The organism is Desulfosoma sp. (genome assembly GCF_052743555.1).
Genome location: NZ_JBRAHS010000018.1, coordinates 1 through 57,671 on the forward strand (window position 1 = coordinate 1; position 57,671 = coordinate 57,671).

General features: G+C 57.4%; 50 protein-coding genes (1 of these 50 running past the window's edge). 16 read left to right on the top strand and 34 right to left on the bottom strand.

Annotation, left to right across the window (positions count from 1 at the left end):
- From ACUVSA_RS11755 to ACUVSA_RS11770, 4 genes are all read right to left on the bottom strand, one after another.
- Positions 1-289, bottom strand: a 289-nt coding sequence (locus ACUVSA_RS11755) for an FAD-dependent oxidoreductase (protein ID WP_445894955.1), incomplete at its 3' end; no start/stop codon positions are given.
- A 22-nt stretch (positions 290-311) separates the two neighbouring features.
- On the bottom strand, positions 312-1,793 hold the full coding sequence (gltA, locus tag ACUVSA_RS11760) for an NADPH-dependent glutamate synthase (protein ID WP_445894956.1): 1,482 nt from the start codon (positions 1,791-1,793) through the stop codon (positions 312-314).
- A 71-nt stretch (positions 1,794-1,864) separates the two neighbouring features.
- Positions 1,865-2,710, bottom strand: a complete 846-nt coding sequence (locus ACUVSA_RS11765; protein ID WP_445894957.1) for a sulfide/dihydroorotate dehydrogenase-like FAD/NAD-binding protein — start codon at positions 2,708-2,710, stop codon at positions 1,865-1,867.
- A 2-nt stretch (positions 2,711-2,712) separates the two neighbouring features.
- A complete protein-coding gene (locus ACUVSA_RS11770) occupies positions 2,713-5,316 on the bottom strand; it encodes a molybdopterin-dependent oxidoreductase (RefSeq protein ID WP_445894958.1) in 2,604 nt (867 codons plus the stop codon).
- A 310-nt stretch (positions 5,317-5,626) separates the two neighbouring features.
- Here ACUVSA_RS11770 and glgP point away from each other — a divergent pair, with 310 nt between their 5' ends.
- A complete protein-coding gene (glgP, locus tag ACUVSA_RS11775) occupies positions 5,627-7,243 on the top strand; it encodes an alpha-glucan family phosphorylase (protein ID WP_445894959.1) in 1,617 nt (538 codons plus the stop codon).
- Positions 7,244-7,552: 309 nt separating this feature from the next.
- On the opposite strand, the gene bcp is transcribed toward glgP, so the two are convergent.
- The 3 genes from bcp to secA are packed head-to-tail and all read right to left on the bottom strand — an operon-like array spanning position 7,553 to position 11,824.
- The gene (gene bcp, locus ACUVSA_RS11780) at positions 7,553-8,041 is read right to left on the bottom strand and encodes a thioredoxin-dependent thiol peroxidase (protein WP_445894960.1); all 489 of its coding nucleotides are present in this window, start codon (positions 8,039-8,041) and stop codon (positions 7,553-7,555) included.
- A 13-nt stretch (positions 8,042-8,054) separates the two neighbouring features.
- Positions 8,055-9,290 carry a bifunctional glutamate N-acetyltransferase/amino-acid acetyltransferase ArgJ gene (gene argJ / locus ACUVSA_RS11785; protein WP_445894961.1) on the bottom strand — a complete coding sequence of 412 codons (1,236 nt, stop codon included), beginning with the start codon at positions 9,288-9,290 and terminating at the stop codon, positions 8,055-8,057.
- An 11-nt stretch (positions 9,291-9,301) separates the two neighbouring features.
- A complete protein-coding gene (secA, locus tag ACUVSA_RS11790; RefSeq protein ID WP_445894962.1) occupies positions 9,302-11,824 on the bottom strand; it encodes a preprotein translocase subunit SecA in 2,523 nt (840 codons plus the stop codon).
- A 333-nt stretch (positions 11,825-12,157) separates the two neighbouring features.
- Between secA and ACUVSA_RS11795 the strand changes: the two genes are divergently transcribed.
- The 10 genes from ACUVSA_RS11795 (at position 12,158) to ACUVSA_RS11840 (ending at position 22,487) form a co-directional block, all read left to right on the top strand.
- Positions 12,158-12,946: an IclR family transcriptional regulator gene (locus ACUVSA_RS11795; RefSeq protein WP_445894963.1), complete on the top strand. Its 789-nt coding sequence runs from the start codon at positions 12,158-12,160 to the stop codon at positions 12,944-12,946.
- A gap of 48 nt (positions 12,947-12,994) precedes the next feature.
- Positions 12,995-14,197, top strand: coding sequence for a CaiB/BaiF CoA transferase family protein (locus tag ACUVSA_RS11800; protein ID WP_445894964.1), 1,203 nt, complete (start codon positions 12,995-12,997; stop codon positions 14,195-14,197).
- 6 nt (positions 14,198-14,203) lie between these two features.
- Positions 14,204-14,332 carry a hypothetical protein gene (locus tag ACUVSA_RS11805; protein ID WP_445894965.1) on the top strand — a complete coding sequence of 43 codons (129 nt, stop codon included), beginning with the start codon at positions 14,204-14,206 and terminating at the stop codon, positions 14,330-14,332.
- Positions 14,333-14,361: 29 nt separating this feature from the next.
- Positions 14,362-15,447: a sodium ion-translocating decarboxylase subunit beta gene (locus tag ACUVSA_RS11810; protein WP_445891857.1), complete on the top strand. Its 1,086-nt coding sequence runs from the start codon at positions 14,362-14,364 to the stop codon at positions 15,445-15,447.
- 395 nt (positions 15,448-15,842) lie between these two features.
- Entirely contained in the window at positions 15,843-16,058 is a 216-nt protein-coding gene (locus ACUVSA_RS11815; RefSeq protein ID WP_445891845.1) for a biotin/lipoyl-containing protein, read from the top strand.
- Between the two features lie 18 nt (positions 16,059-16,076).
- Positions 16,077-17,234, top strand: a complete 1,158-nt coding sequence (gene acd / locus ACUVSA_RS11820) for a glutaryl-CoA dehydrogenase Acd (RefSeq protein WP_445891844.1) — start codon at positions 16,077-16,079, stop codon at positions 17,232-17,234.
- A gap of 14 nt (positions 17,235-17,248) precedes the next feature.
- Entirely contained in the window at positions 17,249-18,805 is a 1,557-nt protein-coding gene (locus ACUVSA_RS11825) for an acyl-CoA carboxylase subunit beta (RefSeq protein WP_445894966.1), read from the top strand.
- A gap of 184 nt (positions 18,806-18,989) precedes the next feature.
- Entirely contained in the window at positions 18,990-19,985 is a 996-nt protein-coding gene (locus ACUVSA_RS11830) for a TAXI family TRAP transporter solute-binding subunit (protein ID WP_445894967.1), read from the top strand.
- A 16-nt stretch (positions 19,986-20,001) separates the two neighbouring features.
- Entirely contained in the window at positions 20,002-20,409 is a 408-nt protein-coding gene (locus ACUVSA_RS11835) for a hypothetical protein (RefSeq protein ID WP_445891841.1), read from the top strand.
- Complete coding sequence (locus tag ACUVSA_RS11840; protein ID WP_445894968.1) at positions 20,397-22,487, top strand: TRAP transporter permease; 2,091 nt, start codon at positions 20,397-20,399, stop codon at positions 22,485-22,487. The genes ACUVSA_RS11835 and ACUVSA_RS11840 overlap by 13 nt, the downstream gene beginning before the upstream one ends.
- A 737-nt stretch (positions 22,488-23,224) precedes the next feature.
- On the opposite strand, the gene ACUVSA_RS11845 is transcribed toward ACUVSA_RS11840, so the two are convergent.
- The 10 genes from ACUVSA_RS11845 to ACUVSA_RS11890 all read right to left on the bottom strand — a co-directional run bounded on the left by ACUVSA_RS11845 (position 23,225) and on the right by ACUVSA_RS11890 (position 32,904).
- Entirely contained in the window at positions 23,225-23,518 is a 294-nt protein-coding gene (locus tag ACUVSA_RS11845) for an FAD assembly factor SdhE (protein ID WP_445891839.1), read from the bottom strand.
- 16 nt (positions 23,519-23,534) lie between these two features.
- Positions 23,535-24,419 carry an esterase/lipase family protein gene (locus ACUVSA_RS11850; protein ID WP_445894969.1) on the bottom strand — a complete coding sequence of 295 codons (885 nt, stop codon included), beginning with the start codon at positions 24,417-24,419 and terminating at the stop codon, positions 23,535-23,537.
- Positions 24,416-25,111, bottom strand: a complete 696-nt coding sequence (locus ACUVSA_RS11855) for an HAD family hydrolase (protein ID WP_445894970.1) — start codon at positions 25,109-25,111, stop codon at positions 24,416-24,418. The genes ACUVSA_RS11850 and ACUVSA_RS11855 overlap by 4 nt, the downstream gene beginning before the upstream one ends.
- A 20-nt stretch (positions 25,112-25,131) precedes the next feature.
- Positions 25,132-26,601 (bottom strand): thymidylate synthase, encoded by a 1,470-nt coding sequence (locus ACUVSA_RS11860; RefSeq protein ID WP_445891836.1) that lies wholly within the window; start codon positions 26,599-26,601, stop codon positions 25,132-25,134.
- Positions 26,598-27,149 (bottom strand): deoxycytidylate deaminase, encoded by a 552-nt coding sequence (locus ACUVSA_RS11865; RefSeq protein ID WP_445894971.1) that lies wholly within the window; start codon positions 27,147-27,149, stop codon positions 26,598-26,600. The genes ACUVSA_RS11860 and ACUVSA_RS11865 overlap by 4 nt, the downstream gene beginning before the upstream one ends.
- Positions 27,143-28,201, bottom strand: a complete 1,059-nt coding sequence (locus ACUVSA_RS11870) for an ABC transporter ATP-binding protein (RefSeq protein WP_445891834.1) — start codon at positions 28,199-28,201, stop codon at positions 27,143-27,145. The genes ACUVSA_RS11865 and ACUVSA_RS11870 overlap by 7 nt, the downstream gene beginning before the upstream one ends.
- A gap of 4 nt (positions 28,202-28,205) precedes the next feature.
- Positions 28,206-29,207 carry an ABC transporter ATP-binding protein gene (locus ACUVSA_RS11875; RefSeq protein WP_445894972.1) on the bottom strand — a complete coding sequence of 334 codons (1,002 nt, stop codon included), beginning with the start codon at positions 29,205-29,207 and terminating at the stop codon, positions 28,206-28,208.
- Between the two features lie 16 nt (positions 29,208-29,223).
- A complete protein-coding gene (locus ACUVSA_RS11880; RefSeq protein ID WP_445894973.1) occupies positions 29,224-30,150 on the bottom strand; it encodes an ABC transporter permease in 927 nt (308 codons plus the stop codon).
- A gap of 1 nt (position 30,151) precedes the next feature.
- Positions 30,152-31,210: an ABC transporter permease gene (locus ACUVSA_RS11885; RefSeq protein ID WP_445894974.1), complete on the bottom strand. Its 1,059-nt coding sequence runs from the start codon at positions 31,208-31,210 to the stop codon at positions 30,152-30,154.
- A 197-nt stretch (positions 31,211-31,407) separates the two neighbouring features.
- Positions 31,408-32,904, bottom strand: coding sequence for an ABC transporter substrate-binding protein (locus tag ACUVSA_RS11890; protein WP_445894975.1), 1,497 nt, complete (start codon positions 32,902-32,904; stop codon positions 31,408-31,410).
- A gap of 281 nt (positions 32,905-33,185) precedes the next feature.
- On the opposite strand from ACUVSA_RS11890, the gene ftsH reads away from it, so the two are divergent.
- Complete coding sequence (gene ftsH / locus ACUVSA_RS11895; RefSeq protein WP_445894976.1) at positions 33,186-35,078, top strand: ATP-dependent zinc metalloprotease FtsH; 1,893 nt, start codon at positions 33,186-33,188, stop codon at positions 35,076-35,078.
- Positions 35,079-35,284: 206 nt separating this feature from the next.
- Here ftsH and ACUVSA_RS11900 read toward each other — a convergent pair whose 3' ends face one another.
- The 4 genes from ACUVSA_RS11900 to ACUVSA_RS11915 form a co-directional block, all read right to left on the bottom strand.
- Positions 35,285-36,025, bottom strand: coding sequence for a M48 family metallopeptidase (locus ACUVSA_RS11900; protein WP_445894977.1), 741 nt, complete (start codon positions 36,023-36,025; stop codon positions 35,285-35,287).
- Positions 36,026-36,362: 337 nt separating this feature from the next.
- Positions 36,363-37,877, bottom strand: coding sequence for a leucyl aminopeptidase (locus ACUVSA_RS11905; protein WP_445894978.1), 1,515 nt, complete (start codon positions 37,875-37,877; stop codon positions 36,363-36,365).
- A 143-nt stretch (positions 37,878-38,020) separates the two neighbouring features.
- Positions 38,021-39,241 (bottom strand): LemA family protein, encoded by a 1,221-nt coding sequence (locus tag ACUVSA_RS11910; RefSeq protein ID WP_445894979.1) that lies wholly within the window; start codon positions 39,239-39,241, stop codon positions 38,021-38,023.
- Complete coding sequence (locus ACUVSA_RS11915; RefSeq protein WP_445894980.1) at positions 39,238-40,104, bottom strand: HesA/MoeB/ThiF family protein; 867 nt, start codon at positions 40,102-40,104, stop codon at positions 39,238-39,240. Before ACUVSA_RS11915 ends, ACUVSA_RS11910 begins: the two co-directional genes overlap by 4 nt.
- A 575-nt stretch (positions 40,105-40,679) precedes the next feature.
- Here ACUVSA_RS11915 and serC point away from each other — a divergent pair.
- A complete protein-coding gene (serC, locus tag ACUVSA_RS11920; protein WP_445894981.1) occupies positions 40,680-41,765 on the top strand; it encodes a 3-phosphoserine/phosphohydroxythreonine transaminase in 1,086 nt (361 codons plus the stop codon).
- 143 nt (positions 41,766-41,908) lie between these two features.
- A complete protein-coding gene (locus tag ACUVSA_RS11925; protein WP_445894999.1) occupies positions 41,909-42,601 on the top strand; it encodes a PilZ domain-containing protein in 693 nt (230 codons plus the stop codon).
- Positions 42,602-42,812: 211 nt separating this feature from the next.
- On the opposite strand, the gene ACUVSA_RS11930 is transcribed toward ACUVSA_RS11925, so the two are convergent.
- From ACUVSA_RS11930 to ACUVSA_RS11965, 8 genes are all read right to left on the bottom strand, one after another.
- The gene (locus ACUVSA_RS11930) at positions 42,813-43,835 is read right to left on the bottom strand and encodes a P1 family peptidase (RefSeq protein WP_445894982.1); all 1,023 of its coding nucleotides are present in this window, start codon (positions 43,833-43,835) and stop codon (positions 42,813-42,815) included.
- Positions 43,822-44,061, bottom strand: coding sequence for a hypothetical protein (locus ACUVSA_RS11935; protein WP_445894983.1), 240 nt, complete (start codon positions 44,059-44,061; stop codon positions 43,822-43,824). Before ACUVSA_RS11935 ends, ACUVSA_RS11930 begins: the two co-directional genes overlap by 14 nt.
- A gap of 359 nt (positions 44,062-44,420) precedes the next feature.
- Positions 44,421-44,753 carry a cyclic nucleotide-binding domain-containing protein gene (locus tag ACUVSA_RS11940; protein WP_445895000.1) on the bottom strand — a complete coding sequence of 111 codons (333 nt, stop codon included), beginning with the start codon at positions 44,751-44,753 and terminating at the stop codon, positions 44,421-44,423.
- Between the two features lie 6 nt (positions 44,754-44,759).
- Entirely contained in the window at positions 44,760-44,909 is a 150-nt protein-coding gene (locus ACUVSA_RS11945; RefSeq protein ID WP_445894984.1) for a hypothetical protein, read from the bottom strand.
- A 392-nt stretch (positions 44,910-45,301) separates the two neighbouring features.
- Positions 45,302-45,526: a hypothetical protein gene (locus ACUVSA_RS11950; protein WP_445894985.1), complete on the bottom strand. Its 225-nt coding sequence runs from the start codon at positions 45,524-45,526 to the stop codon at positions 45,302-45,304.
- Positions 45,527-45,577: 51 nt separating this feature from the next.
- Positions 45,578-45,976, bottom strand: coding sequence for a rhodanese-like domain-containing protein (locus tag ACUVSA_RS11955; RefSeq protein WP_445894986.1), 399 nt, complete (start codon positions 45,974-45,976; stop codon positions 45,578-45,580).
- Between the two features lie 71 nt (positions 45,977-46,047).
- Positions 46,048-46,581 carry a Crp/Fnr family transcriptional regulator gene (locus ACUVSA_RS11960; RefSeq protein ID WP_445894987.1) on the bottom strand — a complete coding sequence of 178 codons (534 nt, stop codon included), beginning with the start codon at positions 46,579-46,581 and terminating at the stop codon, positions 46,048-46,050.
- Positions 46,556-49,060 (bottom strand): ABC transporter ATP-binding protein/permease, encoded by a 2,505-nt coding sequence (locus ACUVSA_RS11965; RefSeq protein ID WP_445894988.1) that lies wholly within the window; start codon positions 49,058-49,060, stop codon positions 46,556-46,558. The genes ACUVSA_RS11960 and ACUVSA_RS11965 overlap by 26 nt, the downstream gene beginning before the upstream one ends.
- A 671-nt stretch (positions 49,061-49,731) precedes the next feature.
- Between ACUVSA_RS11965 and mutY the strand changes: the two genes are divergently transcribed.
- Together mutY and ACUVSA_RS11975 are read left to right on the top strand one after the other, a co-directional pair.
- Entirely contained in the window at positions 49,732-50,859 is a 1,128-nt protein-coding gene (gene mutY, locus ACUVSA_RS11970; protein ID WP_445894989.1) for an A/G-specific adenine glycosylase, read from the top strand.
- 103 nt (positions 50,860-50,962) lie between these two features.
- The gene (locus tag ACUVSA_RS11975) at positions 50,963-52,147 is read left to right on the top strand and encodes a ChaN family lipoprotein (RefSeq protein WP_445894990.1); all 1,185 of its coding nucleotides are present in this window, start codon (positions 50,963-50,965) and stop codon (positions 52,145-52,147) included.
- 333 nt (positions 52,148-52,480) lie between these two features.
- Here the strand turns inward: ACUVSA_RS11975 and csm5 are convergent, their stop codons facing one another.
- The 5 genes in view from csm5 to cas10 are tightly spaced (at most 23 nt apart) and all read right to left on the bottom strand, a layout consistent with a single transcriptional unit that may run on beyond the window.
- Complete coding sequence (gene csm5, locus ACUVSA_RS11980) at positions 52,481-54,154, bottom strand: type III-A CRISPR-associated RAMP protein Csm5 (protein ID WP_445894991.1); 1,674 nt, start codon at positions 54,152-54,154, stop codon at positions 52,481-52,483.
- Between the two features lie 23 nt (positions 54,155-54,177).
- Positions 54,178-55,200, bottom strand: coding sequence for a type III-A CRISPR-associated RAMP protein Csm4 (csm4, locus tag ACUVSA_RS11985; protein WP_445894992.1), 1,023 nt, complete (start codon positions 55,198-55,200; stop codon positions 54,178-54,180).
- 15 nt (positions 55,201-55,215) lie between these two features.
- The gene (csm3, locus tag ACUVSA_RS11990) at positions 55,216-56,052 is read right to left on the bottom strand and encodes a type III-A CRISPR-associated RAMP protein Csm3 (protein ID WP_445894993.1); all 837 of its coding nucleotides are present in this window, start codon (positions 56,050-56,052) and stop codon (positions 55,216-55,218) included.
- Between the two features lie 17 nt (positions 56,053-56,069).
- Positions 56,070-56,483, bottom strand: coding sequence for a type III-A CRISPR-associated protein Csm2 (gene csm2, locus ACUVSA_RS11995; RefSeq protein WP_445894994.1), 414 nt, complete (start codon positions 56,481-56,483; stop codon positions 56,070-56,072).
- Positions 56,473-57,671: the 3' end of a type III-A CRISPR-associated protein Cas10/Csm1 gene (gene cas10 / locus ACUVSA_RS12000; RefSeq protein ID WP_445894995.1), read on the bottom strand. The gene runs 1,339 nt beyond the window's last position; 1,199 of the gene's 2,538 nt are visible here — the last part of the coding sequence; the start codon falls outside the window, past its right edge; the stop codon is at positions 56,473-56,475. The genes csm2 and cas10 overlap by 11 nt, the downstream gene beginning before the upstream one ends.

Sequence of the window (57,671 nt, forward strand, 5' to 3'; positions counted from 1 at the left end):
AGGATCCGGAGACGTTGACGATTTCGGAAAGGGTGAGCAGTTGGACGTTCAGATGCCGGCCGACCTCGACCAGTTTGGGCGACAAAATTCACATGGCGCAGTCATTGGTGGGGAACGTCTTATCCAGCATACTCATGGCCCCACCGATGGCTGAGCTCTTTTCAATCAAGTGCACAAAATAGCCCGAATCGGCAAGATCCAGAGCCGCCTGGACACCGGCGATGCCGCCGCCCACCACCATGACGGACCCAATGGGGTTTGAAGGGCTGAGTCGCGACGCATTGGTCATGATCTTTTCTCCCTGCTGCTTTTTATTCCGATTTGTCTGCGTCCTGTGCGGGACTGGGAAGAATGATTTTCTTTTGCCCGCTGCTCAAGTACTCATGCATGGACGCCGCCGCGATGCGGCCTTCGCCCATGGCGCTGATGACAGTAGCGCCTCCGGAGACGATGTCGCCGCCAGCCCACACGCGCGCTTTGGATGTGCGGCCCCTGTCGTCGATGACCACTGTGCCCCAGCGGGTGACGTTGAGGTCCGGGGTTGTGGACGGAATCAGGGGGTTAGGGGAGGTGCCCAGGGAAACCACCACCGTGTCCACATCCAAAACGTATTGGCTGCCGGGAATGGGTACCGGCCTGCGGCGACCACTCTCGTCGGGCTCGGTGAGCTTCATGCGAATGAGTTCCATGGCGGCCACATTGTTTCGGCCGTCACTCAAGAAGGCCGTGGGATTGCAAAGAAAATGGAATTGGATGCCTTCCTCTTCCGCGTTTTCCACCTCTTCCAGTCGAGCGGGCATTTCCGCGCGCGTGCGCCGGTAAATGACGTAGACCTCCTGGGCGCCCAAGCGTACGGCGCATCGGGCCGCATCCATGGCCACGTTGCCGCCGCCGATGACCGCCACCTTTTTGCCCATTTTAATGGGCGTGGCGTATTCCGGATAACGGTAGGCCTTCATCAGGTTGGTGCGTGTAAGGAATTCATTGGCGGAATAAACCATATTCAGGTTTTCGCCGGGAACTCCGAGAAACTTGGGCAAGCCCGCGCCGGGCGCGAGATACACGGCGTCGTAGTCGGAGCGCAGCAGCTCATCGAGGCTGTAGTTGATGCCGATGACCGTGTTCAGGCGAAGGTCCACACCCAGGGACTGCACGTATTGGACTTCACGCTGCACGATTTCCTTGGGAAGACGAAATTGAGGAATGCCGTACATGAGGACGCCGCCGGCCACGTGCAGCGCTTCAAACAACACGACCCGATGCCCCAAAATGGCAAGGTCGGAAGCCACCGTGAGGCCCGAAGGGCCGGATCCCACCACGGCCACCTTTTTCCCCGAAGACGGCGCCATTTCGGGCATGGTGGGCGTGCCTTGGGTGCGTTCCCAATCGGCGATGAATCGTTCCAATCGTCCGATCGCCACAGGCGCGCCTTTTTTGTTCAATGTGCACGCGTTTTCGCACTGCAACTCTTGCGGACACACACGGCCGCACACGCCCGGCAGCGATGTCTTGCGTTTCAAAACCCGGGCCGCCTCCTCGATGTCCTCCCGTTGCAGGGCCGCTATAAAATCCGGAATGTCGATATTGACCGGACAGCCCTGTTGACACGGCCTCTTTTTGCACTGAATACAGCGAGAAGCCTCTTCCTTGGCCAGTTCCCACGTGTATCCCAGAGCGACCTCATCGAAGTTGTGACGGCGCTCATGTTCCGACTGTTTCGGCATCTCGACCCGGTTCAGATTGATTTTTTGTTTCTTTGCCGGGGCGCCTTTGGTTTCTTTTTCTTCCGTCATTACCTGATCTCCTTAAAATGCTGCCCATGCAAACGGGCGCTGCACACAGCCGTGCCACGGATTCTCGAAGCCTACCACTGCGAACATCCGCGACATTGGAATCCCTGCTGCAAAATGCTTTCATCGGCATAAGTGCAGCGACGGGCCATGAGCACTTCCCAGCCGTCCACTTCATGACCGTCAAATTCCGGGCCGTGCACACAAGCGAACCGGTTGGTGCGCCCCACGCTCAAACGGCAGGCGCCGCACATGCCCGTGCCGTCCACCATCACCGGGGTCAAGTGCACCATGGTCTTGATGGCGTAAGGGCGTGTCATTTCTGAAAGAACGCGCATGAGGCACAGGGAACACATGGCGATCACACGGTCGATACGGCGCTTGGGATGCTGATAAAGCAGCTTGCGCATGGCCGCCGTGGTGCTTTCGATCATGCCGTCGCCTTGAGTACCCACGGCCAAAATGAGGGTGTCGCTGAGTTCTTCCAGGGGCTTTTGACCAAAGAGGCGATCCCGATCCGGTGCCTGCACGATGGTGGTCAGGGTGTTGCCGTGGTCTTTTAATGCCTTGAGAATGGGCACCATGGCGGCGATGCCGTAACCACTGAGCACCGAGACCACATGGCCGTATGAGCCCACTTCCGCAGGGCGCCCCAAGGGACCGATAAAGCTCAAGAGCTGGTCTCCGGCCTGCAGCGTGGCCAACTGCTGCGTCGTTTTGCCCACTTCGATGAAGACAAAATCCACGGTTCCGGCCTTGGAATCCCAATCGCTGATGGTGAAGGGCACTCGTTCGCCCTTTTCGTCGATAATGAGAATCACAAACTGGCCCGGCTTGGCCTTTTCCGCAACCACCGGCGCCTGCACGCGCAGCCGGTGCACTCTGGGAGCCAAAACTTCATGTTCGACGATGGAATACATGGCTATCTCTTCTCCACTTTTGCGGCCATCGTTGTGCCCGGAACATAAGTCCCGCCGAGAACGCTGAGCAGTCGTTGCGCCGGCACGGCCACAAGCTTCAAGGGAAGATGGATGTTCAGAGCCAGGCGCCCTGAAATTTCCCCGCCGTCAAAGACCACCGCCACCGTGTCTCCGGGCATACACTCCAAGCGATAGGCGTCCGTGGGGTTCATTTCGATCTCGCCGTCACAGGCCATGACCGCCCACGATTCCGGCGCCAAAAGGGGGCCGAAAAACGACGGGTACAGAGCCTCCTTGGCCGTAACACGCAGCGGCATCGCCTCAGAGGTTTCCGCAGCGGCTTTGGGTCTGGATTTCTCGGAGGGACTCCACGGCTTGTAGACCGGCGGAGCGTCGGCAAACAAGACGGGCGTTCCCTCATGGTCCGAGGTAGGACACGGCACCTGCACCGCTTCGTATCGAGCCCGACTGCGGTCGATCCCCGCGTAATCCGAGAGGTGCGCCCCTAGGGACTTGAGCACCATGCCGGGGTCCCCCGCTTCCAGGGGGGCTCCGCCGAAGCACCGGGACCAGGCTTCCGCCGTTTCCATGACCGTTCGGGATCCCGTGCCTGTGATCAGAACCTTTTCCGTCCATTGGACGCGCCGCTCACCGTTGGTCAAGGATCCATCCTTTTCCAAAAGGGGGGTCAAGGGCAGCACCATGTGTGCTCCCAAGGCTTCAGGAGGCGGCACCACATCCTGAACCACCAGAAAGTCCAGGGAACCGGCGAAATTGAGCATGGGTTCCCAGCAGAAATCGCCATAGGATTCGGCGACGACATAGGCGGCTCGAATGCGGCCTGAAGCCAAAGCGTTCATGACCGATGTGGTCCATCCTTGGTCTCGAGCCCCCTGCACGTTGCTGGTGCCAAAAAGGGGCCAGAAGCCACCGCCGCGTTTTCCGAAACTGCCCTTGGCAAAACCCAAAGTGATCAGAGCGCGCGTCAGATCGGCCACATGACTTGATTGAATGACGCCCAAGCCTGCCAGAACGGCCAGAGGGTCTTTTGCCGCCAACATACACCCGGCTTCCACCAGTTGTTCCTGATCCAAGCCGGTGCACCGCGCCACGGTTTCCACATCATAGGGTCCAGTGAGTTCTCTGAGAGCGGCCAGCAGGTCCGGGGCCATGGTCTTGTCGGCGCCTTTTTCGTCCAAAATGGTCCGCACAAGGCCCAAAACCAGAGCTGTTTCGGATCCGGGTACATAGCGCAGATGCACATGCGCGTAACGGGCAATGGCCACATCGTAGGGGTTCGCCACCACCAGTTTGGCGCCTTTGAGGACGGCCTGCCGAATGGCCGTGCCGGCGATGGGCTGTGAAGCCGCCGGGTTCAGGCCAAAGGCGAAGATGGCCGGTGCTTCCGCCAGATCTTTCAGACTGTTGGTGGCGCCCGCCGTGCCCAAAAGTTCCGTGGCGGCCTTTTCAAAGGCGACCAGACCCGGCGGCGCCATTAGGCCCACGTTGTCGGTTTTGAAATATTCGCGAGCCAGCCGATTCAGAACGTGAAGTTCCTCGTTGGTCAAGCGCCCGTCAGTGAGCACGGCGATCTGGTCAGGGCTGTAGGAACGAAATTTTTCGGCCGCACGCTGCAGCGCTTCGTCCCAAGGAAGACTCTTCCATGAGCCTCCTTCCTTGACGGCCGGCTGTCGAAGCCGTTCCGAACGCGCCAGGTACCGTTTGAGCAAAAACCGCCCCTGGACGCAGGCTTGGCCGTTGTTGCTGGGACCCTCCTGGCTGGGTTTGACCTGAATGACCGTCTCATCGGCGGTTTTTTCCAACATAAGACGGCACCCGCCGCTGCACACGGGACAGATGGCCGTGGACCATTGGGTTTCCAGCTCTTTCTTGTAAAGGTCGGTCACAATGGCCGTCAGGGCTTGGCAGACGACATCCATGGCAGGCCGTGTTTCTTTGTGAAAATCCGAGAGATTTTCACGAAGCGCTCCCACAGGACACACATCCACGCAGGCTCCGCAAAACTGACACCCCGATTCTTCCAACGACCTCCCAAAGGGAGTGCCCACAGATTGGCGGCCGTCCTTGGATTCCCGAAACACGATGGTGCGCGCTCCCCGCACTTCGTGGCAGACCCGCACACAGCGCCCGCAGCGCACACACAAACTGTAGTCCCGCTCAAAATACGGGCCTCCGGGAAGCGGCTCCGGCCGCACAACGTCCGGCGCAGGGTAGGGGAAATCAATCCCGACGGCCGCCACCAACTGCTGCAGTTCGCAGGTGCCGTTGCGGGGGCACCCGAGGCAATGTCGCGGATGATCTTTAAGGATCAGCTGCAACATTTCCCGGCGAAAATCCAGGACCTTGGAGGTCTGTGTCTGCACGCGCAGCCCTTCCGTGACCGGCGTGGTGCAGGCCGCCGGCAACCCCCTCTGGCCTTCGATCTCCACAACGCACAAACGGCACGATCCACTGGGTTCCAGGGCTGGGTGAAAGCACAACCGAGGAATATAAATCCCGGCCTCATCCGCGGCTTGAAGGATCGTCTGGCCCGCCTTTGCCTTAACTTGCTGATCGTTGATCCAAACGTCGACGTCGCTCATCATGACCCCTGATTCTGTCGTTTCACCGTTTTCGGCGCCATAAGAGAAAAAAATCACATTATGGGCCAAAAAAATCCAAACATTCGAGTGCCACGCGGTCCGTGGACCCTTCGCACCCTGCTTTAGAGCGCTTTCACCTTAAAGGGAGAAAGGATCCTCGTCAACCACTTGCCTCATGGTTTTATAGGTTGGTTCAAAGGACCGCATCCTTTTGGAAGCCCCCTTGTGGCTTGCGTCCGTGGCGTTTCTTCGTTAAAAGAATGTGGGGCACTTCAGGGGGGCTTGGCTGCGGATAAGGACGATGGAGGCGCGGATGAAGATCGCGTATTTCAGCATGGAAGTGGGCCTCAGTGAACACATTCCCACCTACAGCGGCGGGCTTGGCATTTTGGCCGGGGATCATATCAAGTCCTCGGCGGATCTCAACATTCCTTTGGTGGCCGTGACCCTGCTGTACAAAAGGGGTTATTTCATTCAGCAGATCAATGCACTGGGGCAACAGGAAGAACTGTACCCCTACTTCGATCCTCGAGCCTTTATGGAACCCTTGCCCTTCAAGGTGACGGTGCCCATTGAAGGACGCGATGTGCACGTGGGGGTGTGGAAGTACCATCAAGTGAGCCAAAAGGGCCGAGTTCCCGTGTACTTTCTGGATACGGACCTGCCCATGAACCGCCCCGAAGACCGAACGATCACCCATTATTTGTATGGCGGTGACAGGCATACGCGCATCTGTCAGGAAGCGGTCCTGGGCATCGGCGGCTACATGGTCCTGAAAAAACTTGAACCCGGCATCACCACGTACCACATGAACGAAGGCCATGCCGTTTTTCTCACCCTGGCCTTGCTCAAGGATGTCGGCGGCAATGTGGAGCGGGTTCGGGAAAAGTGTGTTTTTACCACACACACACCTGTGCCCGCAGGCCATGACATTTTCGATTACGGCATGGCTCAAGCGGTCCTTCAGGGCTATCTGCCTCCCAACATTCGAGATCTGGCGGGACAGGAGGCCCTCAACACCACCATACTGGCTCTGAACCTTTCGCGCGCCAGCAACGGGGTGAGCGAACTGCACGGCGAGGTGTCTCGGGAGATGTTTCCCGGTTTTGACATCGGCCACATCACCAACGGGGTGCACCATTTGACGTGGACTGGGCCGGAGTTTCAGGCGCTCTACGACCAATATTGCCCGGGATGGCGCGAACAGCCGCAGCACCTGGCCAAGGCGCGAGACATTCCCGACGAGGCCGTGCGTGAAGCCAAAAAAGCGGCCAAAAAGCGCCTTATCAGTTACATCAACGCCATTTCCGGCGCCGGCTTCAGTGAGCAGTTTCTCACCGTGGGGTTTGCGCGCCGTGCGGCTTCCTACAAGCGCGCCACCTTGATCCTGACCGACCTGGAATACTTGGTGAACCTTTCCTTTGACCGTGTTCAATACATCTTTGCCGGCAAGGCGCATCCCCAGGACGGCGCAGGCAAGGAACTCATCAAGGAAATCGTCCACATGGCCAAAAAATACGAAGAAAAACTTCGCATCGTCTATGTGCCCAACTACAACATGTGGCTCGGCGCCCTCATGACCCAAGGCACCGACGTGTGGCTCAACACGCCGCGCCGCCCTCGAGAAGCCTGCGGCACCAGCGGCATGAAGGTCTGCTTTAACGGCGGGGTCAACATGAGCGTGCTGGACGGCTGGTGGCGGGAAGCCTGTCGGGATCGCGTCAACGGCTGGGCGGTCGGAGATGATGAGGACCAAAGCGACGAGGAAGCCGCCGCCGATCTTTACCGGGATATCGACGACATGGTGACCACATACTATGCCAATCCAAAGCACTGGGTGCAGATTATGAAAAACTCCATAGCCGACGTCTGCCCTGTGTTCAACACCCATCGCATGGTATTGGACTATTTGCACAAGTACTATCTGTGACGGTCAACGGATGCAGAACATTTTGACGTCATCGTTGGCTGTATGGTGTCTCAGCCCCGCGGGGGCACAATGGGGTCTGGCGGTCGGCACCCTCCTGGAGGGCAAAAACTCAAGCGCCTTCCGCTCACTTTTGGACGGCCGAGAGGCCGTCGCCTCGTTGATCGAGGCACGCCGTGGATGCAAAGGGAGCGCGCTCTCAATGTCCAGAGGTTTTCGGACGGCCGAGAGGGTGTTCCTTCGCTGGCGCGTGACAACTCGGCCGTATCCCAGCCTTTCCCTGGGTTGTCCCTCGGGACGAACGCTCCTCCATTACGGCGCGGCTTTCAGAGCTTCCATCAGCTTCGGCACTGTGTCCTTCGGCGAGACGGGGGACCAGGCCTTTTGCAAAATTCCCGCCGCATCAAAGAGAAAGCCGGAACGCACGATGCCTTGGACGCTTTTTCCTCGAACCTGTTTTTCTCCCCATACACCGAAGGTTTCGGCCACCATGTGATCCGCATCGGAAAGCAGAGGAAACCGCAGCCCGTGTTTTTCGGCGAAGCGTTTCTGCGCCGTGGGGGAATCAGGGCTGATGCCGAGCACCTTGACCCCAAGGGCGTTAAGCTGCGGCAAGATTTCCTGAACGGCGACGGCCTGGGCGGTACATCCGCCCGTATTCGCTCGGGGATAAAAGAAAATGAATAGTTTTGATCCGGCGAAGTCTTCCGGTCGAACCACGTTGCCGTCTTGGTCGAGAAGGGAAAAGGACGGCACTGCATCTCCAGGGGTCAGCGCGGCGGGCTTAAACGAGGCACTCATGGGCGGGCTCCTTTCACGAACGATAATCGGCGTTGATCTTCACGTAATCATATGAGAAATCGCACGTATAGACCGTCTCCGACTCGCTGCCTTCCCCCAAATCCAAGGTCATGCAAATGTCCTTTTGTCGAAGCACGGCTGAGGCCTTGGCTTCGAGGGCTTCGTCCTGCACGGGCTGACCGTTGCGAAAGATGCACACGTCTTCAAAATGAAGGCTCACCCGGTCGGGGTCAAAGTCGACGCCGGAGCGACCGGCTGCGGCCACCACGCGACCCCAGTTGGCGTCCTGACCAAAAAGAGCGGTTTTCACCAAAGGGGAATTGGCCACGGTGCGTGCGACGGTCAGAGCCCGCTCTCGACTCATGGCGCCGCATACCGTCACGGCCACAAATTTGGTGGCCCCTTCGCCGTCTCGAACAATTTGTTGAGCAAGATCTACGCACACCTGAGTGAGGAGGGCGCCAAAAGCTTTGGCTTCCGGGCTCGAGGGATCGGTGATGACGGCATGCCCAGCCGTACCGCCCGCCAGAACCAAAACTGTGTCGTTGGTGCTGGTGTCCCCGTCCACGGTGATGCGGTTAAAGGAACGGTTGACGGATTCCATGAGCCAGTGGCGGAGAACGTTGGGGGCGAGGGCCGCGTCCGTGGTCACAAAGGCGAGCATGGTGGCCATGTCGGGTGAAATCATGCCGGATCCTTTGGCGATGCCGCCGCAGGTGATAAGCGTGCCGGCCAGCTGTGTGCGGGCCCAAGCGGTCTTCGGCACCGTGTCCGTGGTCATGATGGCCTTGGCGGCGTCCAGCCACCTTTCAGGCTGCAGCGAGGCGATGAGCTGAGGCAGGGCTTCGTTGAGGGGTTCCAGGCGCAACTGAGGGCCGATGACACCCGTGGACGCCACAAGCACTTCCAGGGGATCTATATCCAACAAGGAGGCGAGACGCGCAGCGCTGAGACGTGCCCGCCGCAGCCCTTCTTCTCCCGTGCACGCATTGGCTATGCCCGCATTGATGAGGACCGCGCGAGCACGACCCCGGCCCGTCTCCAAGTGTTCCTTGCACAGCACCACGGGTGCGGCACAGAATCGATTGCGTGTGAAAACGCCGGCCGCCGCGGCCGGAGCGTCGCTGACGATCAGAGCGCAATCCGGTCGATTCTTGTAGCGCATGCCGCTCATGGCCGCAGCCACGCGAAATCCCGGCACGTGAAAATTTCCCCGCTGCACCGTTCCCGCACTGGGCTCTTGATGCATGGGCTTTCGCCTCACTTTCCGCAGCACTTTTTGTATTTCTTGCCGCTTCCGCAAGGACACGGATCATTGCGGCCCACCTTCTTATCCTTCTTGACGGTTTGCGGGGGCCGTGGGCCGTCGGCCGGACCGTAGTACATGGGTTGGTTTTCCTGTTCCTGGGGAAGCTGCTGGACCTTTTCTTCTTGACGAACCTGCACGTGGAACAAAACGCGCACTGTTTCTTCCTTGAGTCGATGAATCATGTCATCGAACAAAGCATGGGCCTCTCGCTTGTAGGCCACCAGAGGATCCTGCTGAGCGTAGCCTCGAAGCCCGATGCCTTCCTTCAGGTGGTCCATGTTGAGCAGATGGTCTTTCCACAGGCTGTCGAGGGTCTGAAGGAGCACGTAGTTTTCCAGATCCCGCGTGAGGTTTTCGCCGAGTTCTTTTTCCCTGGCGTCGTAGCGTTCTTGGACCCGCTGCCAGAGGAGTGCCTTCAGGTCTTCAGGCCTCATGTCGGATAATTCGGCGGCCGACGGTACCAGCCCCGAACCGAACAGACGTTGCACCTCCCTCTGCAGGGCCTCAAGGTTCCAGTCTTCAGCATAGGATTTCTCGTCCGTCGTGGATGCAATGATGTCCAGAAGAAGCTCTTCGGCCATGTCCATGATCGCGGGCTTGAGGTTTCCGCCTTTCAGGGCTTCCCGGCGTTGGCGATAGATCAGCTCCCGCTGCTGGTTCATGACGTCGTCGTACTCCAAAAGGTGCTTACGAATACTAAAATTGTGGGCTTCCACGCGTTTTTGAGCGTTTTCGATGGCGCGTGAGACCAACCGATGCTCAATGGGCTCGCCCTCTTCCATGCCGATGCGCTGCATCAAACCCGAAATGCGGTCCGCGGCGAAGATGCGCATAAGGTCGTCTTCCAGGCTGAGGTAGAAGCGTGAAGAGCCAGGGTCGCCTTGTCGGCCTGCGCGGCCGCGCAACTGATTGTCGATGCGCCGGGCTTCGTGGCGTTCCGTTCCCAAAATGTGCAACCCTCCCAGCTCCGCTACCCCTGGTCCCAGCACAATGTCTGTGCCGCGTCCGGCCATGTTGGTGGAGATGGTCACAGCGCCCTTTTGGCCAGCCTTGGCGACGATTTCCGCTTCCTTTTCGTGGTGCTTGGCGTTGAGCACCTGGTGAGGGATGCCTTCGCGCTTGAGCATGCGGCTGAGCATTTCCGATTTGTCGATGCTCACCGTGCCCACCAGCACAGGGCGGCCTTGGGCGTGGAGTTCCTTGATTTCCTGGACGACCGCCTGAAATTTTTCCCGTTCGGTGCGGTAAATGCAGTCGGGGTGGTCAGTGCGGATCATGGGCTTGTGGGTGGGAATAATGACGACTTCCAGATTGTAGATCTTGGCAAATTCTTCGGCTTCCGTATCGGCTGTTCCGGTCATGCCGGCCAATTTTTTGTACATGCGAAAATAATTCTGAAAAGTGATGGAAGCCAAGGTTTGATTTTCGTTTTCCACCCGTACGCCTTCCTTCGCTTCCAGGGCTTGATGGAGCCCGTCGCTGTAGCGCCGACCGGGCATGAGCCGCCCGGTGAATTCGTCGACGATGATGACCTTGCCGTCCTTGACGATGTAGTCCACATCTTTCTGGAAGAGGGTGTGAGCCCGCAGAGCTTGCTGCACGTGGTGGAGAAGATCCATATTTCGAGGATCATAGAGGTTTTCCACGCCGAGCAGGGATTCGGCGGCGGCGACACCCTCTTCGGTCAGGGTCACGGTGCGGCTTTTTTCTTCCTTCGTGTAGTGTACTTCGGGCTTGAGGTGCGGGATAATGCGGTTGACCCGCACGTAGAGCTGGGTGGATTTTTCGGCCGGTCCGGAAATAATCAGCGGGGTTCTCGCCTCGTCGATAAGTATGCTGTCCACTTCGTCCACGATGGCATAGTTGAGTTCCCGCTGCACCATGTCTTCCAGGCGGAATTTCATATTGTCCCTGAGGTAATCGAAACCGAACTCGTTGTTGGTGCCATAGGTCACATCACAGTCGTAAGCGGTTTTGCGTTCCCTGTCGTCCAAGCCGTGCACGATACAGCCTACGGAAAGCCCCAGGAACCTGTATACCGCGCCCATCCATTCACTGTCGCGCTTGGCCAGATAGTCGTTGACCGTCACGACATGGACGCCGCGACCGGTCAGGGCGTTAAGATAGACCGGCAGGACGGCCACCAGCGTCTTGCCTTCGCCCGTTTTCATTTCGGCAATCTTGCCTTGATGCAAAACGATGCCGCCAATGACTTGCACATCAAAGGGGCGCATGCCCAGGGTTCGCGTGGCGGCTTCACGGGCCACGGCAAAGGCTTCGGGCAAAAGATCATCCAAGGGTTCACCGCGCGAGACCCGCTCGCGAAATTCCACGGTCTTGGCCTGCAACGCTTGGTCGCTAAGCTTTCTCAGGGACGGTTCCCATTGCGTGACGGCATCCACCAAGGGGGCGATGCGTTTGATGTTGCGCTCATTATGCGTGCCAAAAACCTTCTTTAACAAGGCACCGATCATGGTGTGTTGACTCCCTGTGTGATGTCCATGGCGGCCTTCGGGGGGCGCCGCCTCGGTTCTATAACGCACAAGTTCAGGAAATTCAACGCGGGGATCCCGGGGAAACTCACGGCAGAGACCCTGAGTGCGCAGAGGCGGCGCTCAGAATAGCTCTGGATCTTCTGCGCCTTTGCGGTGACACCCTGGCGCGCCGTGCGCATCGGGTTGCGCCATGAGACCGCCCACTATGGCGACACGCCGCCTTGGACGAGCTCTTGAGCACCCGCGCACCAAAGGCTTGACAAGCCGGTGAGGGGTCTGGTAACGGTTTCTTAAAAAACGGTGTTGTGTATTATGAAACGAGAGGGACAACCCAACGCCATTGAAAAAGCGTTGCAGGTCCTCTTGGCTTTCCAAGTGGATCGGCCTCACTGGGGTGTGCGGGAACTGGCTGCCCATTTGGGGTTCAGCCCGGCAACGATTCAGAGGGTGTTGCAGACCTTGAAGGCGTATCACTTCATCGACCAGGATCCGCAGACCCAACAGTACCGGCTGGGTCCCATCTACTACCGGTTCCTGGAAGTGTTGCAGAGCCAGCACGCCATTGTGCAGGAAGCGGGGCCCGTCATGCGCCGGCTGGCTTTGGAAACGGGGGAGACGGTGCATCTCAATGTGCTGGACGGGCGCGAGAGGCTCTGCGTGGACAGTGTGGAATCCACCCAGTCTCTCAAAGCCGGCATGCCCGTGGGAAACCGTTCACCGCTCTATGCCGGAGCTTCCTCCAAATGCCTTTTGGCTTTCGCTCCCAAGGCGTTCGTGGAGGGTTACTTGGCCGAGGTTCGTCTGACTCCTTTGACGGCCAACACCAAGGTGGATCCGGAAGAGCTCTGGGCCGACATCGCAGCGATCCGCCGTCGCGGATGGGCGGAAAGCCTGGCAGAGCGCACCTTGGGACTGGGGTCTTTAAGTGTTCCCATCTTTTCCCATAACGGCCACGTGCTTGCGGCACTCAGCCTGGCGCTGCCGGAACTGCGATTCACGGATTCGGAGCACAAGAACCGGTGTCTTGAGCAGCTGTTGAAGGCCGGAGGGGAACTTTCTCGACGCATGGGCTGGCGCGGAGCTTATCCCACGATGCCGTGAGCGTGGTGTGCGGTGACAAAGACGGTGGACATGAAAAAAGGAGGGCGCATGAAGGAGCAAGCCGGGCCGTTAAGCGGTATCAAGGCGTTGGATTTGTCGAGGGTCCTTGCTGGGCCTTATTGTTCCATGATGCTGGGAGACATGGGGGCGGATGTGATTAAGGTGGAACGTCCCGGCGCCGGGGACGACACCCGCCAGTGGGGGCCGCCGGAAGCGGGCGGGGAAGCCGCTTATTACCTGTGTGTCAATCGTAACAAGCGCAGCATCACTGTCGATTTAAAAAAGGAAGAGGGTCGGCGCATCATTCGTGCTCTGGCCTCGCAAAGTGACATTCTCATTGAAAATTACAAGGTGGGGACCCTGGCCAAAATGGGCTTAGGTTATGAAGATTTGAAAACCCTCAATCCTGGGTTGATCTACTGTTCCATTACGGGTTTCGGCCAGAATGGTCCCTACAAGGACAAGCCCGGCTACGATTTTACGATACAGGGCATGGGCGGTATCATGAGCATCACCGGGGACCCTGACGGTCCTCCCATGAAAGTGGGCGTGGCTATCGTGGACATCACGGCCGGGCTCTTTGCCTGCAGTGCCATTCTGGCGGCCCTCTACTACAGAACCCTTACCGGCCGCGGCCAATACATCGATGTGGCCCTTTTGGACGCCGTGGTGGCCTGGCTCGCCAATGTCGGCAGCAACTATCTGATTTCCGGAGAAACCCCCAAGCGCTACGGGAACGCTCACCCGAACATCGTGCCTTACGAACCGTTCCAGTGCAAGGACGGGACCTATATTGCCCTGGCGGTGGGTAACGACCGGCAGTGGCAGGATTTTTGCCGCCTGGCCGGCCTGGAATCGTTGGCGGATGACCCACGTTTTGCCACTAACCCTCAGCGGGTCATTCACCGCAAGGAGCTCATACCCTTTGTGGCGCAAGCCATGCTGCAAAAAACCGGTGACGAGTGGCTGGAGGCTCTGGATCGGCTGAAAATTCCCTGTGGACCCATTAACACTTTGGACCGGGTCTTTTCCAATCCTCAAGTGCAGGCTCGAAACATGGTGGCGGAGGTGCCGCATCCAACGGCCGGATCCGTGAAGCTGGTGGCGAGTCCCATGAAGTTTTCGGACACGCCCTGCGTCATCGACAGGCATCCGCCCCTTTTGGGCGAACACACCGATGAGGTGCTGCGCCACGTTTTGGGATATTCGGAGGAAGAGATTCGTCGATTGAGGGAACAGGGGGTGGTGTGACGGGCCATGGGTGAGGCGCTGATCATTTTTGCTAATGGAGTAGTGGGGGTTTTTCTGGGCATAAGTCTCCTCTACGGGGCCATGCACCTCTTGGCGTGGTTGGTGGCTCGCACGGCCAAGGAGGACCAGTCGTGAACGGAGGCTCTCTGAATTTGTTGACTCAAATGGGCCTGCTGGCTGTTACCCCCGGCATGGTTTTCATGTGGGTGGTGGCCGGTGTGCTGGTGTACTTGGCTATCGCCAAGCAATTTGAACCCTTGTTGCTTCTGCCCATCGGTTTCGGCATTCTGGTGGCCAATCTCCCCTTGACGGGTTTGATGGAGCCGGGCGAAGGGCTTTTGTGGCGGTTTTATCATTACGGATTGCAGTGGGAAGTCATTCCTCCGGTCATTTTCCTCGGCTTGGGGGCCATGACGGACTTTGGTCCTTTGCTGGCGCGGCCCTCCCTGATCTTTCTAGGAGCCGGCGCTCAGGTGGGGGTCTATGTGACTTTCTATGTTGCCCGGCTTTTGGGCATGACTTTACCGGAAGCGGCCACCACCGGGATCATCGGCGGTGCCGACGGCCCCACCACCATTTATCTCGCTACTCGGCTCGCGCCGCACATGCTGGGCAGTTGTGCCGTGGCCGCTTATTCCTACATGGCCTTGGTGCCCATCATTCAGCCGCCGGTGATGAAACTCCTGACGACGCCCGCGGAGCGGGCCATGGTTATGAAAAAATCCCGCAAGGTGCCCAAGCTGGAGCGGATCCTTTTTCCTATCGCGGCCACTCTGGTCACCGTCCTGGTGATGCCCGCTTCGGCGCCGCTTATGGTCATGTTCATGCTGGGGAACCTCTTTCGTGAATCCGGCGTGGTGGAACGCCTGGCCGGAGCCGCCCAAAATGAGCTCATGAACATCGTCACTATCTTTCTCGGCTTATCCGTGGGTGCCACCATGAATGCCGCCACTTTCTTGCAGCCCAAGGTCATCTTTATCTTCCTGCTCGGCTTGGTGGCTTTTGCGGTAAGCACGGCGTCCGGGGTGCTCTTTGCCAAGTTCATGAATCTGTTTCTCAAGGACAAGATTAATCCTTTGATCGGCGCCGCGGGCGTGTCCGCCGTGCCCATGGCCGCTCGAGTGGTGCACCAGGTGGGCAGTGAAGCCAACAAGAAGAATTACCTGCTCATGTTCGCCATGGGGCCGAACATCGCCGGTGTCATCGGGACCATTTTGGCGGCGGGTGTGTTTCTTTCGATGCTGCAGTGAGCGAAGGGAAAAGGTGTTCCAAGGGCTTGTCTGAGCACACCTTTTGTGGGAGCGACGCAAGGCGCGATAACGTATGGTGGCTTGCGGCGCCCTTACAGCCTCACAGCACAAGGAGGTGCCCCAACCAATGTGGGACGGCCTTCGATGATGCTTTTCGAGGGCCAGAAGGGCATGGGCCCGTTTGACGGCTGGGACCGTTGGGTCGCGCTGTGATTATGGGCGCGAAATGGCCGGAGCAGGACCCGTGGTTGTGGAAAGACCGCAAGCCATGAGGCTGCTTCACCACGGGCGCCGCCGCCACAGATCGGTTTTTCGGTAGGCTGTTCAAAAAAAGATCCACGCTTGATGAAAAGTCGAGGCTTTGTCAATTTCACGAACCACAAGGAGGAATTCCCATGGCAGAAGACGTCTTGGCCCCGATGGTGGGCAAAATTTTAAAAATCAAAGTCAAACCCGGCGATGCGGTGCAGGAGGACGACGAGGTGTTAGTGATGGAATCCATGAAACTGGAGACTTCCGTGCATGCGCCGTGCGGCGGCGTCGTCAAGGAGATCAAAGTCGCTGAAGGCGACCGTGTGGAAGAAGACGACGTTTTGATGGTCATCGAATAGGCGGGAGAGGGGACGCTCATGGACTTTGAACTCACCGAAGAACAACGCATGGTCCAGGAACAGGCGCGCCGGTTTGCGGAAAAAGAGATTCTTCCTACGGTGGAAGAAGAAGAGCGGGGGCATGTGTTCAACCGGGAACGGCTGAAAAAGATGGGGGAATTGGGCTTTTTTGGCTGCTGCATTCCCGAGGAGTATGGGGGCAACGGCATGGGCTTTATGGAGTCGGTGCTCATGACCGAGCAGATTGCCAAAGTCTCGCCATCGTGGCGCGTGCCGTTCAACATGCAAAACATCGGTCCGGCCATCACGGTGAACCAATTCGGCACGGAAGAACAAAAGAAAAAATACATTCCCGGGTGGGTTTCCGGCGAAAAAATCGGCTTTTTTGCCATCACGGAGCCCAATGCGGGATCCGATGTGGCGGGCATGCGCACCACAGCCAAAGACATGGGCGACCACTGGGAGCTCAACGGCCAAAAGATGTGGATCAGCAACGCTCCGGTGGCCGACGTGGGGCTCGTCTACGCCTACACGGACAAAGAGAAGAAATACAAGGGCATGACCTGTTTCATCGTGGATGTGGCCAATCATCCCAACATTGAACGGCGCGCCATTGAATCCAAACTGGGACTGTATTGTTCGCCGACGGGAGAACTGATTTTTGACGGAGCGAAGATTCCCAAGAACGCGGTCCTGGGCCAGGTGGGCGAAGGGTTCAAGATCTGCATGTGGATGCTCAACAACACGCGTCTGAGCTGTGCCGCCGGGGCTTTGGGAGTTTCGGGAGCGTGTCTGGAGCTGGCCGTAAAATATGCCAATGAGCGCACCCAGTTTGGTCAACCCATTTCCACCTATCAGATGATTCAGGCCCAGATCGCCGAAATGGCGGCCGAACACGAAGCGGCCAAATGGCTCGTTTACCATGCCGCCTACCTCAAGGACCAAGGAAAGCCCAATCAACTGCAGACGTCCATTGCCAAGTTTTATGCGTCGGAAAGCGCCGTGCGGGCCGCCAACGAAGCCATGAAGATTTTCGGTTCCTACGGATTTTCCACGGAATACCCCATCGAGCGTTACTACAGGGATGTCAAGTCCTACCAGATCGTAGAAGGAACAAGCAATGTGCAGAAGATGATCATTGCGGGCATCACCTGTGGCCATCAGCCGAACCGATAAAAGGAGAGGGGGGTATGGCACCGGAGTGGAAAGAACTGACGGAGAAATTGGACGCCGAAAAGCAACGGTTGCGAGCCGGCGGCGGAGCGGAGCTTCAAGCCAAGGAACATACCAAGGGCAAGCTCACGGCCCGGGAACGCATCGAGCTGCTGTTTGACCCCGGTACCTTTGAAGAAGTGGATCTTTTTGCCAAACACATCGGTCGGGACTACGGTTTGGATAAAAGAGAGCTGCCCGCCGACGGTGTTATTATCGGCTACGGCGAAGTCAACGGCCGAGGGTGCATGGTGTACGCCGAGGATTTTACGGTGGTGGCGGGAACCTTTGGGGAACGGCACGGCCGTAAAATTTGCAAGATCATCGATATGGCCCGCAAATACGGCTACCCCGTGGTGGGCATCAACGACTCAGGCGGTGCCCGCGTAACCGAACAGATGGGTGCCCTTTCCCAGTACGGCCAGCTGTTTTACCGCCATGTGGCCGCTTCCGGGGTTGTTCCGCAAATTGCGCTGATCATGGGACCTGTGGCCGGGGGCCAGGCGTATTCGCCAGCCCTCATGGACTTCATTTTCATGGTGGACAAGACCAGTTCCATGTTCATTGCCGGCCCTCCCTTGGTGGAAGCCGTGGTCTACGAAAAGACCGACGAGCAGTCGCTGGGAGGCCCCAAAGTGCATGGGCGGATCACAGGGGTTTCGGACGGAACCATGGCCGACGACCGCCAGTGCTTGGAACAGACGCGGCGACTTTTGTCTTACCTGCCGCTGAACAATAAGGATCTACCGCCCTATGAGATCCCCGAAGACAGCCCCGATCGGGAAACCGCGGAACTGGAAGAGATCATTCCTACAGACCAGAAAAAGCTCTATAACATGCGCCGGGTCATTGAGGTGGTGTTCGATCGGGGGAGTTTCTTTGAACTGAAAAAGGACTTCGCCCAGAACCTCATTATCGGCTTTGCCCGGCTCAACGGCCATGTGGTCGGTGTCGTGGCCAACAATCCCATGAAGTACAACGGCGCCTTGGACTACAACGCGGCCGACAAGGGGTCGCGTTTCGTTCGCTTCTGCGACGCCTTCAATATACCGCTCATCAACCTGCAGGACGTGCCGGGTTTTCTTATTGGCACTCGGTCGGAATACAACGGCATCATTCGCCATGGTGCCAAGATGCTCTACGCCTATGCGGAGGCCACCGTGCCCAAGATCACCTGCGTCGTGCGCAAGGCTTATGCGGGAGGATACCTGGCCATGTGCAGCAAAGACCTGGGTGCGGACCTGGTCTTTGCCTTGCCCACGGCCGAAATCTGCCTCATGGGTCCGCAAGGGGCGGTGAACATCCTTTTCCGTAAGGAAATCGCCGCAGCGTCGGATCCCGAAAAGGTGCGGGCGGAGCGCGAGAAGGAGTTCATGGAGCGCTACGTGAATCCTACCTATGCCGCCGGTCTGCAACACGTGGATGACATCATCTTGCCGGCGGAGTTGCGCCGACGCCTGATCAAAGGCCTGGAAATGACCCTGGACAAGGATGAAGAAGCTCCTGACCGCAAGCATGGCATCACGCCGGTATGATGAGCGAGAAGGGGGAAGGGTCCATGGGAACGAGGCCTTCCCCCTTTTTTGGTGTTCAAAGAAGGTTGTTTCTTGTCGACAAAATTTGTACGGTTTTTTTTGAAGTCGCCGGCGGGGTTCTAAAGGGGCAGGTTCTTGGGAACAAGGCAGCAGGGCATGTGAGGTCAGAAGAAAGGAGAGGACGATGAAGAAGCTTGCATTGGTGGGAATGTTGGTCATGGGTCTTTTCATCGGGCAAGCGCAGGCCCAGTCCGCCAAGGTCCTTGTGGCCACGGGAGGTATCGGCGGCGTCTACTATTACTACGGCACGCAAGTGGCTGAAATTCTGACGAAGAACAACGCCGTTCAGGCTACGGCCATTCAGACGGCAGCATCCGTGGACAACATGCTTCTCATTCGAGACAAGACCGATTCGGACAAGAAGACTTACTTCCTGGCCACGGTGCTTCCGGACACGGCCTATTTCACCGTGACCGGAAAGCATGAAAAGTTTGGAGAAAAGCCGGTCAAAGCCAATATCTTGTGGATGATGTATCCCAATTACCTGCATGTGGTCACCACGAACCAGTCCGGTATCAAGAACCTCGCGGATCTGAGAGATAAGCGTGTTTCCACAGGCGCTCCAGGCAGCGGCACGGAATTTACCGCTTTGAATCTCCTTAAGGCGGCGGGCATTAATCCGCAAGACTTCAAGAAGTGGGAAAAACTGGGAGCCAAGGAATCCGACGAGGCTCTGGCCAACGGCACCATTGATGCGTATTTTTGGTCTGGCGGCTTGCCCACCGGAAGCATTGTGGAATTGGCCAATACCCTAAAACGCAAGGGCATGAATTTGGCTCTGGTGCCCCTTCCAAAAACAGATCCCGGCGTGGCGGCTTTCATGGAAGAATTCAAGGGCCTAGCGGACCCGACGCTGATCAGCAAGGACGTCTACGGATTGACCGATGATGTGCCCACTCTGGCCTTTTGGAACATGTTTGTGGGGCCGGAGAACCTTCCCGAGGATCTGGCCTACACCATCACCAAGACAGTCTTTGAGAATCTGGACACACTCCATGCTTCCGTCAAACCGTCTAAAGACACCACGGCGGAAAACACGGCCCGCTTCGTCGGCACGACGGCCATACCGTTCCATCCCGGGGCCGTGCGCTACTTCAAAGAAAAGGGCCTTGTGAAATAAGACAGACGAACGGCCTATGACCACGCGCTCTACGGTGATCGGCTGCACGTTTTTTCTGCTGGGGCTGTTTGCCGTAGGGCTTTTCATCAAACCCGTTCGCATCACTAGGGAAGGCCAGACCCAACTGGTCTTTCTGCATCGTTTTCAAAGGGGTTCCTTTCGTTTTGCCAATTCCGTGACCCTCAAACCGGTGACCGTGCATTTTCAGGTGCTTTCCCAATTTGATCGCTTCTCCATGGAAACGGACGAGGAAACGGAAAACTACTACACCTTCGGAACCTATGACATAGACACGTGTCTTTCCCGCCAGACGACTTCCTCGCTGAAGCTGTGCAGTGTGCAAGGGATTGAGCTCTTGGTTGGTGACGACAGGTGGGAGATTCAAAACGGCTGTTTGGAGGTGACCTTGTTATGGACGTTTTGATTCGTAGGATGGTCCACGTGCTGGCGATCGCGGGAACGCTCTACCATCTCTACCTTGTCGTTCACCCGTACACGCCTTTGTCTTCCCTGCATGTTTCCGTTCTGGACCTAACCCAGGTGCAAAGGGCGACCCACGTGTGCCTGATTGCGCTTCTGGGGTATTGGGTATGCATCTACCGGCTCAAGGCCAGAAGTCTTTGGGGGGCTTTGCCCCTGCTCGTCATGACCGGTTTGCTCACCTATGAATTCATGCGCTTGGATCTTCCCTTCTTCATAAAGATTCTGGGCTTTGCGGTCTGGGCTCTGACCATGGTGTCCGTCACCATTCCCCAGGTGAGCAGGCCTGCCAACTTGATCTGCGGGCTCCTCAGTCTCCTGCCCTTTCTGTACCTGGTGGCCACTTATGAGAAGCTTATTTATCGGGCCATCATGCCGGAACCCTGGGATCTTTGCATGGCCTTTGCTGAAGTTCTTCTGGTTTTGGGAGTGATTTTTCGGCTGAGCGGGCCCATCATGCCGACCCTGGTCATGATTTTTATCCTTTATAACACCTACGGCCATAATATCCCTGGTACCTTCGCCAATCCCGGCTTCAGTGTGGATATGCTTCTGGGCAAAATGTATTGCGAAACGGAAGCCGGCATTTTCGGCTCCATTACGGGTGTGTCGCTGAAGTACTTGATTTATTTCACCACCCTCGGAGCGGTGGTGACGCATATGGGATTCGGAAAAATCCTTGCCAACATCGCTCTTCTTTTGGTCGGCCGCAGCCCTGCCTCCCCAGGGCGAGCCAGTTCCGTCATGGCGGTCCTCATGGGCATGTTTTCCGGGTCCGGCGCTGCAGACACCCAATTTGTGGCGACCCTTACGAGGCCGCTCTATGATCAGGTGCGTTACAATCGACTGGTGGCCGCAGGGGTCGTGGCCACGGTGGGTTCCATTGCCTACATTACGCCCCCGGTCATGGGCTCCATTTCGTTCATCATGGTGGAACTGCTGTCCATTCCGTATTCCAAGATCATCATCATGGCCACGGGTCCCATGGCGCTCTATCTGCTGGGAATCATGCTTTACAACGAGTTATACGTGCGCCGAGAGGGACTGCCGCACCTGGAAGTGGCGTCCAGCACCAATTGGGCGTATTTCTGGCGCTACGCCTACATTTTCGTGCCCATTCTGTTCATCATTGCCTTGATCTACCGAGGGTTTGCCATCAGTCTCACGGTATCCGTGGCCATCGGTCTTTTTTTGCTATTCGCCTACGCGGACAAGACGGTGCGGCCTCCCGTGGCCAAGATATGGGAAGCCTTGGAAGAGGGGACCGTGTCCCTTTTGCATATCGCCAGTGCGGTCATCGCCGCCAACATGATCATGTCCATGATGGTGCTGAGCGGGCTGGCATCCAAATTTTCCATTGTCATGCTGAAGATCAGCGGATCGAGTATGCTCTTGGCCACGCTGTTTACCGGCGTCTTCAGCCTGATCTTGGGCATGGGGGTGCCGCCCATTGCCACCTATGTGTTGACTTCGGCACTGACGGCACCCACCATACAAAAGTTGGCCGTCATGAGCGGCACTCCGGAGGGACCGGCCCTGCTGGCCACACACATGTTTCTCTTCTATTTTGCCGTTCTGGCGGAGGTCACGCCCCCGGTGGCGCTTTCGGCTTATGCCGCGGGAGCAGTCATGGGGACGGATCCCATCAAGACAGGCGTTTTTGCCGCTCGTGTCGCCCTACCCAAGTATTTCATCGGGCTCACCTTTATCTTGTCCTTCAGCGGCACGGCCCTTCTCATTCTCCCCATCACGGAAACCCTTTCGGGATGGGCCGCGATTCAGGCCATCGCGCTGCGCTTCCTGGCATCCATCGGAGCGGTGGTCTTTCTCAATGTGGGCGTGGTGGGGTACCTGTTTCGACGACTTTCGTCGGTGGAACGATGGATCACAGGCGTCTGTGGGCTGCTTCTCTTTTACCCTCACCTGGGTTTCAACGCCGTAACCGGCGCCTTTGCATTGATCGTCGGCGCTAAGGCGTGGCTGAGTCGGCCAAAAGAGGCGGCAGCGCACGTGCCCGCCTAACAGAAGGCAGAGCGATGCCTTTTCGGGAGAACCTTGCCGGCATCAAATTTTTCTCAAAAGCTCGGGTTCCTGGCGATCCAGTGATCAATCCGACTGGATTCGCTTCGGAGGAAGCGGCTCCTTCGGGTCGCACCCCTGGCGGACGGCCGGGAGGCCGTCCCTTAGAGGCAAAGGGCTTGCGCCTCCGTTCTTCTCGAAGGTACCTGCTCCTGCCGGTCCGAGAAGAACAGGACGCGCAGGAGCGTGTTCCTCCGAGGCGAGTGGATCGCCCAACGATGTGCCTTGAAGGTCTTGAAACAGCCGGCGTGCTTGTCCCGCTTCGTTGCCATTCCTCAAAGGAACCGCGTTCCCGCGATTTGAAAGGTTTATCGGTTGGACCACGTTCCCGAGGTCCCAAAGGTTTTTTTCAAAGGGACCTGCTCCTTCTGCGGGTCCGCACCTCACGCCGACGGCCGGGAGGCCGACCGCTTGAAAACACCGGCGCGCAAAACCTCTCCTACGGACACAGCAAGTCTTGAGCCCCGCTTCCGAAGGGCTCCAACGGAGCGTGTCCGAGAATATGCATGGTAAGGGTGTTGTAGGGGACCCGTGGCGCGCACGTTACCGGAGCTCCAACGGAGTGTGTTCAAGAACATGTTCAGTGGAAGCGGCGCAAGCCGCGATGCCTTCCGGCGCCTTGCGGCGCTCCGACAGCCTCGAGTCGACAGAGCGCGGCCAAACCGTCATAGGGAAAGCGGCTAAGACCTGATCAAAGGAACGGCCAGAAGGCGGCTTGTGAGTTCCTGGCGAAATGAGGCCGGGAACGGCTTTTGTCCAAGGCACATGGCCATAAGATCCATGTCGTCCAGGGACAGAAGGGCTTCCAATTCAAGAAGATCCCGTTCCTTGAGAGCCTCAGCGTGCGCTTCCCAGAAGCGCGAGAGAATGAGTTCCAGCTCCTGGGTGGCCCGACGCCGACACAGATAACGCAGCTTTCGGCGCATCCTTTCCATAGATTCCTGCTCAAGGGAATGAGCCTCTTCGGGTGTCATGGCGGTCCTTCCTGGTTCACGATTGGCTTTGTCCACCGGGAAAACGGTTTTGTGTGGAGGCGCATTCTTTAGTCCACGCAACAATTTCCCTAATCGATTCCATGTGATACAGCATGGCCACGTGGCTCATGGGCGGTGTCCAGCGCACTTTCCAATGGGATCCCGGCGGTTGCAAAGCTTCCGTGGGAAGCACCATATTGTCTACGGGAGATGACAGGGCCACGCAGGAGAAGTTTGGGGCGCCGAAGGACCTTTCGTCTCGTTCGATCTTTTCAATGAGCGGGCTGCGGTACCCGAGGGATCGCCCCAGGTACCCAAGAGCGAACACAGCAAGGCGGCTTCCTTGGTGCGGCGTGCCCAAGGTGAGGCATCCGGCCAGGGTGTTCGAACCGACAGTGACAGCCGCGTGCCGGGCCAAAAGGCCGCCCAGGCTATGCCCGATGAGCACGATGGGGCGCAAAGGTTCGGCATGGTGCAGGGCTCTCAGGTCGCGGGCGAGTTGGGCGCTCCTCTGAAAAAAATCGGCGGACCAGCTGGCATAAGACCACGATCGCACATCATGAAATCCCGCACGCCGCAGGGCCCGGTGCACGAACAAAAAGGCGCTTCGGTTATGATAAAGCCCATGAATAGTGATGATGATGGGACCGGTATTGGCAGAAGGCCGTGAAGCCCTTTGGCGTTCGGGGAGCAGTCCCAGGGGAAAGGTGAGCAGGGCCAGAGTCTGGGCGATGAGCGCCCAAAGGAATCCCCGCAGGACATAGAACCTGGGGCGCCCTTGGGATCGGTTGCGCAGGTCGTCCAAGGCGGGCCCGTTGGCCGTGTCGTACCAATAAAGGACATAGGTCAAGGCGGCAAAGAGGGTGATGAAGCCAAAGAAGATGCATAGCACAGCGATCACAGCCAGCCCTTTTCTTGCAAAAAGTCGGGGACGTCTTTGAGTTCCGGGACGCAGCCGTCGGGTGCCTGCATTTTGGCGTTTAGAATATCGGCGAGAAGAGGGCGCTCTCTTTCGGGCCGACACAGAATCCACAGGCTGTGCATGCCCGCGAGGCGTGCCGGAGCTATGTCCAACTCGTAAGAGTCGCCGATCATCCAGCACCGGTCAAGGCCTTGGCGATGCGCCGCGTCCACAGCCTGTCGATAGAGGGATGCAGAAGGTTTTTTGATCCCGGTTCGGTAACTGAGAAAGTGGAAATCCACCAAAGCATTGATTTCCGCACATTCTTTTTGAAAGCCTAAAAAAAAAGGATGCCAGATGTTGGAAATGACCCCTACGCAATGGCCCGCTTCCTTAAGGCGGCGAATCAATGGCGTGGCTCCAGGGATTTCCCGCACACAGGCGATTTGTTCATACCACACGCGGCACACTTCCCGTGCCACCGTGAAGGGCTCAAGGGACGGAAGAACTTTGGCGATGGCCTCGCTGACGGCTTGAGGCTCTTCGGCCGGCAGAGTCATAATGAGCTTGCCGATGATCTTGGTCTGCTCGTCGGTCAGGCCCAGCGCTGCACCGAGAAGACGTCGAGGGGACGCCTCAGCCCCGGTGACCAAAGTGTGCCCGATATCGAAAAAAAAAGCGGCCTTAGGCATCCTGGGTCCTGCGAGAAAGTTTATTCCTGCCGATAAGGCAACCCGTCGCGAAGGCAGCGTTCGGCGCGTTCCAACTGGCGACCCACGTACAGCGCATGGTTGATGTCGGAAAGGGCACCATCCCGGGCCAGTTCATGCTGAAGGCGGGAAGCCTTGCTGTGACAATAGGTCTTGAGCGTCACATCCCCATAGCGATGTTCCACCAAAATCTCATGGCCGTCCAGACTGATGCGAAAATATCCCATGGGATCTTCTCGATACCTGAAAGATCTTTCCGCGGCAATGAGGGCGGCCCGATCCGCCTGCCCCGCGTCGATGGTGATGGAATGACTGAAAACCGTTATGGCACCCGGTGTCATGGAAACCGCCGAAGCCACGTGGTCTTGCACGGCCATGAGGCCGTAGAAATTCACCAGCCAGGCATCCAAAGCGTTGTGGGTGCGAAAAGTGGCTGTGAGGGTCAAGGCGCCCTGAAAAAGGCGAAAGAAGAGGCTCACCAAACACGGATGTCCCGAGGGAGCCGCCAGATCGCGGCGCGGATCCCAAAGGACGGCGTAGGCTTTGCGGTCCTGAGGGTCCTTGCGAAGGCGGTCGATGACGATCGGCAGGCTGTCTAAGCCAAAGTAAGCGCGCAGGCGGTTACCGTAGTTGTAAGTTTCATCCGGTTCCAGAGACGGGCTGAGCATGTCCTGTTGGTAGCGGCGAAGCTTTACGGGATCAAAGCCATAGCGCTGGAGCTCGGCTTCGGGAACGGGCTGAGGATGTTCCACAACGACTTTCACATTTTGCAATTCTCGGCGCTCCCCTTTGGCCAAGGTCACTGGAACGCCGAACCGATGCATCGTGGCGATGAGATCTTTCCATGCGGTCAGGGGATCGTCGGCAACAATGGTATGGGTTCGAGGATTGCTGGGATGGGCGGCGATGCGCACCTGGGGCAAAGGAATCGTCTGACGTTGCGCCGGCGCACCGGGCCGGGGTTTGTAGCCCTTGAGAAACCCAATGAGATCTTCGGCGTTGGGATTGTCCTTGGGCGATCCAAAAGAGACGATGATCGGGGGGCTTGGGAAATGTTCGGGCCGCACCAGGTTGTCGATGACGCGCCGCGTGCCTCGAATCCGCGCAGGTTCAGGGGTTCCGAGCGCCGTGGGTTCATAAGCCACCGAGGTGTCACCGTAGGGTTCCAGCCCGTGTTCAAAAAAAGCCCGCAATTCATTCAAGGATCCGGAGCGATCCCGGCCGTAGACCACAAGGGTGTCGATCTGCGGATTATAGAGAAGGTTTCTCAGGAGTTCTCGAAGCCCGTTGCCGTACAGCGTCCCAACGGCGGCAATGGGGCTGGTGAGGGAATGCAAATCCGCACCCAGGCGCCGCAGCCTTTCCAGCACCACATCGGGGCGGGACCACAGGGTGAGCAGCCCTACGGTTCCTTTGGGGTTGATGCGGAGAATCTGTTCTTGGCAGTAAAGAGGAACAAATTCAAGTTTCATACGATCGGTAAAAAATCGGTGGCGGGGGTGCGCCGCCGGGAAGTGATGTTGCGAATATCGGACAGAATGTAATCGTAGGTTTCGCGAGAAATGAGCAACTGTTCAAAAACGTCGATGCCGGCTTCTCGAACCGCCTGCCGCCAAAAGAGGTCCCGCTGGGCGGATGCCGAATCATAGGTGTGCTCGTAATAAACGGCTCGAATGCGCGCTGTGGCGATGAGTTTCAGACACACGTAGCAGGGTGCCAAGGTGGTGTAGAGTGTAGCACCTTCCACGGAAATGCCGTACCGGGCCGCCTGAGCGATGGCGTTGGCTTCGGCGTGGCTGGCTTTGCAAAAGTTGTATTTGTCCACATCCGGAATCCCCAGGCTGCGTCGATAGCAGTAAGGGCGGCCGTCGGGCAGATCGGGCTGATCAATGCAGTGGGGCGCTCCGGGCATGGCGCCGTTGTAGCCCGTGGAAAGAATGTGGTTGTCCTTAACAATCACGGCCCCGGCGGGCCTGGAATTGCATGTGGAGCGTGTGCTCACAATTTTTGCAATCAGCATGAAGTATTCGTGCCAATTGGGTCGTTGTCTGGACATGGGTTCGCCTCCGATTCCTTTTCAGCCAGCTGATGATGCAGGAAACACCGCACGAGATGGCCTTCTGCAACCGGTTCCAAAGATGGCACAAGGCGCCGGCAGATGTCCATGACTTTGGGGCAACGGGGGTGAAAGTGGCATCCTTCGGGAGGATGCAGGGGACTGGGCAGGTCGCCGGTTAAGCTTTTGCGCTCTTTTTTTCGGTCCGGATCAGGAAAGGGCGCCGCTTCCAAGAGCGCCTGGGTGTAAGGGTGCAAAGGGGCCTGGTACAGCGTCTTTTGATCAGCCGATTCCACAATGCGCCCGAGATACATGACGGCCACGCGGTCGCTGATGTGGCGCACCACGGACAGGTCATGGGACACAAAAAGATAAGTCAACCCGAACTGTTCTTGAAGGTCCATGAGCAGGTTGATGACCTGGGCCTGAATGGACACATCCAAGGCCGATACGGGTTCGTCGCAAATAATCAGTTCCGGTTGCAGCGCCAGGGCTCGAGCAATGCCGATGCGCTGGCGCTGCCCTCCGCTGAATTCGTGCGGATAACGGTGTATGTGTTCAGGTCTTAGTCCCACCACTTCCATCAGGTGACGAACGCGCTCCTGGCGTTCGGCGGGCGTGCCCACCTTGTGAATGACCAGCCCTTCCCCGATGATGCGCCCGACGGTCTGGCGCGGATTCAGGCTGGCGTAGGGGTCCTGAAAAATGATCTGCATGCGGCGTCGCAAAGGCCGCAGCTCGGCTCGACCCAGCGCCGCCAGGTCGATGCCGGAAAAAAGGACGGAACCCGAGGTGGGTCGCTCCAACTGCAGCATCACGCGCCCCAGAGTGGATTTTCCACAACCGCTTTCCCCAACCAGGCCCAGGGTTTCCCCCTTGTGAATCGTCAAGCTCACGCCGTCCACAGCCTTGACCACCCCCACCTGGCGACGGAAGACGCCTCCTGTGACGGGATAATGTTTCTTGACCTGATGAAGAACCACGAGAGCTTCCGCAGACAACTCCCTGTGTGCCATCACCCTATTCTTTCATCTTGTCAGGTTTTTTTGAGGACTCGTCGTACAGCCAGCACCGCACCTGGTGACCGGGTTTCCAGGCCGTGAGCGTCGGCTCTTCGGTGAAGCAGCGGTCCATGACAATGCTGCAACGATCATGGAACTTGCAACCCGGGGGCAGCGCCAGCAGGCTGGGGACCACGCCGGGAATGGCTTCCAGCCGGCGTTTTTCGTCTGCCACCAGGCTGGGAATGGAGCGCAAAAGTCCTTGCGTGTAGGGATGCAAGGGCTCGTGAAAGAGATCGCGCACCGGCGCTTCTTCCACAACCCGCCCGGCGTACATCACTTCCACATGTTCAGCGGTTTCCGCCACCACACCCAGATCATGGGTGATGAGCAAAATGGCTGCGCCCGTGGTGCGCCGAAGATCGTTCATGAGTTCCAGAATCTGCGCTTGAATGGTCACGTCCAAAGCGGTTGTGGGCTCATCGGCGATAAGAATTCGCGGATTGCAGGCCAAAGCCATGGCAATCATGACACGCTGGCGCATTCCGCCGCTCATTTGATGCGGATAGTCGCGAAGGCGCGATGCCGCTGAAGGAATGCCCACCATCCGCAGCAGCTCCACGGCGCGATCCAACGCCTCCTTTCGGGACAGCTTTTGGTGCAGTTCCAGCACTTCGGCGATCTGATCCCCGACACGAAACACGGGATTCAAGGATGTCATGGGCTCCTGAAAGATCATGGAAATTTTGTTCCCGCGCACATGGCGCATTTCCGGTTCCGACAGCTGCAAAAGGTCCACGCCCTCGAACAGAATGCGCCCGGACACGATTCTTCCTGGAGGCGTGGGAATCAGCCGCATAATGGACAGAGCCGTCACGGACTTGCCGCAGCCCGATTCTCCCACCAAAGCCAAGGTCTTTCCCGACTCCAGGCAAAAGCTCACATCGTCTACAGCTCTGATCGTGCCGCGATCCGTAAAGAAGAAAGTGCAGAGATGATCGACGTGCAGTAGAGGCGCCATGAGACCGAGTCCTTTGTTATTCGCGAAGGCGGGGATCTAGCGCATCGCGCAATCCATCCCCCAGGAGGTTGAAGCCCAAGACGGAAAAGAGAATCATTAGGCCGGGAAAGGTGACGGCCCACCAGGCCCGCAAAATCAGCGCTCGGCCGTTGGCCAGCATGGCTCCCCATTCCGGCGTGGGGGGCTGAGCCCCAAGGCCCAGAAAGCTCAAGGCTGCGGCTTCCAAAATGGCTGAGGCGAATCCCAGAGTGGTTTGCACGATGAGCGGCGCCAGGCAGTTGGGCAAGATGTGCAGAAAGATCAAACGGCCGTCCCAGGCACCCAGAGCCCGCGCCGCCTGGACGTAGTCTTTGGCGTATTCCTCCAAAACGGATCCTCGCACCAGTCGTGCGTATCGAGGAATACTCACCACGCCGATGGCGATCATGGCATTTTGCAGACTGGGCCCTAAAAAGGCCACGATGACAATGGCCAGAAGAATGCTGGGAAATGCCAGCAAAAGGTCCATAAAGCGCATGATGACGTTGTCCAAAAGCCCTCCGTAAAAGCCGGCCAGAGATCCGGCCAGCGTGCCGAAAAAGAGGGCGATGGAGACGGAGACCACACCGACAACCATGGAAACGCGCGCTCCATAGATGAGGCGGCTGAGAAGATCCCGACCGAAATCGTCCGTTCCCATCAAATGGGTCCAGGTGCCGCCGGGCTGCCAGACCGGCGGTTTGAGTTTGGCGTAGAGGGACTGTTCCAGAGGGTCATGGGGGGCCAGAACAGGAGCCAAGAGAGCCATGGCCAGAAATAAGACGATGATGAAAAAGCCAGCCACGGCCGTCTTGTTCTTTCGCAGCCGCCCAAGAGCCTCCACAAGGGGACAACGGGAGACTTCGACACCCGCATGGGTCGGTGAAGGTGCGCTTGGAAGGGAGGCAACGCGGACGGCGTGCATGCTAAGCCACCTTGATTCGAGGGTTGATCCACGCGCAGAGAATGTCCACCACCATATTGATGGTCACAAAGGCGGTGGCGATGAGCATGGTGCCGCCTTGCACCGCATTAAAATCCCTTGCGTAGACCGCGTTGAGAAGCCATAGACCGATCCCCGGCCAGGCAAAGATGGTTTCCGTGAGGATAGCGCCCCCGAGAAGAATGCCGAACTGCAAGCCGATAACGGTGACAATGGGAATGAGAGCGTTTTTCAGGGCGTGTTTGTAATGAACCAGACGGGGAGGCAGCCCCTTGGCCTTGGCGGTTCGAATATAGTCCTGGCGCAACACTTCCAGCATACTGGATCGGGTGATGCGGGCGATGATGGCCATGGGTATGGTGCTTAAGGTAAAAGCCGGCATCACGATGTGCCACAAAGCGTCCCGAAAGCCTTTCCAGTTCCCCGTGAGCAGGCTGTCCAGGAGAAGCAGGCGTGTGATAGGTTCCACGTGCACGTCATAGCTGAGCCTTCCGGAAAGAGGAAGCCAGCCCAGGTGCAAGGAAAAGATGATCATGAGGATCAGGCCCAGCCAAAAGATGGGCATAGACACGCCCACCAGGGACAAAAGCATGCTGGAATAATCAAAGACGGAATACTGCCGTGTGGCGGAGATGACACCGGCCAGCATGCCCAGGCTCACCGCAAAGACCATGGCCGCCAGGGACAGCTCCACAGTGGCCGGAAAGCGCTCAGCGATTTCCGTAGTGATCTTTTCGTTGGTGCGCAGAGCTCGGCCCAGATCGCCCCGCACCAGCCTGGATAGGAACAACCCGTACTGCACGTGCAAAGGCCGATCCAGCCCCAGTTCCCGGCGCAGCTCCTGAAGGGCTTGTTTGGAAGCGCGTTCCCCCAACATCATTTCAGCGGGATCTCCGGGCACCAGATGAATCATCAAGAACACCAGCACAGAGATGCCGAACACAGTGGGAATCAAGGTCAAAACGCGTCGAAGAACAAAGGCAACCACAAATCCCTTTCCCTTCACGATGCGGCGAAACCGATTGAAAGCCGGTCCGATCATATAGAGGTTTAAAGTAACGTGTTCTCGGACCCGCTTCACGAAGCGCCCCCGGCCTCCAAGGGACATGCTCCTGCTTGTTCACGCGTATTGGAACGGACCGAGCGAGAAGGGCGACCCTCATGGGGGACATGCGGTCCCTCTATGAGGCCGGGAAAAGGCGCTCGTGGATAGAAAGCTATGGTCCTCCTATTCCAGGCTTAGGACTCGATCCACACCTTGTGCAAACGAATGCTGGCCGTCGGGTGCAGCTTAAAGTTCATGACGGATTTTTTCATGGGCCACACCACCATGGAATGGGCCAGATTGATGAGGGGCACTTCTTCGTGAACGAGTTCTTGAGCCCTCCGGTACAGCTTGATGCGTTCCTCCTTGCTGGAGGCCTGTTTCGCCTTCACGATGATGTCGTGATATTCCTGGTTCTTCCATTGGGTGCGCACGTTGGGATCGGCGTATCCGTCCAGTAGAACGGCCAGAAAATTGTCCGGATCGCCGTAGTCTCCGGTCCAGCCCAGTTGAAACAAGTCCATGGACGGATCCTGTTCCCACTGTTTCTTTAAATATGTGCCCCATTCAAAGGTGACCAGCTCCACGTCGATGCCCACTTTTTTGAGGTCCGCCTGAATGGCTTCGCCCACTTTCATGCCGTTGGGATTGTACGGCCTGGGCACGGGCATGCTCCACAACGTGATCTTGGTCTGGCCGGCTTCTTTAAGCTTTTCAAAAAACTTGGCTTCTTCAAGGAGTTTTTTGGCTTTTTCAGGATCATAGGGATAGTCTTGAATGTCGTCGTTGTATCCCCACATGGTGGGTGGAATGGTGTTCTTGGCCACCTGTCCGAGTCGGTAATAGATATTGTCCACGATGGCCTTTTTGTTGATGGCGTAGGCGATGGCCTGGCGTACGCGCTTGTCCTGCCAGAGGGGCTTAGTGTGGTTGAAGCTCACATAGCCGATGTTCATGCCCGGCTGCGAGACGAGTTTCAGTTTGGGATCCTTGGAGGCCAGTTCGATATCTTCCGGATTCGGAAACTGGCAGATGTCGATATTGCCTGTTTTGAGCTCCAAAAAGCGCACGGAATTGTCGGGAATGGTGCGAAAGATGGCCTGATCCAGATAGGGGCGGCCGTCCCAGTAGTCGGGATTCGCCTGCAGAATGATGCGATCGTCTTTGATCCACTTGACGAATTTAAAGGGACCGGTGCCTACGGGATTACTCTTGAAATCTGGGCCCAATTTCAGCACCGCCGTAGGGTTCACAATGGCGGCGAAATCCATGCCCATGTTGGCGATAAAGGGCGCCTCAGGCCGCAGCAATTTGAAAACCACAGTGAAATCATCCACCGCCTCGATACTGCCCACGATTTTATCCATTTCCATGGACAGCCAGTATTCTGCCGGGGGTTGTTCCTTGGGAAATTCCCACTGCGTTTTGAAGAACTTGACCTTTTTTTCCTTCATCATGCGGCCGAGGGAAAACACCACGGCATCGGCGTTGAAATCGGTGCCGTCGTGAAACTTGACTCCCTTGCGCAGGTGAAAGGTATACGTCAGTCCGTCGGGCGACACATCCCAAGATGTGGCCAAGCCGGGAACAATGTCCGTGGACTCATCGGCATACAGCACCAATTGATCATAGACGTTGTCGCAGATCATGAAGGAGTTGCCGTCCGTTTCAAAAGCAGGATCCAGCCCCACACTGTCGCCGCCTCGGCCGAACACCAGAGTCCCCCCCTGTCTTGGGTGTGGCCGCCCAAACGCCGGCAGCCCACAACAGCACGAAAACCACCACCCATGCGCACCACCTTTTCATGACTCCCTCCCTGTCTTTTCGTCGATCTGAGCAACCAACCCCTCAGCCCTTTTCAGAAAAACTGATGCACAGGTAGCAAATCTTTTGTAAGATGTCAAAAAACGGAAGCGGGAACTTGCGGAGACGGAGAAGAGCAAGAATGGCAGAAGAACCCAAAAAAGAGCCGATGGGTTGGAAAGACTGGGTGGACCGCATCAAGGAATCCATGGGTGGGGCAGGGCCGGACCATCAGAAACGCAAGGTGCACTTTTCTTTCTGGTATTTTCTCCTGGCCCTCATGGTTATCTCCTGGATTCGTGATGTCATGGTCCAGCAGCAGCGCATTCAAATTCCCTACTCCCAGTTCAAACAACTGGTTCAGCAAGGAGCCGTCCGTAATGTGGTGATTGAAGCGAACCGCGTCACGGGGGAAATCACACAGGGAAATTTGGCGAATCGTCGATTTGCCGCTGTGCGCGTGGAAGATCCTCAGTTGGTACAGCTCTTGGATGAGCGCGGTATCGCCTACACGGGCCGCTTGGAAAACCGTATTCTGGAAGCGATCTTATCTTGGCTTTTGCCCATGGCCTTTTTCATTTTCTTTTGGGGCTTTCTCATTCGGCGCATGGGCGGCGGTCCTCAGGGTGTGTTGTCCGTGGGCAAGGCTCGTGTGAAGATCTACGCCGAAAAACAGGTGGGCATCACCTTTGACGATGTGGCCGGAATTGACGAAGCCAAAGTGGAACTTCAGGAGATCGTGGAGTTTCTGCAAAATCCCGAAAAATTTCAGCGACTCGGCGGCAAGATTCCCAAAGGCGTGTTGCTTGTGGGCGCTCCGGGCACTGGAAAGACCCTGTTGGCCAAGGCCGTGGCCGGAGAAGCGGGCGTGCCGTTTTTCAGCATGAGCGGGTCCGATTTCGTGGAAATGTTTGTGGGCGTCGGAGCCGCTCGCGTGCGGGATCTCTTTGCCCAAGCCAAACAAAACGCGCCGTGCATCATCTTCATCGATGAACTGGACGCTCTGGGCAAAGCTCGAGGCCTCAACCCCGTGGGCGGTCATGATGAAAGGGAACAAACCCTGAATCAGCTCCTGGTGGAAATGGACGGCTTTGAGGCCAACTCGGGTGTCATCATCATGGCGGCCACAAACCGTCCGGAAATTCTGGATCCGGCTCTGCTGCGTCCCGGTCGCTTTGACCGCCATGTGGCTGTGGATAAACCCGACATTCGAGGGCGGGAAGCCATCCTCAAGATTCATACACGCAAGGTGCAACTGGCGGACGATGTGGACCTGCAAAAGGTGGCGGCCATGACGCCGGGCTTCGTGGGAGCGGACCTGGCCAATCTGGTCAATGAGGCGGCCTTGCTGGCGGCGCGGCGCAATAAGGACCAAGTGGGTATGGCGGAGTTTCAGGAAGCCATCGATCGCATCATCGGGGGGCTGGAAAAGAAAAACCGGGCTATGAACCCCAAGGAAAAAAACATCGTGGCTTTTCACGAAGCGGGTCATGCCCTTGTGGCCATGAGTGTTCCCCATGCGGACCCGGTCAACAAGGTGTCCATAATTCCACGGGGTATCGCTGCCTTGGGCTACACGCAGCAAATGCCCACCGAAGACCGCTACCTTATGACCCGCGAAGAACTCCTGGACCGCCTTTGTGTGCTTTTGGGAGGTCGCGTGGCCGAAGAACTGGTCTTTGGCGACGTATCCACGGGCGCTCAAAACGACCTTCAGCGGGCCACGGACATTGCCCGTAGCATGGTCATGGAATACGGCATGAGCGAAACCCTGGGGCTGGTAACCTTTACTCGAGAGCCCCGTTCCGCCTTTTTGGATTTGGGCATGAGCCCTCGAGGACGCGAGTACAGCGAAAAGACGGCCCAGGACATCGACGCCGAGATTCGGCGCCTCATTGAAGAGGCCTACACCCGCGTGCGCTCGATTCTCACTGAAAAGCGTGCCTACTTGGACCAAATGGCCAAAACCCTTTTGGAACAGGAGGTTCTGGAAGGGGCGGCCCTTCGAGAATTGGAAAGCCGGATTCGAAGCGCCTCAAGCTCCGATGCGTCGCCCAATTGATTTGCCGCGTGCCTTAAAAGGGTTTCACGAGCACGTTCCGGCAAGACCTTTCGCGGCCACGCCGCAGGAGCCATTCCTTGGCCCGTCGTGCCCCGTTTTCATAACATTCGTTGTCAGGAGAGTCCGGCAGGGGGCTGCCCGAAAAGGCGGTATTTCAAGAAACCCAGATGAATCCCCGGTTCCTGAGACTCATTGTGGCAGACAGTTCAGAGAAAAGATGCTTGGTACCATAAAGGCAGCCGGTCGGTGGCGCTCTTCAGCGCCGCCTCCAGCCGAACGTAATCGGGTTCATGACGGGCCACCAAGTTCCAAAAGGTTCTGTCGTGTCGAGGAAACAGGCTGTGACACAGCTCGTGCGTGATGACCATCTCGACCAATTTTCGAGGCAGAAAAAGAAGCGCTGCATTGAGGCTCACCGTGCCCTGAGACGAATAGCTGCCCCAGCGGGTTTTCGGGGTGGTGATCTTGACCTTTGTGCATGAAAGGCCGGTTTGCCGAGCGGTGGTGTGCACCCAGGGTCTGAGGACGCGTTTGGCTTCTTCCCTAAGCCATCGGCGAAGAAGGCGGCAGCATGCGGGGACATCAGAAAAATCCCCTTGAAGCTGCAGCCGTGGCGGACAATGCGTCCAGGCCAGCTCCAGGGTTTTGACCGGCCCGGGCCGATAAGTCACGGCCCAAGTGGTATCCACGGCCTCAAGAACAATGCTCTGGGGCAAAAGGTCCGCTCTTTGATAGTCGCGCCATGGTTTCTCAATGCCCGCCAGGGCCTTTTCGATCCAGTCTCGATGACGGTCAAGAACGCGGGGAATATGCCGTGGGTTAAAGCCCGTGGGGACCGTAAGTACCAACCCGGTTTCTGCGCCCACGCGCAGGATGACGTGTTTAGCCCGCGCGTTTTCCTTCACCCGATAAAAAGGCGGCCAGGGCAGGTTGTCATTGGTTTTCATCACTTGGCCTCAGCGTTTTTTCCAAAAGCACGGCAAAGCTAGGCGACGCAAAGACCCTTGCGGTTAGGGGAGCGTTCCTGAGAACACCTTCAGCAGGAGCGCCGCGAGCCGAGGCTTCAGGCGGGCGCTCGGTTTTTGGCGATTCGGTCCATGCGGATCTCGCGCCGTGCGGCGCTCCTACGGAATGGAACAAATTCCGTTGAAGGGACAGCCTTTCTGGCCGTCCGCTCATCCGCGAGCCGCGAGGACACAGTCCCTTGTGAAAGGCAAAGGCCGACCCTTGCGCGTGCAGGGGCGCCCGTTGCGGCCAGCCGCCATCAAGGGCCGGCATTTCAATCTACGCCCCTTTTGTCACGTTCCAGGACTGCACCAGGGATACCAGAGTGCGCACACCAAAGCCGGTGGCCCCTTTGGGAATCCAGCCCAGGTCCTTGTCGGCCCATACGGTTCCGGCAATGTCCACATGAGCCCAGGGAACGGTATCAGGCACAAACTGCTTGAGAAACATGGCCCCGATGATGGTGCCCGCTTTGCGATCGCCCACGTTCTTGAAGTCGGCCACATCGCTTTTGAGATCTTCAAAATAAAAGTCATAAAGCGGCAAGGGCCAAAACAGCTCACCCAGTGGAGCGCCGATCTTTTGCATAACTTGCATCAAATCCTCGTGATTCCCCAGTAGGCCTGCGACACGGTCCCCAAGGGCGATGACGCACGCCCCCGTGAGGGTGGCCAAATCCACCATGGCCGCCGGCTGAAACTGCATGGCATAGCTCAAAGCATCGCACAAAATCATGCGCCCTTCGGCATCCGTGGAAATGACTTCCACAGTGAGCCCTGAGTGGGTTTTGACCACGTCGCCGGGTTTGTAAGCTCGGCCGTCCGGCATGTTTTCAGTACACGGCATCAGTGCGATGACGCGCCGAGGGACGCTCAAGCGTCCAATGGCCTCCATGGTTCCTAAAACCGTGGCGGCTCCGGCCATGTCGTGCTTCATTTCTTCCATCTTGGCCGCCGGCTTGATGGAAATGCCTCCTGTGTCAAAAGTGATGCCCTTGCCCACAAGGACAAAGGGAGCCTGATCCTTGAGCCCCTCGGGGCAGTGTTCCATGATGATAAAACGAGCCGGCTCCTGAGAGCCTTGGGCCACCGCCACAAAACCTCCCATGCCCAGTTCCTTGGCCCGGTCCAGATCCAGCACGTCAAAGCGCATGCCGTGGCGGGAAGCGACGCCGGCGGCTGTTTGCGCCATAAACGATGGGGTCAAGACATTGGCCGGTGCTGTGGCCAGATCCCGAGCTAACACAATGCCTTCGCAAACGGCCTTCACCTCGTCCGTGATACGCGGCCAGTAGGGCAAAGGACCTTCGGAACAGACGGTGAGTTCCTTGGGACAATCAGAAGTTTCCACATCGCGTGTTTTCAGCGCGTCATATCGGTACAAGCCCAAAGCAGCCGCCGTGAGGGCTTCCCGCACAAGGGTTTCTTCACGCTCTGGAAGTCCTTCCATGGCCGCTGTCGGCAGGAGAGCGCGCTCCAAAGCCAGATCCCGGCATCGGCGCACCGCCATGGCCGTGGCATGTCGAAAGTTTTCCAGGGACCAGTCTTTTCTTTTTCCCAAACCCACTAGAAGAAGTCGGGAAACGGCCGCATCAGCCGGAGCGTAGACCAGATGCAGCTCGGCTTTTTTGGCGCGAAAGTCCTTGAGAACGGGACCGTCCTGAAGCCACGGTGCTTGCGATGGCATCCAGCGGGCAAATCCGGAAAGAGGGGCTTCCTCATCCTGAAAGGCATAAAAAATGATGACATCCCCGCTCCACTGGGGAAATGCCCCTTCCATGTGCCTCCATTCCATGCTTTTGACCTCCTCTTAGAACTTGGATAGTTATCGGTGTTTAACCTGAAACCCAAACGTTTTGGCCCCAAAAGGGCCGAACAGGCCTGTGGCGCGCCGTAAGAAATCAGGTGCCGTCTGACCACGGAAATCCGCCCTGGGCTTTACCAGCCGCTGGCGCCACCGCCACCTTCGCCGCCTCCAGAAGACCCACCACCGCCCGATCCTGAACCGGACCCAGGAGGTGACGCGGCCGAAGCGATGGCACCGGCAAGACCGGAAGCAAGACTGTTGCTCCATGCCGCCAGATGTCTGCTTCCAAACCCCATGGCATCCAGGCCCTTATACCATCCTGGTTGGTAAAACTGGGCACCGTCGCTTTGCGTTTTCAGAAAGTCCGCAAATGGTTCAGACCATTCCTGTTCCACATTCAAAGCCAGGGCGTAGGGAAGATACTTTTCAAAATGTTCGGGTGTCTTTTCCGGTGGATGCAGGATGCCCAGCCGCTCTTTTTCAGCCACGCTCAAGTAGAGCCGAAACCCCTCGATCTGATCCAGAATCTTTCGGCCGAGGTGGGATGGGGCTTTTAAAAGATGGTAAAAAAGAGCATGCACCGCGCCAAGAAGGCCCAACACGAGGGCACCCAGAAGAGACACGGTGTAAGCGAAAATGCCGAAGACCACAATGTTTGCCGCCCAAAAGGGCAGGGCAAACAAAGTGATGCCGACGGCGGAAAATTTGCCGAAAATGCGCCGGGATAATCCCCCTCGCCGGGATATTCTCCACGCCTGCAGCACCTTTAAGCCCAGCAGCGCGCACCCCATAGACCAGAAACTTAACCACAGGGCCAGAAAGCCCGCCAAGAGCGGTTCCGGCGTACGGACGATCAACAGCGAACCAACCACAACGCTGAAGATGAGGCCCGGAAGCATGTATTCGGATTTCTTCGCAAAGTAGATTCTCTCGTACTCGCGGGAGAGGCTCTTGTGCAACTGGTTCACTTCCAGGCCTGTCAGAGTGCGCTGCAGATCCAAAAAGTTCTGGTTGGCTTTGAGGTCCGGATAGTTTTCGGCGACGGCAAACACCGTCCCGAGGGCTCGGCTCATGGCGCCTTCGACGGACGCCCGCTCTACTACGGTGGCGGCGGAAAGGCTTTGAGCGCGAAGCTTAGTGACCTGTTCCAAAACACCCCGTTCGTGCTGCAGATTCCCTTTGACCGTTTCCATCAAGTTGGGCAAAAGGTGCGTGCGGCGTTTAAGCTGCACCTCGATGCCGCTCCACGCTTCTTCCACCAAGTTGCGGGCGCGCACCGGCCGATTGTAGATCATGACGGCGGACAATACGGCCAGAGCTAATCCAGCGGTCATCGCAATCCAAAGGCTCATCGAGACTCCTTTCGTCCAGGATCGGTTGGGCTCAGTGGGATGGTGTGAAAAGTGCCTGTTTCGCCGTCGTAGTAAAGCAAAAGGCCGGCGTAGGTCGGCGAACGTCCCGTGAGGATGCGCAACACCTCCGCCACCTGCAGGCTTCCAATGACGGCGGGTGTCGGTCCCAGGACGCCCAAAGCTTGTTCGGCGTCGGAACGCTCTCGGCGCCCGCCGTAAATGGCTTCCAGTCCCACAGGCGAAGATGGCAAAAAGGTGCTCACCTGCCCGAACCATCCGGCCACAGCCCCATGAATCCACGGAATCTTCAGGGAACGGCAGACCTTTTCCAGCATAAAGCGGGTCTTAAGATTGTCCAGAGCGTCCACAGCCGCATGGCACGGACTCAGCCAGTCCTGGGCCTTTTCCTCGTTGAAATGTTCCGCATAGAACGTCACGCGAGTGAGCGGGTTCAGGCGAAGGCACTGAGCGGCGGCTTCTTCTGCCTTGAATCGGCCTATGTTTTCTGAGTGAGAAAACCACTGGCGGTTGAGGTTTGAAGGGCAGAAGACGTCGCCGTCGCACAGCACCAAATGCCCGACGCCCGCTCGAGCCAGAAGTTGCGCCACGGTACCGCCCAGCCCGCCGCAGCCCAGAACAAAGACGCTGGATTCGGCCAGGGCTTTTTGTTCGTGGAGGGACAGAGCCCACAGGTTCTTGAGGTACCGGGCAGGAAGAATGCCTCGATGCAGCGCTTCACGCTGCGCCGCCCACGGCGCATAGCCTTCCGCCTTGGCCCACGCCAAAAGATCCGCGTCTTCCACAACGCGAATCATCTTGTCTCCATATGCCAGCACCGTCGTCACCCAAGGCGATGCCGTCATCGAGAACCTCCTGTGAGCGGTACTCGTCGAAAAATGCCTGCCCGCATCGTCCATGCAGGCCCGCATCAACCAACGCGGGGACTTTGGTCTTTCGCGGTCTGCATATGGCTGAGCGCGCAAAAGCCGCCTTCTTGGTGCCGGGAGGCTCTTTTACCCGATGCGCCTCAAAGGGGCCGGCTGTGAATGGCCCACACGTTGGCGGACGTCTTGAAGGCCGCCCACTCACAACCGTGAGCCCCAAAATCCACCATGTGGACACAAAAACCCTTCCGCCACTTCGGCAGACGGTCTCATAGATGGGCTGCAGTCTAAGCGCGACGTTCCGCGGCTGCGACTTTAAAGCTGCGCGCTGACTAGGTACCACACGCCACAAAGGAATCCAAGAAGTTCAACGACGTGCGCAGGAAAACGGCATTGACAAAAGGAAAGGCGGTCGGTAGCTTCGAACACTCGATGGAAAGACCTTATGTTCCGCGGGCTTGGCGCCCTAAAAGTGGCAACTGACACACGGCGCTACAAAGAATTCCAAGAGCGCCGGCCCGCATCCGTGAATGCGATCAAGGAGGGGAAAAACCATGACCGAACGGATCTACAACTTCAATCCCGGTCCTGCCATGTTGCCATTGCCGGCCTTGGAAGAAGCTCGAGAAGCTCTCGTGAATTTCAAGGGTTCGGGAATGTCCATTTTGGAAATCAGTCACCGGTCGGCCGTATTTGAAGAAGTCCTGCAGTCGGCCATCGCCAGAGTCAAAAGGCTGCTGGGGTTGGACGATCGGTTTCTGGTGCTTTTCATGCAAGGGGGAGCCAGCCTGCAGTTTGCCCTCGTGCCGATGAACCTGGCTTCCGACGCCACACCGGTGGATTACGTGGATACAGGCACCTGGTCCACCAAAGCCATCAAGGAAGCGCGCATCCTGGGCAAAAACGTACGTGTGGTGGCTTCATCGCAGGACAAGGACTACACTTATATTCCTGAAAACATTCCCATAAAATCCGACGCCGCGTATCTCCATATCACGTCCAACAACACCATAAGAGGCACCCAGTATCGGTCCTTTCCCAAGGCGGGTGATGTGCCCTTGGTGAGTGACATGTCCTCGGATATTTTCAGTCGCGTTTTTGACCCGGCGCCGTTTGGCCTCATTTACGCCGGAGCCCAAAAGAACGCAGGCCCTGCGGGCGTGACGTTGGTCATTGTTCGCAAGGACATGCTGGAGCGCGTCCCGGCGCATTTACCGACCATGTTGAAGTACACCACCCATGCTGAAAAGAACTCCCTCTACAACACACCACCCTGTTTTGCCATCTTCATGGTGGACCTGGTGCTGAAATGGTTGGAAGAGGACATGGGCGGCTTGGCCAAAATGGAAATCGTCAACCGTGAAAAGGCTTCCCTTCTTTATGACTACATGGACAGCCAGGATTTTTATCGAGGCACAGCCCGCCCGGACTCCCGTTCGTGGATGAATGTGACGTTTCGGCTGCCTTCAGCGGACTTGGAAAAGAAGTTCATTGAGGAAGCCCAGAGGGCCGGCCTTGGAGGCCTGAAGGGCCATCGGTCCGTGGGCGGCTGCCGGGCGTCCATTTACAATGCCATGCCGGTCGAGGGGGTTCGAGTCCTGGTGGAGTTCATGAAGGAATTTGCCGCAAAAAACGGCTGAGGCATTGATTTTCCTTTAAGAAAACCCTGGGCTTTACCGAATGGCAAGAGAGCGTTTCTGCTCCGGGTGGGAGAGCAGCGGATTGGGGCATGCCGGCAGTGCTTGCGATGCGTTTCGAGTAAGGTGTGGCGAACGTGGCGGCTATGACATCTTCCGCAAAGACTTTAAGGCCCGGAACCGCCGTCGATATTGTGCTCAGGGTGGATTTTCATCGGGAGGTCATGGACGTGCGTCGTGCCATGATCTATGACGTGGACGGCACCGTGCTCGTTGTGTCCCGTCCCACGCCCGATGTGAAGCCGGATTATGTCGGGCGGCGGTGCACGGTCACCTTTGTTGTCCGCGAAAGGGAATTCAAGGTCCGCTACGGTGTACCTGCCGAAATCGTTGAACTGAAAGAGAACTACAGCATTCGCCAAGGCGCCCTGGTCCAAGCCATGATCTTGAAGGTCTTGGGAGCCGTGGAGCCCTTCAACCTGCGCATGGCCTATCGCGTGCGGCCTCCCATCACCAGCGGCATCCGGCTTGAGGTGGACGGCCAGAGGGTGAGCATTCTGGATATTTCCACGAGAGGGGCTCGATTCCTGTCCACCGTGAGACCTCCTTTGCAGTTTCGCCAACGCGTGGAAATCATCTTGCATCTGGACGACGTTCCCAATGCGTTCCACGCCTTTGTGGTCCGCACCCAGGATCCGGGCACTTCAAGCTCCGTGCGGGGAGCTCAGGAGGTTGCCGTGCAGTTTTCCGGTATGCCCAAACGTGTTCGCGAACAGCTGGCCAAACGCATTATGCAAATCGATCGTGAATTGCGCGCCAAGGGTCTGGAGGAGGGCTGAGCGTTCCAAAGCCCGAAGGCGGACCTTGGACGTGAAAGACGTGCCCCAGGAAGCCTGTCCCACAATGGTATGGCCGCCTGCTTTCGGCTTATGATTGCAGGATCGCCGCAAGGCGCGACCGGGATCGCGGCGTGAGCTGCTCCTACGGCAGATGATTTTGGACACGCTTTTCCATGTGCCGAGGCGGCCTTTGGGACCGGAAGAACGGCCTTTATTGGACAAGGTGCTCGATGGCTGAGGGATCGTGAAGCAGGTCCCTAGCTGCTGGAAGGCCGCCTCGCGGTTGGGCCGAAAGGACGGCCCGCACGATGGCCTTTTCCACAACCTGTGCGGCCAGCATGCCCACGATGCTCACATCCACAGAATCCCGCTCTTCGGTGCTCAGGGCAAAAACAGTATCGCCATCCACTTGCGTGTGGCACGGAACGATGGCGCGGGCCAACCCGTCGTGAGCCATTTGGGCGACTTTAGTGAGTTCCGTTTTGGTGAGGCGCGCATTGGTGGCCACCACGGCCAGCACCGTGTTGTCGGCGACAGAAAACCCCCGCAACCGTTCCTGGCGCGCCATGGCTTGGGCTGTCCCTAGAAATTGGTGCGAATCCGGTCCTTCACGGCATCCAGCAAGAATGCGTCCACCGTGGGGATCCACCACATCCCCAAAAGGATTGACCACGACCACAGCGCCCACACGCACACCGCGAGGGGTTTCCAAGAAAAAAGATCCCAGCCCGCCTTTAGTGGCGCAGGCCAGCCCTTGCAGTTTTCCAACGGTGGCTCCGCACCCGGCCCCCACGGACCCTTGCAAGACCGGTCCCCTATGGGCCTTCCGGCAGGCTTCCAAGCCCAGCTCGGCGTTCGGTGGTGCGCCGTCTTTGTTGATGCCCAAATCAAAGATGACGGCACCAGCCACCGTCGGCACGACGCCGTATTCGGTGGCGAACCCCACACCGTGTTCCTTGAGGTACCGGCGCACGCCGTCGACTGCGGCCAAACCGAAAGCGCTGCCGCCGGTTAGGACCACGCCGTGCACGCGATCCACCAAATGCACGGGATGCAGACTTTCCGTGCCGCAGGTGCCGGGGGCTCCCCCTCGAATGTCGACGCCGGCCACGGCGCCCCCTTCGGGAAGAATCACCGTACAGCCCGATGTGCCGCCGACCACTTCCGCATGGCCGACCCGAAGGCATCCCACCGCGGTGAGGGTGTCGTTAAAGGGCGTTTCATTGCAGGCCATATTTTTCCACCACGGCGCGTCGAAACCGAGGGGTGTAGATGAGTTCAAAGGTTTCTTTCTTGTCTGGATATTCCCGGTAGGCGAAACGACGGACCCCTTCCACCAGTCGATGGGCTTCATCCAGGGAAAGACGGCCCTGGCGGATGACCGCAAGAGCGAAATCCACGAGGCGTTGCAAACGCCGCGCGGCGCGCCGGTCTTCTTCAGGGGAGAGCATCGAAGGCATGGGGCGATTTCAATCCTCCTGATTCAGAACCTTGTTCGTGCCCATCAAAGGCCGACGCGGCGCCCGCCGTACCCGAAAGCTTGTGCAGCATCCTTGAGCTTTGGCGCAAGTTGAAAATCGCACCCGGCGACACCTCTAAGAGCACGTCTGAGAACGGGGTGTCGAGCCCGTTTTCGTTTCATCCTGTGGGAGCGCCGCACGGCGCGATCAGGCTTTGCGGCTTGCTCCTCTTCGACAGCTTCACATGGAAAGAACGCTGCAAGACCTTTGTCAAAAGTGCCTCGCCCGCCTGGCCCGCTTTTCCCAAGGGTGCGATGGCCTTATTCCCGTGACGAGAAGTCCATCGCCCCCATTGGCCTTCAGTGCGGCGCTCCCATGGAAAGGATCTGCCCGGTGCCGTGGGATTCCGCCGTCATGGCGTGGGAAACGGACGTGATGGCTTCATAGCTTTTAAGCAACCGGTCTCCCAGCGTTTTACAGAGTCTTCGGTAGAAGCGCATGGCGCTTTCCAGATGTTTTTCCAAAACAGTTTTGACTCGATCCCCGGGCATCTTGACCAGGCGCGTTTCCATCAGGGCTTCCGCCGTGGCCGAATAGACCTCCCGGTCCAAAAGACTGGACCACCCAAAAACCTCCCCGGGACGACTCACCAAATAGGCCACGTAAGTGCCTTCTTTAAATGAAAGTTTTATATTCCCTTAGAGCATCACATAAAAATGGGTGGCGGGGTCCCCCTCTCGAAAGAGAATGTGCCCCGTTGCGACGTCGACTTTTTCGCTGATCTCCATGAAAGCCTTAACGAGATCATGCTCCACGTCTCGAAAAAGATCCGATTGCTGAATAAACATGACCCTTCCTCCTTTCTCCATGAAAGTTGGCGGGGGTTCGGCGTCTTCTTCCAATCTTGGAAGCTTTCCGGTCAAACACGGCACGCCGAAATCACCGGCCGTCGGCATGGCTGCATGCCCTGAAAAGAACCCTTTGAGGGCCCTTTTCAGGGCATGGCCTGATCATTTTGAAAGGCCGTCCGGTCATAGCGTCTCCCTTTTCGGGCACTTTTTTTCAATGCCTACATTTAATGGAACAAAATTCGGCCATGGAATCAAGAGTCCTCAGGTGGGCATGCGGCGAACACCTTGGCGATGAAGGTCAGGTGACTCTTTTCCTGCTCCGCCAGCTCTCGAAGGATTTCCGAAGCGGCGGAATCCTTAGCGGCTGCGGCGGCGTTGCGATAAAGGTCCTAGGTTTGGCATTCGATGTCCAAAGCCAATTCAGCAAAGGCATAGCACGACGACATGGGAAGGCCTTCCAGCTTCTTGACGACTTCCTCCAGAGGTTCTCCCCCTTCCAGAATTGTTCCGGGCAAGGCTTCAAACAAAGCGTCAAAGGGCGGCAAGGGTTCCTGGCGAGTTGAGGCTTCCAGTAAGCGATACACGGCCTGAGCGTGACGGCGTTCCCATTGCACAAGTTTTTGGGCCGTCTCGGCCCAGGCGGATTCCTGAGCCGAGGACAGAGTCTAAAAGCGGAAAGTGCCCTTTTCCAGATGCATGGCTTCCTGCAGCATGTCGGCCAACGACGCCTTGTCGGTCAGGAGGCGCACTTTGGGATAATCCACCAGCTCCTTCCCATCCCAGGCCATGTAGCCCCCTTGAAGGTTGACCACGCGAGTCGGTTTCAGGTCACTTTCAGCGGCCATCAGGGCGGCGGCCATGGAACGGCCTCCAGTGGCGCAATAAAAGAGCAATTCCTTGCCGGGTGCCAGTTCTCCCAAAAGGTTTGTCAAACGGCTTAGAGGCATCAGGCGCGCTCCGGGAATCTGGCCTGCGGCGTATTCCGAGGGTTCCCTGACATCGATGAGTTCGTAGTCCTTTTCCCGGCGCTGCGCGCGGTAAGTTTCCAGTTCGTCGACAAACATGCTTTCTACGGCAACGGTTGACACGGGTTTTGGCGGCATGGCACCTTTCCCTTTGTGAAAGCGTTCGTCCCTCAGACCGACGCGCACTCGTGCATATGGCGCTCAAGGAATTTTTCTTCCATGAGCACGATGCGGCGGATCATGACCTCAAGTATTTTTTCCGTCGCTTCCGGAAATTGGCGCAAAATCTTTCGAAAAGTTTCCCGTTCGATATAGAGGACTTCCACGTCGGTGGCAGCCCGGGCTCCAAAAAGCCGTCGAATCTTCGCAAACAAGGCCAGCCCTCCGAAAAACGCCCCCGGTTCCAGGTCATGGACGATGACTGAATGATTCTCATACTGGCGAACCATCTGCACCTTACCTGACACGAGAATATAGCCCTTGTCGTCCGGCTGACCTTGTTGAAAGAGGAATTCGCCGCGTCGAAAGCGTCGCCGGCTGCACATGAGCGCGTAGAGCCGCAGGCGTTCCAGGGGAATAGACGAGAACACATTCGTGCGGCGCAGCCATTCCAGGTTGTCGTCCAGTTCGCAGGTGTAGGTTTGGGTGAGCTTGCCACACCCCGTCTCCTGAGAGCGATTATCCGTGTCCGCGTAACAGTTCATAGAAGAGCCCTTTCTTTTCCAGAAGTTCGTCATAGCGTCCCAGTTCCACGATGCGACCCGACTTCATGACCGCAATCAGGTCGTAGTCGCGAATGGTTTCCAGCCGATGCGCCACAGAAATCACCGTCGTTTTTCCTCGCAGGTCTTGGTCCAAAAGCTGCTGAATGCGGTTTTGGGAAGCCATGTCCAGGCTGGCTGTGGCCTCGTCCATAATGAGAATGCGGGGTTTTTTGAGAAGAGCTCGCGCAATGCCTATTTTTTGTTTCTGCCCTCCGGAAAGCCGATCCCCCTTGCTGCCCACTTCAAAATCCAGCCCGATTTCCAGCACGGTGTCATAGAGCTTTTCCTGTTGCAGCAGATCCACGACGGCTTCGGTGAGCCGCGTCCATGCCCATGAAGTCTCTTCCTTCAGGCGTCCAAAAAGAATGTTTTCCAGCAGGGACCGTCCGCTGAGGTATGCCGTTTCCGAATAATAAATAAAAGCGCCGGCATCCCTCTGGGTGCAGTAGACCTTGAAGCGCGATCGGGAGGCGAGAATGGCCTTGCGAAGGTCCATGGGAATCACGGTCATCTTGTGAACGCCGGGAATGACACGCAGCGCCAGGGCCAGCAGGGTTTGTTGAACGGACGGCGGCAGACGATCAAGACTGGCTCTTCCGTATCGCTCATAAAGCTCGATGAACTGGGTCATCTCTTCTAGGAGGATGGGTGATTGGCGAAAAAAGAAGGGGTCGTTTTGCAGGTCTCTGAGCAGGGGCACGGTGCGGTTAACCACGTCCAAGCCCAGGCGAATCAGCGGCTCTTCCAGGCCCACCTCTTTCAGAAATCGACGGAAACGAGGCCGTGCCGGCAACACTTCACAAGGGCGGCCGCCTTCCACAGGGTAGCCGAAAATGATGTTCACGGCCACGGAACTGTAGTCCATGAAACGGTTCACGTCGAAAAATTCCACCGTATCCTGTAGCGCATCGCTCCACTGGGATCGAAACTGATGCCGCAACGCCACGATCTTTTCGCCCAAAAGGCGTTCCCTGGCCTGATCCAGCACGGAATTGAGCCCAAAGCGCAAGACATCGTCCGTAAGTCCCACCGAATCCACTACCTGAAGAATGTCCGCCAATTCCGGTGGATCCGTTTCGAAGTCCGTGGCGAAGGGCGAGTTCATGCGCAGTGATTCCTTGCCATAAAGGATGTTGTCCTTCAGTGTGCCGTCAAAGATGAACGGGTACTGGGAGACAAAACCTAAATGCGGGCTCACGTCCGCTTTGGTCAGGTCCTTGAGTTCCCATTGATCCACGTAAACGTGACCCTGATTGTAGCGGTAGAGTTGGGCCATGACCATAGCGAGGGTGCTCTTGCCGCTTCCTGACAGTCCCACCAGAGCCAGCCGCTCTCCCGGTGCCGCGCGCAGACTCACCTGATCCAGCAAGCGCACGTGGTCTTCCACTTCAAAGACCAGGTCTTCCACAGCCACGGCGCCGCGCAACTGCACCGGAGGCCGACCTTCGGGCTGCAAGGGAAATTCCGGCTCCAGGTCAAAAGCTTCCTGAATGCGCCGATAGGCCACGCGGGCATCCTGGTAGCCCTGGTAAAGTTCCATGAGTTCTTTCCAGGGGTCGTAGAGTTTTTCGTAAGCGGAAAGAAAGGCTACCAGAGCCCCGAGGCTGAAGCGGCCGGTGATGCTGAGGTAGCCTCCCAGAAGAAAGAGAAGAAAAGGCCCGAGGCTCTGAAAGAAATTGTTGGTGAACTTGATCCCGTACCGGTACAGGTTCATGCGATGGCGCAATTGCAGCAGTCTTTGGGAAAGACGCTCCACCTTACGGGCTTCCAGATCAAAACCCGCATTGGCGTGAATTTCTTGAATGCCGCTGATGGCTTCACCGACGACACTGCTGAGTTTTCGCGTGGTGGTGACCCGATCGCTGTTAATGCGATTAAAACGCTTTTGAAGCTGGGGAATAATAAAAATTTCAATTAGATATACGGCAAGACTTAACGCCGCCAAAAGAGGGTTCAAGGTGAACATGTACACACCGAAGGTGAGCAAAGTCAGCGCGTTGACGGCTGGAACGGCGATGGCCCCTCCTAAAAAATCCCCAACGGAAGCCAACTCCCCGGTGACCGAGGAAATCACCATGCCCGGTGGTGTTCGCCGGTAAAAGGATAGGGGTAGACGAAGAATGTGCCGGTAGATGCCCGTGCGCAGTTCGTAAAGGATTTTCTGGCCGATGTAGCCCTGAAGCACGTTGATGAGGTATTTCAAAAGGCCCGCCAAAACCACGGCACCCAGGTAAAGACCGCAGTAAAGAAAGAGGGTGTGAAGCTTGCCGAAACGAATGGCTTCGTTGACGATGCGCTTTTGCATTTCCAAGGGAAATACTCGAAAAAAAACGGTAAAGACGATGGTCACCAAAAGCGCCGCCTGAAGGCCTCGGCAGCGCGTGAGAGCCCAGTACCAGAGCGGTTTTTTGAGCATCATGGGTGAGGTTCTCCACGAGAAAGTGCGCCCAGACCGATCGGTTCACCAAGGATGATGTGCCCGGTCCCGATCCCCGGAAATGTCATGAAGGATCGCATTGAAGGTACACACGGCCGGCCGCAAAAGTCAACGCAGGGTATGTGCCTTGGGGTGTGTTTGGTGCTGCCAGCTGGTTTTGGCGCGAATAAGATCTTGTCTTTCGCAGCCGGGCAGGCTTGCTTCTTGAATCGGATGCGCTGGCTGTCGCCCGCCCAAAAAGCTTTTCAAGACGTTTTGCGATTCTTACAGTGAATCATGGTTGAAAAAGCCTTAGGTAGGCAATCGTTGGTGTGCGTTTTTCAACGGGGGAACGGATCCTACGGGTGCAAATCGTTGCGGACACAAAGGAGCCCGTCCCTCCGAAGGATAGGGTACGCTCTTGGGGTCTCTTTGAAAGGATCGGCTTGTTGCGGGTGCAAAGAGGTGTGGACAGCCAGCAGGTCGTCCTTCCGCTACCGAGGTGGGCGCTCATGTCAGTGCCTTCGAAAGGAGCGCGTTCTCCCGATCCGCTGATTCCAGGAGGCCCTCGAAAGCCGCTCCCTTGAAAGCATGGCAATGGGAAATTTCGATCCGAGCAGTCGAAACCGTAAGATTTCATTCCCGCACGAACTTTCGCCCAGAAAGGACACCGCATGAGCGACGCGCATGATACCGGCCCTGTCGTAAATGCCATTGCGCCCGCACCGCCCATTGGTTTCGCTCTCGTGGGGTGGTTTGTTCAAAACCAAAGACCTCTTCCTTGGCGCCGCCACTATGATCCCTATGCCGTTTGGATCTCCGAGGTCATGCTGCAGCAAACACAGATGTCCAAGGTGCTGCCCTATTACGAGCGATGGATGGCTCGGTTTCCCACCGTTCAAGCCGTGGCGAAAGCTTCCCTGGAGGAGTTGCTTCGCGCGTGGGAAGGGCTGGGCTATTACGGCCGCGTGCGCCAATTGCAGAAGGCGGCCCAAGAGATCGTGACGCTTTATGGTGGAAACATCCCCTGGGAGGAAGAAGCCTTACGCCGGCTTCCCGGTATTGGCCCTTATACGGCGGCGGCTGTGGCCAGCCTGGCCTTTGGTCGGGACGTGCCCGTCCTGGACGGCAACGCGCAACGCGTCAGCGCTCGCTTGCTGGATTGGCCGAAGCCGGTGAAAGACGCGGAAAGCCAAAGAATCTTGCGGCAGGTTCTGGAAGAATGGATGCCGTCGGGACGGGCTCGAGAATTCAACCAAGCCGTCATGGAATTGGGGTCCTTGATCTGCAAACCCAAGAAACCACGCTGTACTCAGTGCCCGGTGCGTGCGTGGTGCCGAGCCTACGCCGCAGATACAGTGGCCCATCGGCCCGTTGCGCCGAGGCGCCCTTTGATGCAAGCGATCACCGTGGCTGTGGGTGTATTGTGCGATAACGGCAAGGTGTTTATTCAAAAAAGGCCACCGCAAGGACTCATGGCTGGTCTGTGGGAATTTCCAGGCGGCAAGGCGCACGAAGGAGAGACGCCGGAGGAAACGCTTCATCGCGAACTGGCTGAAGAGCTCGGGGTCACAGTGACCATTACCGGAAAGATCACTGAAATTCGTCACGCCATCACTCGATATCGCCTGCATCTTCATGCCTTTCGCTGTGTTTTGAACCCCCCGGACCAGCCCCTTGAGCTCCGCAGTGCCGTTCAAGGGCTTTGGGTCCCTCTGGAGGGCCTGGACCAATACGCTTTTCCCTCGGCTAACCGGCGCCTCATTCGAATGCTTCAGACACGCCAAGGCACCACGCCATGATCACCGTGGCCGATTGCCAAGTCCTGTGGCCCCTCGTGCGCCGAAGCGCGCCCACCGAAGCTCAAAGCATCGTGCAAAACTATCTTGAAGAAAGGTTTTCGTCATGATGCACAACCGCTTAAAGAGGATGTTTTCCATTTTAGCGGCTGTGATTCCCCTTTTCCTGGGGGGCTGCGCCGGTCTTGAAAAGAGCGCGTCCAAGGTTCCTGAAAGGCCTTTCGTTTTTCAGTTGGCCGTGAACGACATTGTGGATCTGCACACGGGAGAGAAGCTCAGTTTTGATGCCCTGATGGAAAAGCTGGCCAAGGTGCGGGTGATCTACGTGGGGGAAGTCCATTCCCGTGAAGCGGACCATGAAGTGCAAAGGCGCATCGTGGAGTGGCTTTGGCGCCGCGGCCGACGCATCGGCGTGGGGTTGGAAATGCTCCCGCGATCGACTCAGGAAAATCTAGACCGGTGGGTTCGCGGCGATCTCGATGAGGCCGCCTTTTTGAAAGCCGTGGATTGGGAAGGGCACTGGGGGTTTCCTTTCTCGCTGTACCGACCCCTTTTTGGCTTCGCTCAAGAAAAATCCATTCCCATGCGGGCCCTCAATGCCCCTCCAGCCGTGGTGCGCCAGGTGTCTCGACAAGGACTGGCTTCCTTAAGCGATGAGCAACGCCGTGAGATTGCCCGGCATTTCGACCTGAACGATGCAGCCCATCGCTCCTATATCGAGCAGGAATACCACGCCCACGCTCCGGGGAACATACGCGATGCACAAACCTTTTATGAAGCCCAAGTGGTGTGGGAAGAGACCATGGCGGAAAGCTTGGCGCTATGGCTTGTGCAGGAACCTCTGGATCACGTGGTGGTGCTGGCCGGAAAAGGGCATGTGAACCACAGGTTCGGTATCCCCGAACGGGTGCGCCGGCGCGTGGCACATGGCTACGCCGTGGTGCTGCCCACGGCGCTGAACGAGGAGCCGGAGCGTCTGACGGTGGAAGCGGGTGACTTTCTCATTGTGACCGCCGAAGAAAAGCCGTTTCCGGGTCATGGGCGTCGCCTGGGGGTGCGGTTGAAAAGTGCGGCCGATGGAGCAGGCCTTCGTGTGGTGGAGGTGGTGCCGGGAAGCCGCGCGGAGCAAGCGGGGTTTCAGCCTGGAGACAGAATCGTGGCCGTGGATGGAGAAGTTGTGCGCGATTGGCAAGCTCTGCACCAACGGGTGCAACGCCCGGCTTCGACGATGGTTTTTACCCTGGAGCGTGAAGGGCGCCGGATTGAAGCCGTTGTCCATTTTGAACCTTGAGGGCGTGTCCGTTAATAAGCCGTGCGAGCATGGTGGATGAAGGCATTTGTGCCTGTATAAGTGGATCTGCGGTCCCAGGATTTTAAGGGGACGGCCTCCCGGCCGTCCGTGAATGGGCCGGCCCTCGAATCTCGGAGGGACGCGCTCCTGCGCATCCGCGAATATCGGGAAATAGAGTCAGCGTGCCCCTTGGCCTTGGAGGGGAGCGCTCCTGCGCGTCCGTGAATGTGCAGACCGCGAGGACGCCGTCCATCCAAAAGGGACCCGTGCAAGGGGACCGGTGGACCGGCACAAAGCCGGTCCTTGCAATGAAAATGGACACAGTGGGCTCGGCTAGTCCTCTTCCAGGAAGGCTTCGATGTCGGTGCGAAACGGCGTGCTTTTCCAAAGCCTTTCTCGTTCCATGCGTTCCTTGAGCACTCGGGCTGCTTGGCGTGCCTGAGCCTCCTCGGCATTTTCCATGCTCTCCAGCAGCCGTTCCATGGCGAGCCGATTGGTGAGCTGCACCGACCGGGCCTGGCCCACAAGGTCTGAAGGCGCAGACGGTTTGGCTTCTGGCACGTGGCCGCGTGGCGATGTCGGCTTGAGAGAAGATGGAGGCAAGGAGGAAGCCACCGAAGGCGCAGCAGTCGCGGTTTTGGGCTTTGATGGCGTGGTGGTGGTGACCGATGGTGCCGTCACTATGGAGGGGGGCGAAGTTTTGACACTGTGGTCACTCGCCTTGGCCGGTGGGGATGAGGGTTTCGAAGCGTCTGGAGTCGCACTGTCGGCAAGACGAATCTCTGCCCATCCCATGGGGACGCACTCTTTTTCGCTTTTGACCCATACCCGTCTGGACTTGGGTGCTGGTTCTGTTCCCCGATCATGACCGCAGACATTGCGAATTTCTTGGCGTAACTTCTCGCTCCACAGCAAATTGACCGTGGTGGAAAGCATGCCGGACCCAAAGCCGATGCGAAAAAGCGCTCCTTTGGTTTTCTCCTTGGTTTTTTCATACCAAGAGCGGACCAGACCTGCTTCGGAGACGCCCTTACTCCCAAAAAACGCCGTTTCGTGCGCAAGAAAATCCTTGTTCATCTTCATCGCCAGAATTAAAAATTCCTTGGGCGACGGTGTTCGCGAAAAGGGCAGGCTTTTCTTAGGGTTTTCCCTTTGAAACGCCTCGTAGAGTCGCTGGTCCCACAGGATTTCCGTGACAAAAGTGCCCCCGACCACGGCTTCCACCCAGACCGTCAAATCTCCACCCCCTCGCGGTTTTTGGCTCCAATAGTGCGTTCCGTCGGACCTCTTGGATAGAAACGAAATGGGAATGACGCGTGTTTGGACTTTGTCGTTGAGCGGATAGGCGTCGCGCACCTTAAGGCATCTGAGAATGTCCCTGTTTTGTTCTGAACCCCCGCACGCAAGATCCCAGGACTGAAGCAGGTTCCTCTGAAGTTCGGCGGACAGGAACTTTTTGGCCCGCTCTCTGTTTCTTTCAGTTTTCAGCCCATTGATCCTGCCTTCTATTTCGCGTTCTCGAGGGTGCGGGCCGGACTGAGTGTGGGAGGCTTCGTTTTTTAAAACGGCGTAGAGATAAGCCGTACGCAGCACTCCTTTGATGGAGGTTCCGGGAATATAGACTCGGCCGAAGCCGTCTCGAACAAATGGGCGAAACTCGCCCATGTCGGGCTGCCCCCCGGGAACCGAATAGGCCGCCACCTCGGGTGCCAGCTGGTTCAAAGGAGCGTTGCGTGCATGCCTTTCAAAGAAACCGCTCAGCCCGTGCTTTTTCAAGTTTTTCGAAAAGGCTTCCTGGATGAATTGGTCCATCAGGTTTCTTTGTAAAAGGAATCGGCCCAGCTTGGATTCGTCCACCACCCAAATGGACCCTTGGTGGTAAAGATACTCCATGGGCAGCAGGGCCCCTTCCCGAGTGCCGATATGAATGGGCGAAAGGACGTTGAAATGGACCGTGAGTTTTTCCACGGGTTGTGCCTTTGTCAATGCCGACGCCTGAGTCGCCATAAAAAGCCTCCAAAACCATAGGCCTACGGAAACCAGAACCCCATACCGTTGCGGTACACGCGATGGGAAAGCCCCAAAGCCGGGCCGTGATCCGGTGTGACATCCACCAGGCGCCCGAGCAAAGCGCGCGTGGCCACGGATCCTTCCCTCAGAAAAATGAGACGCTTTCGTTTTAGACTGGTGGCGTAGCGGCCCGTCACCACATAGCCTCGACTTTCCTCGAAATCCCAGGCCTCCAAAACGCCGCCAAGTTCGGGTAGCTCCTGAGGATTCGGAAAGTAACGGGAAAGCAGCAGGCGCCGGGTCGTTTTTTGAGCCTGACGCAGCTCAGGCCACTCCTTCTCAAGCGGCACAAACCCATCCACACCAAAGGTTCCCAACCCGTAAGTCCGTTCGCCGCCAAGGCCCATGTCCCCAAGAAGCCTTAAAGCCGCCTCGAACCTGGACTTCCATGGGTCGTCCCGAACGCGCACCAGTCCGTAAAGTCCCGCATCGTGCCGAAAATGGAGCACGCCGCACCACCAGATGGAGCTGTTCTGGGAGGAGCGGTCGAGAGCGACTCGAGGACGAAGGCTCGTCTGAAACCAGCCCTCCGGGGCTTCGGAACTCCAGGGACGAGCCAACCGGCGGGCACATTGTTGAACCGTTTCCAGATCCTGTGCCGACATGGGCTTTTGGGCCAGCCATGTCAGCACATGGTGGGGTTCCAGGTAGCGTATTTTTTTCAGTTCTTTTCCCGCCCTTTGCAAAAGTGCGGCATCGTGAACGGCTGGAGACGTCATGGGCCGAGGCACCGCATAGAGACGCTTCCTTTGGTCGTCGGGATCGGGGCCGAAGGGAAATAAAGAACTAAGGACGAAAGGCGGTGACTCCCCGGCCATTTCGTGTAACACATCGCCTGCTTCACCCATCAAAGCAAAGGCGTTGATCAAGGCGGACCACAGAGAATCCGACGAGACGGTTTCCTGCGTTTCCTCCAGCCCGATGCCCTGGCGACCGAAGTGCGCCCCCACCGGAAATGTGAGACGAAAAAGATATGTTTTCATCGGTCCCTCTTGTCCTTACCCGCCAGAGCCGTTTTGAAAAAATTTAGCGAGTTCCGCCAGGTCTTCGAGCCCAGGTACGGCCTTGGTCTGATTATCTTTGCCACGATAGTAATCGATTTTTCGCGCCTCGATTTTCGTGAACTGAAAATGCACATGGCCGTAGCCTCGGGATCCATGGCCGCCCAAGGCGTCGTCTTGCAGAAGGAGCAAAGCCAGCTGCAGATTTTTAAGGTCTGCCGTGAGGGTGTCGGTATCTTCCACATCGTAGACGATAGAGAAGTCGAACGTGGTTCCTCGAGGCACACGTTCCAGGTTTCTGGGATTGGCGGCGGAGGTCAATCGATCGATACCGTTTTCAAATTTCCATTCCGTAAACAGGAGCCCCGTATCGATGGTTTCCAGTTTTTCGCGGCTTTCGCGTGTCAGGCGCATGTCCCGCACCTTGAGGCGTGCGGGAAAATTTCGGTTGTTTTCACCGGGGCCCGTGGAACCGAACAGCCGGCATACCGGACACTCCAAGGCCCCCGGATAAGGAAATACGTCCTTGTAGTTTTTGTTTTGGCTCTGTCCTGCATCCCAGTCGTCGCACTCATGGCGGCTGATGCCGATGCCCCCGCGTCGGTTCGGCAACAGGTCTGGATTGGCTTTTTCCAAAAGGGATCGGAGTTTCCCCTTAAGGGAACTGCCGGGAACATAGGGCTCCGAGGTGATAGGATCGCGCACCACAGGGCTATCCAAGGACCCGATTTCCAGGTTTTCTTTGGACGCTCCGATATGGAGTCCGCTCAAGCATTCCATGACGCCTTCCAAGGCGATCTTGCCTAAAAGCTTTCGGTACGTTTTGGGTTCCATGCTTCTGCCCTCCTCTCTCAGTCTTTACCGCCATGAAAACGGTGGTACGCGATGATGCTTTCCATGAAACGCAGAAATTTCATAAAGTTGTCCTTGGTTTGCGCGGCGGATCGCACCGCCGCATCCAGAATCTCCGCGAGATGCTTCACTTCACTGTGGCGCCCGGCGGCGTAAGCCAGTTTCGGCCGAAGCAACACAATCTGCCCTTTGATCTTTTCAAAATCTTCGCGGCCTTTTAGTTCGGCTTCCACCTTGCGGGCGCCGTCAAGAAACCGGCGAATCTGATTCATCTTGACCTGGTTTGCCACGGTCTTGCCCACGGCGTCCGCAATGTCCACCAGCCGATCCATGGTGAGCCTTTCCAGATGGGCCAATTCGCCTTTAAATTTTAAAATTTCATGCTGAATTTTCTGATCACTTTTACCGTTCATCCTTGGTCTCCTCCTTGCGCATCATCATCAAAAGAATGAGGAGCGCCGCTTCCACGTGGCGCCATCCATCGGCTCGGCTTGAGAACATATAATTTTTCAATGCGATCCAATCCTTTTCCAAGCGGCCGTCCACGCGGGTTCTTCCAAAGAGGTACGCCATTTTGGGAAGCGTCCAGGCTCCTTGGCGGCGCTGCAGGCGCACCAGCTGAAGGAGCCTGTAGAAAAATCCTTTGGAGGGTCCGTGGGGACTGGGGCGCATATGGTCTGGGCCGATTTCCATAAAGGGAACCAAATGCTTCAAGGCCTGCAGGACGCTGACGACATCCGGCGATCCCTGATCTTTCCAACGAAAGGTGTGGGTGTCCAGAAGCGTCACGGCTTGTCGGCCGGGAATTTCTTTGGAGCCCAGGCGACGTCCACTCTTGGCTGTGTCTTCGGCGCGCCCTGCAGCGTCGGCTAAGCGATAGACAGGCTCATGGGCTGAGCCGACGCTCATACCGGCTGACACGGTGATGTTGGGATTGGAGGTAAAAAGCTGAAAGGCGTGCTGAATGTCCAGGGCCGCTTCCAGGATGTCCAGCCAGTGGCCGATGAGGAACAGATCGTCGCCGCCCGAATACACTACGCTGAGCAATCGAGGACCGTCGGGTCTTTTGCCAAGCAGGGTCTTGGCAGGGTAGTCTTCAGCCCCCGCGAGAATGCCATTGATATGATATTTGAAAAAGAGACTGAACTGACGGGACAAGGCGGCCGTCAGCGAAAAAGTGCGTTCTCCTTCGGGAAGAGCGGTGGAAAAAATGCGGCCCAGCCGGTCCACATCCATGCGCAGCACGGCGATGCGCTGCATGCCGAAACCTTTTTCGGCCATGGATTGCAGGTCCCGCGGCGCGTCATGCGGTGGCAGGTAGAGTCCCGCAAAGAGAGGGCGGCTTTTTGAATGAGTGTAATGGGCAAGGTTCCAGTCGTTCAGATGAAAGACCGCGTCGGGCTCAAGATCCTTGATGTGCGGCAGACCATTCGAATTAACCGCGGTGGGCTGATAATATCGATCTTCGATCCTCACATAGTCGTCTCGTTTCAGACCCCAAGGTTCCGTCGGCCACCGGTAGATGACCTGGTGTTCGCCGCGCCGCGAGGTCTTTTGCAGCAAATCGCCCAGAATGTACTGGTCCCGACAGGGCTCGCAGA

Excerpts from the sequence above, each read along its gene's own strand:
- gltA (WP_445894956.1), bottom strand. The coding sequence starts at position 1,793 with ATGACGGAAGAAAAAGAAACCAAAGGCGCCCCGGCAAAGAAACAAAAA.
- ACUVSA_RS11765 (WP_445894957.1), bottom strand. The coding sequence starts at position 2,710 with ATGTATTCCATCGTCGAACATGAAGTTTTGGCTCCCAGAGTGCACCGG.
- ACUVSA_RS11770 (WP_445894958.1), bottom strand. The coding sequence starts at position 5,316 with ATGATGAGCGACGTCGACGTTTGGATCAACGATCAGCAAGTTAAGGCA.
- glgP (WP_445894959.1), top strand. The coding sequence starts at position 5,627 with ATGAAGATCGCGTATTTCAGCATGGAAGTGGGCCTCAGTGAACACATT.
- bcp (WP_445894960.1), bottom strand. The coding sequence starts at position 8,041 with ATGAGTGCCTCGTTTAAGCCCGCCGCGCTGACCCCTGGAGATGCAGTG.
- argJ (WP_445894961.1), bottom strand. The coding sequence starts at position 9,290 with ATGCATCAAGAGCCCAGTGCGGGAACGGTGCAGCGGGGAAATTTTCAC.
- secA (WP_445894962.1), bottom strand. The coding sequence starts at position 11,824 with ATGATCGGTGCCTTGTTAAAGAAGGTTTTTGGCACGCATAATGAGCGC.
- ACUVSA_RS11795 (WP_445894963.1), top strand. The coding sequence starts at position 12,158 with ATGAAACGAGAGGGACAACCCAACGCCATTGAAAAAGCGTTGCAGGTC.
- ACUVSA_RS11800 (WP_445894964.1), top strand. The coding sequence starts at position 12,995 with ATGAAGGAGCAAGCCGGGCCGTTAAGCGGTATCAAGGCGTTGGATTTG.
- ACUVSA_RS11805 (WP_445894965.1), top strand. The coding sequence starts at position 14,204 with ATGGGTGAGGCGCTGATCATTTTTGCTAATGGAGTAGTGGGGGTTTTT.
- ACUVSA_RS11810 (WP_445891857.1), top strand. The coding sequence starts at position 14,362 with ATGGGCCTGCTGGCTGTTACCCCCGGCATGGTTTTCATGTGGGTGGTG.
- ACUVSA_RS11815 (WP_445891845.1), top strand. The coding sequence starts at position 15,843 with ATGGCAGAAGACGTCTTGGCCCCGATGGTGGGCAAAATTTTAAAAATC.
- acd (WP_445891844.1), top strand. The coding sequence starts at position 16,077 with ATGGACTTTGAACTCACCGAAGAACAACGCATGGTCCAGGAACAGGCG.
- ACUVSA_RS11825 (WP_445894966.1), top strand. The coding sequence starts at position 17,249 with ATGGCACCGGAGTGGAAAGAACTGACGGAGAAATTGGACGCCGAAAAG.
- ACUVSA_RS11830 (WP_445894967.1), top strand. The coding sequence starts at position 18,990 with ATGAAGAAGCTTGCATTGGTGGGAATGTTGGTCATGGGTCTTTTCATC.
- ACUVSA_RS11835 (WP_445891841.1), top strand. The coding sequence starts at position 20,002 with ATGACCACGCGCTCTACGGTGATCGGCTGCACGTTTTTTCTGCTGGGG.
- ACUVSA_RS11840 (WP_445894968.1), top strand. The coding sequence starts at position 20,397 with ATGGACGTTTTGATTCGTAGGATGGTCCACGTGCTGGCGATCGCGGGA.
- ACUVSA_RS11845 (WP_445891839.1), bottom strand. The coding sequence starts at position 23,518 with ATGACACCCGAAGAGGCTCATTCCCTTGAGCAGGAATCTATGGAAAGG.
- ACUVSA_RS11855 (WP_445894970.1), bottom strand. The coding sequence starts at position 25,111 with ATGCCTAAGGCCGCTTTTTTTTTCGATATCGGGCACACTTTGGTCACC.
- ACUVSA_RS11860 (WP_445891836.1), bottom strand. The coding sequence starts at position 26,601 with ATGAAACTTGAATTTGTTCCTCTTTACTGCCAAGAACAGATTCTCCGC.
- ACUVSA_RS11865 (WP_445894971.1), bottom strand. The coding sequence starts at position 27,149 with ATGCTGATTGCAAAAATTGTGAGCACACGCTCCACATGCAATTCCAGG.
- ACUVSA_RS11870 (WP_445891834.1), bottom strand. The coding sequence starts at position 28,201 with ATGGCACACAGGGAGTTGTCTGCGGAAGCTCTCGTGGTTCTTCATCAG.
- ACUVSA_RS11875 (WP_445894972.1), bottom strand. The coding sequence starts at position 29,207 with ATGGCGCCTCTACTGCACGTCGATCATCTCTGCACTTTCTTCTTTACG.
- ACUVSA_RS11880 (WP_445894973.1), bottom strand. The coding sequence starts at position 30,150 with ATGCACGCCGTCCGCGTTGCCTCCCTTCCAAGCGCACCTTCACCGACC.
- ACUVSA_RS11885 (WP_445894974.1), bottom strand. The coding sequence starts at position 31,210 with ATGATCGGACCGGCTTTCAATCGGTTTCGCCGCATCGTGAAGGGAAAG.
- ftsH (WP_445894976.1), top strand. The coding sequence starts at position 33,186 with ATGGGTTGGAAAGACTGGGTGGACCGCATCAAGGAATCCATGGGTGGG.
- ACUVSA_RS11900 (WP_445894977.1), bottom strand. The coding sequence starts at position 36,025 with ATGAAAACCAATGACAACCTGCCCTGGCCGCCTTTTTATCGGGTGAAG.
- ACUVSA_RS11905 (WP_445894978.1), bottom strand. The coding sequence starts at position 37,877 with ATGGAATGGAGGCACATGGAAGGGGCATTTCCCCAGTGGAGCGGGGAT.
- ACUVSA_RS11910 (WP_445894979.1), bottom strand. The coding sequence starts at position 39,241 with ATGAGCCTTTGGATTGCGATGACCGCTGGATTAGCTCTGGCCGTATTG.
- ACUVSA_RS11915 (WP_445894980.1), bottom strand. The coding sequence starts at position 40,104 with ATGACGGCATCGCCTTGGGTGACGACGGTGCTGGCATATGGAGACAAG.
- serC (WP_445894981.1), top strand. The coding sequence starts at position 40,680 with ATGACCGAACGGATCTACAACTTCAATCCCGGTCCTGCCATGTTGCCA.
- ACUVSA_RS11925 (WP_445894999.1), top strand. The coding sequence starts at position 41,909 with ATGACATCTTCCGCAAAGACTTTAAGGCCCGGAACCGCCGTCGATATT.
- ACUVSA_RS11930 (WP_445894982.1), bottom strand. The coding sequence starts at position 43,835 with ATGGCCTGCAATGAAACGCCCTTTAACGACACCCTCACCGCGGTGGGA.
- ACUVSA_RS11935 (WP_445894983.1), bottom strand. The coding sequence starts at position 44,061 with ATGCCTTCGATGCTCTCCCCTGAAGAAGACCGGCGCGCCGCGCGGCGT.
- ACUVSA_RS11945 (WP_445894984.1), bottom strand. The coding sequence starts at position 44,909 with ATGTTTATTCAGCAATCGGATCTTTTTCGAGACGTGGAGCATGATCTC.
- ACUVSA_RS11955 (WP_445894986.1), bottom strand. The coding sequence starts at position 45,976 with ATGTTTGTCGACGAACTGGAAACTTACCGCGCGCAGCGCCGGGAAAAG.
- ACUVSA_RS11960 (WP_445894987.1), bottom strand. The coding sequence starts at position 46,581 with ATGAACTGTTACGCGGACACGGATAATCGCTCTCAGGAGACGGGGTGT.
- ACUVSA_RS11965 (WP_445894988.1), bottom strand. The coding sequence starts at position 49,060 with ATGATGCTCAAAAAACCGCTCTGGTACTGGGCTCTCACGCGCTGCCGA.
- mutY (WP_445894989.1), top strand. The coding sequence starts at position 49,732 with ATGAGCGACGCGCATGATACCGGCCCTGTCGTAAATGCCATTGCGCCC.
- ACUVSA_RS11975 (WP_445894990.1), top strand. The coding sequence starts at position 50,963 with ATGATGCACAACCGCTTAAAGAGGATGTTTTCCATTTTAGCGGCTGTG.
- csm5 (WP_445894991.1), bottom strand. The coding sequence starts at position 54,154 with ATGGCGACTCAGGCGTCGGCATTGACAAAGGCACAACCCGTGGAAAAA.
- csm4 (WP_445894992.1), bottom strand. The coding sequence starts at position 55,200 with ATGAAAACATATCTTTTTCGTCTCACATTTCCGGTGGGGGCGCACTTC.
- csm3 (WP_445894993.1), bottom strand. The coding sequence starts at position 56,052 with ATGGAACCCAAAACGTACCGAAAGCTTTTAGGCAAGATCGCCTTGGAA.
- csm2 (WP_445894994.1), bottom strand. The coding sequence starts at position 56,483 with ATGAACGGTAAAAGTGATCAGAAAATTCAGCATGAAATTTTAAAATTT.